Annotated in this window: 47 protein-coding genes and 4 pseudogenes (1 of these 51 cut by a window edge); 19 read left to right on the top strand and 32 right to left on the bottom strand. The window is 60.6% G+C overall.

The genetic code is table 11. The features are described from left to right. Both BEN49_RS22475 and BEN49_RS22480 read left to right on the top strand, forming a co-directional pair. The coding region (locus BEN49_RS22475; protein ID WP_141765709.1) for a recombinase family protein at positions 1-346 on the top strand (346 nt) is incomplete at its 5' end. A 332-nt stretch (positions 347-678) separates the two neighbouring features. After that, on the top strand, positions 679-1146 hold the full coding sequence (locus BEN49_RS22480; protein WP_070746821.1) for a DinB family protein: 468 nt from the start codon (positions 679-681) through the stop codon (positions 1144-1146). Positions 1147-1241: 95 nt separating this feature from the next. Here the strand turns inward: BEN49_RS22480 and BEN49_RS22485 are convergent, their stop codons facing one another. After that, a complete protein-coding gene (locus BEN49_RS22485) occupies positions 1242-1904 on the bottom strand; it encodes a recombinase family protein (protein WP_070746822.1) in 663 nt (220 codons plus the stop codon). 124 nt (positions 1905-2028) lie between these two features. On the opposite strand from BEN49_RS22485, the gene BEN49_RS22490 reads away from it, so the two are divergent. Beyond that, on the top strand, positions 2029-2712 hold the full coding sequence (locus BEN49_RS22490) for a recombinase family protein (protein ID WP_070746824.1): 684 nt from the start codon (positions 2029-2031) through the stop codon (positions 2710-2712). A 140-nt stretch (positions 2713-2852) separates the two neighbouring features. On the opposite strand, the gene BEN49_RS22495 is transcribed toward BEN49_RS22490, so the two are convergent. Next, a complete protein-coding gene (locus BEN49_RS22495; RefSeq protein ID WP_070746826.1) occupies positions 2853-3059 on the bottom strand; it encodes an antitoxin VbhA family protein in 207 nt (68 codons plus the stop codon). A 1833-nt stretch (positions 3060-4892) separates the two neighbouring features. Here BEN49_RS22495 and BEN49_RS28480 point away from each other — a divergent pair. Continuing rightward, complete coding sequence (locus tag BEN49_RS28480; protein ID WP_158023049.1) at positions 4893-5039, top strand: hypothetical protein; 147 nt, start codon at positions 4893-4895, stop codon at positions 5037-5039. Between the two features lie 116 nt (positions 5040-5155). On the opposite strand, the gene BEN49_RS22505 is transcribed toward BEN49_RS28480, so the two are convergent. From BEN49_RS22505 to BEN49_RS27295, 4 genes are all read right to left on the bottom strand, one after another. Further along, on the bottom strand, positions 5156-5674 hold the full coding sequence (locus tag BEN49_RS22505; RefSeq protein WP_070746830.1) for a hypothetical protein: 519 nt from the start codon (positions 5672-5674) through the stop codon (positions 5156-5158). Then, the gene (locus BEN49_RS22510; protein ID WP_125917132.1) at positions 5658-6011 is read right to left on the bottom strand and encodes a hypothetical protein; all 354 of its coding nucleotides are present in this window, start codon (positions 6009-6011) and stop codon (positions 5658-5660) included. The genes BEN49_RS22505 and BEN49_RS22510 overlap by 17 nt, the downstream gene beginning before the upstream one ends. 670 nt (positions 6012-6681) lie before the next feature. Beyond that, positions 6682-7554: a transposase gene (locus tag BEN49_RS27290; RefSeq protein WP_125917134.1), complete on the bottom strand. Its 873-nt coding sequence runs from the start codon at positions 7552-7554 to the stop codon at positions 6682-6684. Beyond that, complete coding sequence (locus BEN49_RS27295; RefSeq protein ID WP_070746836.1) at positions 7473-8201, bottom strand: transposase; 729 nt, start codon at positions 8199-8201, stop codon at positions 7473-7475. The genes BEN49_RS27290 and BEN49_RS27295 overlap by 82 nt, the downstream gene beginning before the upstream one ends. A 345-nt stretch (positions 8202-8546) precedes the next feature. Here BEN49_RS27295 and BEN49_RS22525 point away from each other — a divergent pair, with 345 nt between their 5' ends. Beyond that, complete coding sequence (locus BEN49_RS22525; protein WP_070746838.1) at positions 8547-10097, top strand: IS1182 family transposase; 1551 nt, start codon at positions 8547-8549, stop codon at positions 10095-10097. 207 nt (positions 10098-10304) lie between these two features. Here BEN49_RS22525 and BEN49_RS22530 read toward each other — a convergent pair whose 3' ends face one another. Continuing rightward, a complete protein-coding gene (locus tag BEN49_RS22530; RefSeq protein ID WP_125917136.1) occupies positions 10305-10730 on the bottom strand; it encodes a hypothetical protein in 426 nt (141 codons plus the stop codon). Positions 10731-10864: 134 nt separating this feature from the next. On the opposite strand from BEN49_RS22530, the gene BEN49_RS30690 reads away from it, so the two are divergent. Further along, positions 10865-11614, top strand: coding sequence for a transposase (locus tag BEN49_RS30690; RefSeq protein ID WP_083326373.1), 750 nt, complete (start codon positions 10865-10867; stop codon positions 11612-11614). 247 nt (positions 11615-11861) lie between these two features. On the opposite strand, the pseudogene BEN49_RS30695 reads toward BEN49_RS30690, so the two are convergent. From BEN49_RS30695 to BEN49_RS22555, 4 genes and pseudogenes are all read right to left on the bottom strand, one after another. Beyond that, a pseudogene (locus BEN49_RS30695) lies at positions 11862-12560 on the bottom strand (amidohydrolase family protein); the annotation flags it as partial. 115 nt (positions 12561-12675) lie between these two features. Continuing rightward, positions 12676-14310 (bottom strand): DHA2 family efflux MFS transporter permease subunit, encoded by a 1635-nt coding sequence (locus tag BEN49_RS22545; protein WP_083326375.1) that lies wholly within the window; start codon positions 14308-14310, stop codon positions 12676-12678. Positions 14311-14330: 20 nt separating this feature from the next. Then, entirely contained in the window at positions 14331-15428 is a 1098-nt protein-coding gene (locus BEN49_RS22550; protein WP_083326376.1) for an HlyD family secretion protein, read from the bottom strand. 39 nt (positions 15429-15467) lie between these two features. Then, positions 15468-16832, bottom strand: coding sequence for a TolC family protein (locus BEN49_RS22555; RefSeq protein WP_083326377.1), 1365 nt, complete (start codon positions 16830-16832; stop codon positions 15468-15470). Positions 16833-17081: 249 nt separating this feature from the next. On the opposite strand from BEN49_RS22555, the gene BEN49_RS22560 reads away from it, so the two are divergent. Continuing rightward, positions 17082-17720, top strand: coding sequence for a MarR family winged helix-turn-helix transcriptional regulator (locus tag BEN49_RS22560; RefSeq protein WP_070746848.1), 639 nt, complete (start codon positions 17082-17084; stop codon positions 17718-17720). 1092 nt (positions 17721-18812) lie between these two features. Here BEN49_RS22560 and BEN49_RS26095 read toward each other — a convergent pair. The 14 genes and pseudogenes from BEN49_RS26095 to BEN49_RS27300 form a co-directional block, all read right to left on the bottom strand. Then, positions 18813-19064: a hypothetical protein gene (locus BEN49_RS26095; RefSeq protein WP_083326378.1), complete on the bottom strand. Its 252-nt coding sequence runs from the start codon at positions 19062-19064 to the stop codon at positions 18813-18815. Between the two features lie 149 nt (positions 19065-19213). Continuing rightward, positions 19214-19501, bottom strand: coding sequence for an amidohydrolase family protein (locus BEN49_RS26100; RefSeq protein WP_083326379.1), 288 nt, complete (start codon positions 19499-19501; stop codon positions 19214-19216). A gap of 387 nt (positions 19502-19888) precedes the next feature. Further along, positions 19889-20086, bottom strand: a complete 198-nt coding sequence (locus BEN49_RS29025; RefSeq protein WP_204376186.1) for a hypothetical protein — start codon at positions 20084-20086, stop codon at positions 19889-19891. Then, positions 20079-20888, bottom strand: a complete 810-nt coding sequence (locus BEN49_RS22570; protein WP_204376187.1) for a substrate-binding domain-containing protein — start codon at positions 20886-20888, stop codon at positions 20079-20081. The genes BEN49_RS29025 and BEN49_RS22570 overlap by 8 nt, the downstream gene beginning before the upstream one ends. Positions 20889-21128: 240 nt before the next feature. Next, positions 21129-21329 (bottom strand): annotated as a pseudogene (locus BEN49_RS31095) (helix-turn-helix transcriptional regulator); the annotation flags it as partial. Positions 21330-21385: 56 nt separating this feature from the next. Further along, positions 21386-21883, bottom strand: a complete 498-nt coding sequence (locus BEN49_RS22580; RefSeq protein ID WP_125917138.1) for a hypothetical protein — start codon at positions 21881-21883, stop codon at positions 21386-21388. Between the two features lie 805 nt (positions 21884-22688). Next, positions 22689-24299, bottom strand: a complete 1611-nt coding sequence (locus BEN49_RS22585) for an RICIN domain-containing protein (RefSeq protein ID WP_070746854.1) — start codon at positions 24297-24299, stop codon at positions 22689-22691. A gap of 135 nt (positions 24300-24434) precedes the next feature. Continuing rightward, the gene (locus BEN49_RS22590) at positions 24435-26036 is read right to left on the bottom strand and encodes a glycoside hydrolase family 76 protein (protein ID WP_070746856.1); all 1602 of its coding nucleotides are present in this window, start codon (positions 26034-26036) and stop codon (positions 24435-24437) included. Between the two features lie 222 nt (positions 26037-26258). Further along, positions 26259-28475 carry a GH92 family glycosyl hydrolase gene (locus BEN49_RS22595; protein WP_083326390.1) on the bottom strand — a complete coding sequence of 739 codons (2217 nt, stop codon included), beginning with the start codon at positions 28473-28475 and terminating at the stop codon, positions 26259-26261. A gap of 120 nt (positions 28476-28595) precedes the next feature. Then, positions 28596-31838, bottom strand: coding sequence for a glycoside hydrolase family 2 TIM barrel-domain containing protein (locus BEN49_RS22600; protein WP_070746858.1), 3243 nt, complete (start codon positions 31836-31838; stop codon positions 28596-28598). A gap of 131 nt (positions 31839-31969) precedes the next feature. Beyond that, positions 31970-32545, bottom strand: a complete 576-nt coding sequence (locus BEN49_RS30305; RefSeq protein WP_083326380.1) for a RagB/SusD family nutrient uptake outer membrane protein — start codon at positions 32543-32545, stop codon at positions 31970-31972. Beyond that, a complete protein-coding gene (locus tag BEN49_RS26110; RefSeq protein WP_158023050.1) occupies positions 32506-33657 on the bottom strand; it encodes a RagB/SusD family nutrient uptake outer membrane protein in 1152 nt (383 codons plus the stop codon). Before BEN49_RS26110 ends, BEN49_RS30305 begins: the two co-directional genes overlap by 40 nt. Before the next feature lie 40 nt (positions 33658-33697). Beyond that, the gene (locus BEN49_RS22610; RefSeq protein WP_070746863.1) at positions 33698-36853 is read right to left on the bottom strand and encodes a SusC/RagA family TonB-linked outer membrane protein; all 3156 of its coding nucleotides are present in this window, start codon (positions 36851-36853) and stop codon (positions 33698-33700) included. A gap of 175 nt (positions 36854-37028) precedes the next feature. After that, positions 37029-37229 carry a hypothetical protein gene (locus BEN49_RS27300; RefSeq protein ID WP_125917140.1) on the bottom strand — a complete coding sequence of 67 codons (201 nt, stop codon included), beginning with the start codon at positions 37227-37229 and terminating at the stop codon, positions 37029-37031. A 306-nt stretch (positions 37230-37535) separates the two neighbouring features. Here BEN49_RS27300 and BEN49_RS22615 point away from each other — a divergent pair, with 306 nt between their 5' ends. After that, positions 37536-38645 (top strand): LacI family DNA-binding transcriptional regulator, encoded by a 1110-nt coding sequence (locus tag BEN49_RS22615; RefSeq protein ID WP_070746864.1) that lies wholly within the window; start codon positions 37536-37538, stop codon positions 38643-38645. Here the strand turns inward: BEN49_RS22615 and BEN49_RS22620 are convergent. After that, positions 38642-42841 carry a hybrid sensor histidine kinase/response regulator transcription factor gene (locus BEN49_RS22620; RefSeq protein ID WP_094123209.1) on the bottom strand — a complete coding sequence of 1400 codons (4200 nt, stop codon included), beginning with the start codon at positions 42839-42841 and terminating at the stop codon, positions 38642-38644. The genes BEN49_RS22615 and BEN49_RS22620 overlap by 4 nt on opposite strands. A 536-nt stretch (positions 42842-43377) precedes the next feature. Continuing rightward, complete coding sequence (locus tag BEN49_RS22625) at positions 43378-46545, bottom strand: glycoside hydrolase family 76 protein (RefSeq protein WP_070746866.1); 3168 nt, start codon at positions 46543-46545, stop codon at positions 43378-43380. Positions 46546-47109: 564 nt separating this feature from the next. Here BEN49_RS22625 and BEN49_RS22630 point away from each other — a divergent pair. The 3 genes from BEN49_RS22630 to BEN49_RS22640 all read left to right on the top strand — a co-directional run bounded on the left by BEN49_RS22630 (position 47110) and on the right by BEN49_RS22640 (position 48816). Continuing rightward, positions 47110-47421 carry a transposase gene (locus BEN49_RS22630; protein WP_070746868.1) on the top strand — a complete coding sequence of 104 codons (312 nt, stop codon included), beginning with the start codon at positions 47110-47112 and terminating at the stop codon, positions 47419-47421. A 256-nt stretch (positions 47422-47677) separates the two neighbouring features. Beyond that, a complete protein-coding gene (locus BEN49_RS22635; RefSeq protein ID WP_070746870.1) occupies positions 47678-48121 on the top strand; it encodes a helix-turn-helix domain-containing protein in 444 nt (147 codons plus the stop codon). After that, positions 48118-48816: an IS630 family transposase gene (locus tag BEN49_RS22640; RefSeq protein WP_083326384.1), complete on the top strand. Its 699-nt coding sequence runs from the start codon at positions 48118-48120 to the stop codon at positions 48814-48816. The genes BEN49_RS22635 and BEN49_RS22640 overlap by 4 nt, the downstream gene beginning before the upstream one ends. Positions 48817-48838: 22 nt before the next feature. Here the strand turns inward: BEN49_RS22640 and BEN49_RS22645 are convergent, their stop codons facing one another. Further along, positions 48839-49228, bottom strand: a complete 390-nt coding sequence (locus BEN49_RS22645; RefSeq protein WP_070746873.1) for a winged helix-turn-helix transcriptional regulator — start codon at positions 49226-49228, stop codon at positions 48839-48841. A gap of 157 nt (positions 49229-49385) precedes the next feature. Between BEN49_RS22645 and BEN49_RS22650 the strand changes: the two genes are divergently transcribed. From BEN49_RS22650 to BEN49_RS22665, 4 genes are all read left to right on the top strand, one after another. Beyond that, a complete protein-coding gene (locus tag BEN49_RS22650; protein ID WP_070746874.1) occupies positions 49386-50060 on the top strand; it encodes an SDR family NAD(P)-dependent oxidoreductase in 675 nt (224 codons plus the stop codon). Positions 50061-50083: 23 nt separating this feature from the next. Further along, positions 50084-50839, top strand: coding sequence for an SDR family oxidoreductase (locus BEN49_RS22655; protein WP_070746875.1), 756 nt, complete (start codon positions 50084-50086; stop codon positions 50837-50839). A gap of 67 nt (positions 50840-50906) precedes the next feature. Continuing rightward, entirely contained in the window at positions 50907-51167 is a 261-nt protein-coding gene (locus BEN49_RS22660) for a DUF3861 family protein (RefSeq protein ID WP_083326385.1), read from the top strand. A 47-nt stretch (positions 51168-51214) separates the two neighbouring features. Then, on the top strand, positions 51215-51658 hold the full coding sequence (locus BEN49_RS22665) for an ester cyclase (RefSeq protein WP_070746879.1): 444 nt from the start codon (positions 51215-51217) through the stop codon (positions 51656-51658). Between the two features lie 298 nt (positions 51659-51956). On the opposite strand, the pseudogene BEN49_RS29920 reads toward BEN49_RS22665, so the two are convergent. Together BEN49_RS29920 and BEN49_RS22670 are read right to left on the bottom strand one after the other, a co-directional pair. Continuing rightward, positions 51957-52409 (bottom strand): annotated as a pseudogene (locus BEN49_RS29920) (transposase family protein); the annotation flags it as partial. A 233-nt stretch (positions 52410-52642) separates the two neighbouring features. Then, entirely contained in the window at positions 52643-53026 is a 384-nt protein-coding gene (locus BEN49_RS22670) for a winged helix-turn-helix transcriptional regulator (RefSeq protein ID WP_070746881.1), read from the bottom strand. Between the two features lie 174 nt (positions 53027-53200). Here BEN49_RS22670 and BEN49_RS22675 point away from each other — a divergent pair, with 174 nt between their 5' ends. The 4 genes from BEN49_RS22675 to BEN49_RS22690 all read left to right on the top strand — a co-directional run bounded on the left by BEN49_RS22675 (position 53201) and on the right by BEN49_RS22690 (position 56053). Next, entirely contained in the window at positions 53201-53947 is a 747-nt protein-coding gene (locus BEN49_RS22675; protein ID WP_070746883.1) for an SDR family NAD(P)-dependent oxidoreductase, read from the top strand. Between the two features lie 53 nt (positions 53948-54000). Next, entirely contained in the window at positions 54001-54618 is a 618-nt protein-coding gene (locus BEN49_RS27305; protein WP_125917144.1) for a hypothetical protein, read from the top strand. Then, on the top strand, positions 54507-55154 hold the full coding sequence (locus BEN49_RS22685) for an alpha/beta hydrolase family protein (RefSeq protein ID WP_125917146.1): 648 nt from the start codon (positions 54507-54509) through the stop codon (positions 55152-55154). The genes BEN49_RS27305 and BEN49_RS22685 overlap by 112 nt, the downstream gene beginning before the upstream one ends. An 83-nt stretch (positions 55155-55237) precedes the next feature. Further along, complete coding sequence (locus BEN49_RS22690; RefSeq protein WP_070746890.1) at positions 55238-56053, top strand: sugar phosphate isomerase/epimerase family protein; 816 nt, start codon at positions 55238-55240, stop codon at positions 56051-56053. Between the two features lies 1 nt (position 56054). Here the strand turns inward: BEN49_RS22690 and BEN49_RS22695 are convergent, their stop codons facing one another. Then, complete coding sequence (locus BEN49_RS22695) at positions 56055-56387, bottom strand: hypothetical protein (RefSeq protein ID WP_070746892.1); 333 nt, start codon at positions 56385-56387, stop codon at positions 56055-56057. A gap of 152 nt (positions 56388-56539) precedes the next feature. After that, positions 56540-56869: pseudogene (locus tag BEN49_RS26395) on the bottom strand (IS3 family transposase); its annotated part runs 261 nt beyond the window's last position; the annotation flags it as partial.

Below are 56869 nucleotides of genomic sequence, written 5' to 3' on the forward strand. Positions count from 1 at the left end.
CGAGGGGGCCCTGGCCACGCTGAAGTATTTAAAGGAGCTGGCTAGCCACGGCGTGGCCTACAAGTCCTTCACCGAGCCCTACCTCGACTCGCTGGGGCCCTTCGGCGACGTCATCGTCTCGATGCTGGCCACCATCGCCGCCCAGGACCTGATCAAGATCCGGGAGAACACCAAAGCTGCCCTCGATAAGAAGCGCGCCGCCGGTATTAAGCTGGGGGCCCCCAGCAAAAGCCAAGAACTCATCGACCAGGTGCGCCGGCTCAAGGCCAGCGGCGCCTCGAACCAGGTTATTGGCCGTGCCCTGAAGATGTCGCCCAGCACTGTGGCGAAATACTTAATCATTTAGAGACTGCCACCCTTTCTGCCAGCATTTTCAAAGAAAATGCGTTTGCAGTCAATCAGGCCAATTTATAGCATTATCTGCCAGAAGACGTTCATCCTTTTAAAAGGATCTTTACTTGTCACCTTTTCCCATCCTTGGTTGGTAGAAGGGGGACTTGGGCCGCCGTCGCTGCTAAGCTAGTGGTGGGGTTTCGGTGATTTCACATGCTTCAAACGACCCTTTAAATAGTGTCTTAGGCGAGGCAGCTTTGCTGTAGCTTCGCGGCCGCCGAGAGCTTTCATGAATCTGGTATACAGGCCCTGAGGCACCCTACTACAGTAAAGCAATCAAAACCCATGGACTCAACGGACCGCCAGAGCTTGTTTGCGCAAGCGTTTGATACATTCAAGGCCTTCGACAATTTGACCGTGAGTAGTAGTGGCGCGGAGCAGCAAGCGTTTCCCACCACTATTTGGCAAATCTTGCAACACCTACTGGTATGGCAAACGCATCAGTTAGCGCAATTACAAGGAATAGCCGCCGCGGAGGGGTTTGACGAAACGCGCAGTTGGGATATGGCACGCGTACCCTCCAGCGAAGCTGCTTTGCAAGCCGCCGTCACGCAGTTCCAGCAGCAATTGGTTGAGTTGCAAACCTGGGCCAGCGGGGCGAAAGGAGATGCGCAGCAAGTCCTGACGCAGGGAGTAATCTTACAAGATGTCGCGTTGCACTTGTCCTTTCACCTGGGCGAGGTCGTGCTGATGCGTCGGCTGCAGGGCAGCTACCCCTTGCCAACTCACATGCGGGAATTCTTGCAAGCCTAACGAAGGCGGTTCGGTTGGGACGAATAATTTAGGTGGGAGTCGTAAAGTGGCGCTTTTTACATATTGTAAACGAAGCCTTGCTACACGTAAACAGCCTATTGCGCTGGTTTGGGCAATAGACGTTGCACACCCATGGGATGAAATGCCTTCCCATGCCGGGTGCGGTAGTCGGACTGATTGAGTTGCTCGGCAATCGCGCGCAGCGTGGCCCCATTCGCCCGTAGCAACGCCGCCAACTGCGCGGCCTGCCGATTGTTGAGGTTGGTCTGCGCATTTTCGCGCATAGCCACCCACGACTTTTCCCGGGCGGCCTGGGTCAAATTAGCCGGGCTGCCCAGCTGCTCCCCCCGCGCTTTCTTCGCGGCGAGCGCCTCGCGGGTCCGGGTGGAAATGGCCGACGCCTCTTTCTGAGCGACGGCCGCCATGATGTGAAGGGTAAACTCATCGGCGGCTGGCAGGTCGACGGCCTGGAAGCGTACCCGACTTTCCATGAGGGTGGCTAAAAAGGCGACGTTCCGCGCCAATCGGTCCAGCTTGGCCACGAGCAGCACCGCGTCGTCCTCCCGAGCACGGGCAATGGCCGCCGCTAATTGCGGCCGTTCGTTTTTCTTCCCGCTCTCAATTTCGAGGAAGGTGGCCACGAGCTGCGCGTCGCCGCGCAGGAAATTTTGCACGGCCGCCTGCTGGGCTTCGAGGCCGAGGCCGGACTGGCCCTGGCGAACGGTACTGACGCGGAAGTAGGCCACGAATTTGGTCATCGGGGCAAAAGTACCCCTAAATCCCAGCTTGTCACAAAAGTTAAACGAGCGTTGCTAAGATGTAAAATCTCGTACTTTTACCCCGATTCTCGCCGAAACCCCTTTTGTACTCGCCTTTTGTACCATGACTCCGCTGCGGACCTATACTCCTTATTATAGAGTGTCCACTCAAAAGCAGGGAATCTCGGGGCTCGGCCTCGAAGCCCAGCAAGCCGCGGTGCGCGCCTTCGTGGCGGACCCCGCCCAACTGGTGGGGGAATTTGTTGAGATTGAAAGTGGGAAGAAGAATCAACGCCCCCAACTACTCGCCGCCATGGCCGAGGCTCGTCGGGTAGGTAGCACGCTGCTCATCGCCAAACTCGACCGGCTCAGCCGCAACGCCAGTTTCATCCTAGCGCTCCGGGACTCGGGGGTAGACTTTGTCTGCTGCGACATGCCCGACGCTAACACCCTAACCGTGGGCCTATTTGCCGTGCTCGCCCAACACGAGCGCGAGACAATCTCCAAACGGACCAAAGACGCGCTTGCCGCCAAAAAAGCGCGGGGAGCGGTGCTGGGCAACCCCCAGAACATGACGCCCGCCATCAACCGCCAGGGGCAGGCGGCCATGCAGCGCAATGCCCGCGAGCACCAGGCCAATCGCCAGGCCGCGCAGTTGGCCGAGCTCTTGCGAGCCAAGGGGCAGACCTTGTGGCAAATCGCGGCCAAGCTCAATGAGGCTGGTTACCGAACTCGAAGGGGGAAGGAGTTTCACGCGACCACCGTGCAGCGCCTATTGCCTACTGCGACTGACGCGCGGCCCACCTAGTTTTTTTTGGGGGCAGCTGCTACAATTTTTTGAAGTCGATTAGGCCCTCAAACTGTCCAGCGTAACTGGACCACTTCAGGGTTTGGCTTTCATGCGCAGCTGGTTGCCGGCGTGGTACTTTGCTGGAATGGCCGGAGCGGTTACGTTGGGTTGTAGCGTTGGCGCAACTGCGCGCTGCACTCGGCCACGCTCAACTCGCCCGCGACGTAGCGACGGTAAAGCCGCTGCCCAAACGGGCTCAGCGGGGGCAGGCCCTGGGCCGCGCCGAGGGCCTGCGCCTCATCGAGCAACGCTTGGCGTTGCGCCGGGGTCTGCTCGGCGGGGCCGAAACGGGCGTTTGCTTTCACGGGGAGCTTAAGTAATTTAAGGTCGGCAAAGATGCGACACTCGCCGCCCTCAACCGTGGAATTTAGCATTTTCTCCTCTCTTTGAACACCTGACGTACGGTGGCCTCCACTGGGCAGCCGTAGCAGGAGAATGGCACACGCGGGCGGTTCTCCTTCGTCTATTTAGGACGGGTTCGCTTATTGACTGAGGTATGACGTGGCTTGAAGCGGTCCTGGGTGCCCTGTTGCTAACGGTCAACTGCCTGGCCGTGGCCGCGCACCGGCGCTACCTGGCGCTACCTGCTGCTGCGGCGCAAACACAAGACCTTGCAGCGCCTCTACGGCCATGCCGAGCAGCAGCTGAGCACCTTATGGGCCAGTAAAAGGGGAGCACAAGAGTAGAACAGGGGATTATCGGCTAGGAAACAGGCGGGGGCCGTTCAAAAAACGGCAAACAAAGCCCGCTCAGGAAATCCAAGATGTTCAGGGCAAGTTGCTATCTTTGCCTACTTTATGTTGGTGGTCGTCCACCGGCCGGCATAAATAGAGGGAGAACGGCCCACGCGGGCGGTTCTCCCTCGTCTATTTCAGCCCTGCTCCCATGACGGAACCCGTATCGCCGCCCGCAGCCACGGACGTCACGCGCCCGGGCTTCCTAGCCGGGGGCGAGGAAATGGGGGGCCCTGACGCGGGCCTACGACTGGTCCACGACGGTCCTAAGCCCCCCGAACACCTGGCTGCAAAGCCTGCGCACCGCCGTGAGCATCCTGCTCAACTCTAAGTTTCTCATGTTCCTGTGGTGGGGCGCGGACCTGGTGCAGTTTTATAACGACGCCTACCGCCCGAGCCTGGGCCACGCGGGCAAACACCCCGCCGCGCTGGGGCAGCGGGGAGCCGACTGCTGGCCCAAACCCCACTGCCCCCAAAATCTTGTTTTGCTAGCTGCTGAACCTAGCGGCTCGCAGGTTAGCGTTTGGAAGCGCAAAGGATTTTAATCTCTTTCCCTTTGGTCAGCTTTAACCACGGGGCGAGGTAAACCGTAGCATTACAGACTTCAATCGTTCGGTCGGCCGGAGCAAGCGTAGTGTAGCCAATTTTGAGGCGCACGAACGTGGAATCGGCAAATATTTCATCCCCCCGCCCACTGCGCGATAAGTTTAGGGCGGTGGGCAAGAGGCCTTCGGGCAGATTGAAGCAGTTAACCGTGTCGCGGGACGACGCCAAGGCTAAGACATAGTCCTTGGTGCTGCAAGGGCCCGCATGGCGCGCACCCGCTTGCCCAATACGGCCTCGCTCATGCTCAGCGCCTGCGCAACGTGCGTCGCCGCCTGCCCATCCTGCGTTACCCGGCGGACTGCTTCGGTCCGAAACGCCGCATCCTACTTAGTTCGCTGCCGTTTACCGGCTGGTTTCGCTGCTTCCATGACAAGGGAAAGTTACTTTCGCCGTGTCCACTTTTACCCGACCACCTCAATGAGTATTTGTCATTACAGAACCTTGGTACGCGAAGGTCACATTCGCTAAAAAGCTCAAATGCTGTTTAGCATTTTCTCCAGCCTCCTTATTTCTTCGAGTATACTCAGGCTTGACGCCTTTCATGCTTACTCTGAATATAATATAAAACGTCACCATATCTGAGCGTTGCTAGGTCGCTTTTGACTGATTGTCTTATTTCAAGGTGTTCGGGATTGGTCCTATAAACAATACCTTCGGTAAGCTGCGCGTAGTTCTGAGGCATTTTAAAACTGTTTGTAGTGGGAAGTGAAGGTTAAAGGTAGCCATGCAACGCACATCATAAGCAACTGAATCTTCGGCTTTTTAGCCACAAAACGGAGGTTTATTATTGCCTGTTACATGACAAAACAGCCCCGCCCCTACACGTTCCACACCTCCGCCACGACCCACTACATTCGCCAGCACTACGGCCGGCAAACCCTGCCCGAAATTGCGGCCGACCTCGGTTTGCCTTACGCGCAGCTCAAAAGCCTCGCCTGCCGCTAAAGCATCAAGAAGAACCGGCCGCTGTTTTGATCTACAAAAAATCCCCGCCGGGTTCGGCGGGGATTTTTTGTGGTAAGCTATTTCTGTTACTGTAGCACGAAGCCGACGCTTTACGGTCAGTATTCGGCTTTTATAGTCGTATAGTAAGCTATTTCCGCCCCCAAGCCCGACTCAATCTTTAAGGCGAGGGGATGGTCCTTTAAATAAAACAAGCCACCCACAGACTCGCCTGCCGAACCGTTTTCCCCAACGGTACCGCTGGGCAAGCTAAATGTCACCTTGGCGATCCTGTTCCGGTGCGCCGCGTGCCAATCGCCAAACACGCGTTGCCGCATCTTGTGCTTATAATCGGTTGCCTCGCACACGAAGGCCATGACGTTGTACGGGTCAATCTCAAAAAAGCGGTTCATGAGCTTTTCCAGCGTCAGCCGTATCCTTCGGTCGTAGCCTGGGTGGGTGGGCTTTGTGCAGTCGCTGACTTCGCGCTGAAAAGAGAAGTCAAAAACAAAGCCCTCTAGTTCTGGCAGCCCTGGGAGGGGACGACCGGAAAAGAGGGCTTTGTACTTAGCTCGATTGTCTGCGGTAAAGTATGCTATGTTCTCTTCGTCAAAGACAATTCTATAAGGAAGCAGCATTAAAAGAGAAGGTGTTAGATCCTGCCTTCTTCAGCTTGGTCATGTCCCCGGTTCGCAGGGCTTCAATGGCATCATTCTTCATTTGCAAGACGGTGGAAATGATTCCATCACCGTTTTGGATGCGCTGAGCGGCACGTTGGATGTCGGCTTCGGTTGGCATGGTGGGGGCGATTTTCGACGCGTTGGCAACACACCAACACAGGGCTACGGTATTGACAACGGCAATCAATAGGTGACCATTGTTGCCGTTGCCGTTACAAATATAACGGGCCGTTACAGATTTTGGTTTGTAAATATTCTCTTTATTACTGAAATACGCGAGAAAACAGTCACGCAAAAATCGCTAAAATGCAAATCATAGGCACATATGGCCTTGCTTCGACTAACAGCTTCCTTTTGTGGCAGCGGCGGCAGCGCTTGATGCAAACCAACTCACCCTGCCAACAAAAAGCCCCGCCGAATCCGGCGGGGCTTTTTGTTGTGAGCGACTAAAGCAGGTACAAGCTAGTGCTAAAAATTGCTACTATGCCTAACAGACCGAAAAATGTTTTCGCGCTCATAACGTAAAAATGAAATAGGTGAGAGGTGTATAATGCAGGCAGAAAAAGCCTGCCCCACTAGCACTATAGGGAAAGTGTACGCTTAACTCGCTGGCCGCGAAGCTTTAGACAAGGCAATATTTTAGGGAGGTAATAGGCCGTCACGTTTGCGGCCTGTGCACGAAATGTATCCTGCCCAAGCCAGCGTTTGTATTCGGTATTGACCACATGCTGATTTGGGTCGGTCAACCCGTGGGTTTTTAGCCACGCCTTGATTTCGCGATCTATCGCGGCGCAATGAATGGAACGGTTTTTAGCAGCGGCATGCGGAAGGGTGGAAAGTGGAGCCTAAGTAAGGCAGAGATTGGCTTTCGGCGCGAAGGATTTCCGCGGGGCGGTTCGCCAACGGACTTATTTCACAGTCGTTGACAGACCGTGGCTGTTGCAGAACTCAGCTTCTGTTGCGAGCTAGTTGAGCGAGCGACCTGAATTAAGATAGCCAGTTAGCAACCAGCTACTAAGAAGACGGCTAGTGGGCCCTTGTCGCTCGGGTCGGAGTGCCAGGGCCAAGCTCACCACCTGTTTCGGTTGGTGCCGGAGCAGCTTCTTGAGGTTATAAGCAAGGGCGCTGAGCAGCATGATCTTGTGGGCTGCTGCCCGGCCCTTGGTGGCGACGCGCCGCAGGCCGTAGTGGTACAGGAAGTGGCGGAAGACGGGTTCGACCGTGCGCTGTCGGACGCGGCGCATGTGCTGCCCGGCCCGCGTGCGCTGCCGATGCCACGCCCGGCGGTAGGCAGCATCGAAAGCCGAACGAACCAGCTGTTTGTATTGCGCCCCCGGCACACAAGTTGGCCGCAAGGGACACTGCTGACAGTCCTGGTAGCTGGCCCGGTAGAGCTTGGACCAGTTGCCGTCTTCGGTGACCCGGTAAGCGCGAAACCACAGCCGCTTGCTCGCTGGGCAGCCGTAGGTATCCTGGGCGGGGTCATAAGCAAACCCCGCCACCTCGGGCTTGTAGGCCCCAAAAGCGGGAATCCACGGCGTGATGCGGCGTTGCTCCAAATACGCGTAGTTAAAGCCCGTCGAGTAGCCAGCGTCGGCCACCAGGTCACGCAGCGTCAATTCGTTGCGCGTGAACCGGGCGCGTAACCCCCGGACCAGGGCGGGCAGGTGCGCGCTGTCTCGGCCGTCGGCGAAATCGGCTTGGATGTGGCTGATCACGCCCGCGGCCGTGTCCACGGCCAAACTGCAGAGGTAGTTCAGGGCCCGGGCTCTGCCGGGCTTGACGGAGATGCGGGCCTCGGGGTCGGTGGGGCTGTAGTGCGTCTTGTTGCGCAGCAACTTCGCTTGCGCATGCTGGCCCCCAGGCCACCGGGCAGGGCCCGGCGCTTGGCTTGGCGCGCCGCTTCGCGGCGCAGCTGGTGAGCAGGCACCGGCTGCCCGTGGTTCACCGGCTCTGGCGGCGTACTTGGCTGACCGGCCAGGTGCATGGTCGGCGCAACAGGCGGCTGTTTGGGGCGTAGGCTGTCCAGGGAAGCACTGGCTTTGACCGGCGCCGAATCAACGGTTTGGGTGTCGCCCGCCACTAACCCAGCGGCGACGCACTGGGCGAAAATGTGGTCAAACAGGTACTCAAACACGGCCGCTGGGTAGAGTTGGCGGGTGCGGCTCAGGGTCGAGTGCCAGGGAAAGTCCTCGTCCACTTCGTAGCCCAGGAAGCACAGGATGTCCAAGCGCAAGGCACAGTGCGCGACCAGGCGGCGGTCACTGGCGATGTTTTCCAGGCGGCCCACCAGCACGAGCTTGAAGAAGACGACCGGGTCGAGCGAGGGCTGCCCGGTGTGGCTATATAGGGCGTGCGTCTGCTGGTAGAGAAAATCCCAGTCCAGCAACTCGCTCAGCCGCCGACACAGATTGTGGCGCAGCACCCGCTCCGACAAGCGAAAGCGCGTGACGACTTTGTCCGTGAAGTGTTTATGTTCTTGCATCCTCCTTTTACGAACAGCCTACTCTCCAGATACTTCTGCAACAGCTACGACCGTTTAAAAATTGTTAGCACGCTCACTACCATTTCCGGCCCCTGCGCCAATCCCGACTTTTAGGCTAGCATTCTAAGCAAAACCTCGTCGAAACTGCCTGCACGAAATATATTAAACGTAGCGCATAATCTTAGCGGGGATTTCTGTTCCTGGTCTTGTGCTACCCCCTCTTCCACGACTGCCTCCACGTCGGTCATGGGCCGAAGGTAAAGACCAAGCGCCTCAGGAATAGGTTTTCCATTGGTTCAGCGAAAGGGTCGTGGCTGTTGCAGAACCCGGCATCGTAGAGGGAAGATGCAAGGCAAGAAGGCATTTCTCGACAAAGAGGTGACCCGCTTTCGGCTCTCCGAACGGGTGCCGCCCCATAACCTGTACCGGCGGCTGGCCGAGCTGGTCGACTGGACGTTTCTCTACGACGAGACCCGGGCCCTGTACAGCCACACGGGCCAGCCTTCGCTCGACCCGGTGGTCTTCTTCAAGCTCGTGCTGGTGGGCCGGCTAGAAAACCTGGTCAGCGACCGCCGCCTGGTCGAACACTGCGCCCTGCGGCTCGACATTCTCTGGTTTCTGGGCTACGAAGTGGACGAAGAGTTGCCCGGGCACTCGACCGTGAGCCGCACCCGCCAGTTGTTCCCGGCGGCGGTGTTTGAGCGCTTGTTCGACCACGTTTTTGCTCAGTGCGTGGCCAGGGGCCTGGTCGCGGGCGACACGCAAGCCGTCGACTCGGCCCCGGTCAAGGCCAACGCCTCGTTGGAAGCCGTGCGGGAAAAGCAGGCCGCGGGCACCAGTGGCCCGTACCTGGCCGGGCACCCGGACCAGTCAGCCGTGGCCGCGGGCGCGGTGCTTACCGCCCCGGCCCATCAATTGCGCCAGCTGGCCACGGGGCAGCGCCGTCGGCAGGGCGCACAGACTGGCGCGCTGGGTGCGCGGCACGAACAGGCGCGTCTGCTCCGCAACAAGACCCACTACAGCCCCACCGACCCCGACGCGCGCATTTCCGTCAAGCCCGGCAAAGCCCGGGCGCTGAACTACCGCTGCAGCCTGGCCGTGGACACGGCCCACGGCGTCATCGGCCACGTGCAGGCCGACTTGGCCGATAGCCGCGACAGCCGGCATTTGCCGCGCTTGCGCACGGGTTTACAACACCGGTTACGCGCCAACGAGTTGCCCTTACGCGCGCTACTGGCCGATGCCGGCTACGCGAACGGGTCGAATTACGCCTTGCTCGAGGCGGCGCAGATAACGGCCTGGATCCCCGTTTTTGGCCAGTACAAGGCCGAAATCGAGGGCTTCCGCTACGATGCCCCGCAGGACGTCTACCACTGCCGGGCCGGCGAGGTGCTCCCGTTTCGCAAGTACGACACCCGGGCCGACGGCAACTGGCTTAAAATTTACTGGGCCACCTGCTCGGACTGCCAGCAGTGCCCGTTAAAACCCACGTGTGTGCCTGGAGCCAAGCGCAAGCAGCTTACCCGCACCATCTACGACGCCCCGTACCGTCGGGCGTGGCAGCGGCAACAAAGCCGTCGGGGCCAGCGCATGCGCCGGGTCCGGCAAAGCACGGTCGAACCCGTCTTCGGCAACCTGATTCACCACTACGGCCTGCGCCGCATGAATGTGCGGGGCCACGCCGGCGCCCAGAAAACGATGCTGCTTACAGCGGTCGCCTACAACCTCAAAAAGCTACTGAAGTACCGGCCCCAACAGCACCTGAGCCTAGCCGTTGCCCTGCCAGCGCCGCAACTGGCTATTACAACGCGCTGTTGGCGGCACCGCAACGGGTGCGAGAGGCAAACCCAAGCACTCGTCGGTGGCCAGCCCATGAAAGCGGCCATCGACTGGTAGTTCTGCAACAGCCACGGTCGTGGCTGTTGCAGAACTCAGTCTAGGGCTCGTACGCGGTTGTGCCCAACCAAACCGGCCGTAAGGTTGCTTTTCTCACCTATTGGTGAGCGCGATGACCTGTTGTCAAGTGCACTGGCGAGTTGTGCAACAGCCGCGAGCGATTGATTATCCTTTCAACAGCAATCCGTATGACATGAGCAGGAACGATTACAGGGTATCTGTGGCCAGTTCACACCGCTCAAATAGGCCACCGCCGAGCACAAAGCAACTTTTCTTCACTACCCCGTCCACTAAAATCTCGGCTTTGATAACCGCTTCGCTTTTGACTCCGCTCATCGCCACCTCCACGCGTATCCGGTCCGCGGCCCCAAACGTTCCGAGGTCGATGGTTTCGTTTACCGTTTCGGCGGGGTAAACGCGCGCAATAACCGGCTTCTCCACGGGTGCACTTTTGTAGTTAGAGGTGGAGTTGATGATGGCCGTACCACCAATCATATTACTACCCGTAACACGCACGCGCACCGCGTACTCTTTCGGTTTAGGCTCTTCTTGCTTGTCCTGGCTACAAGCGCTTACCAGAGCGAGTAGCATAAACAGCCGCACCAAACGCGAGGGTAGCGAGTAAGTATTCATAGGGGCAAGATAGAGCTAAGTACAGCACTGCAGCAAGCTGCCTCCGTCGGCCCCAAGAGGGCCGGTTCAGGAAAGGTGCCTTTGTTCACGGAAAGGGTCGTGGCTGTTGCATAACCCGGTTTCGTAGAAGGGAGATGCAAGGCAAAAAGCCGTTTCTCGATAAAGAGGTGACCCGGTTCCGGCTTTCCGAACGGGTGCCGCCCCATAATTTGTACCGCCGGCTGGCCGAGCTGGTGGACTGGACGTTTCTCTACGAGGAGACCCGGACGCTTTACAGCCACACGGGCCAGCCTTCGTTGGACCCGGTCGTTTTTTTCAAGCTGGTGCTGGTGGGCCGGCTGGAAAACCTGGTCAGCGACCGCCGCCTGGTCGAGCACTGCGCCCTACGTCTAGACATCCTGTTGTTTCTGGGCTACGAAGTGGACGAGGAGTTGCCGTGGCACTCGACCGTTAGCCGCACCCGCCAGCTCTTCCCGGCCGCCGTCTTCAAGCGCCTGTTCGACCACTTCTTTGCCCAGTGCGTGGCCCGGGGCCTGGTCGCTGGTGACACCCAGGCCGTCGACTCGGCCCCGGTAAAGGCCAACGCGTCGCTGGAAGCCGTGCGGGAAAAGCAGGCCGCAGGTACCAGCGGCCCACACCTGGCCGGGCACCCGGAACAATCAGCCGTGGCCGCGGGTGCGGTCATTACCGCCCCGGCCCACCAGTTGCGCCAGCTGGCCACGGGGCAGCGCCGGCGGCAGGGCGCGCAGACCGGGGCCCTGGGTGCCCGCCACGAACAGGCGCGGCTGCTGCAAGTCGGTGAAGCGCATCGCGCCGTGGTTGTAGAGCTTGAGCCAGCAGGCAGAATTTCCATTTGCCGCTCACTAGCTCCAGCGCGTCTTTGAGCGCGAGCAGCCGCTCTTGGTACTGTCTGCGCAGTCGTAGGCGTAGGGATAATCGGTGGAAAACATTACCCGGTCGGCGCCCAGCACCTCCACGGCGCAGCAGGTAGGCCGTGGTGTTGATGCCGCTGCCCGTGACGTGGAAGTGCTGGCGGAAATACTCGGCCAAGGACTTTTTCAAACCCCGTTGGGCCATGAATGCCGTCAGCACGTCGGCCCGCTCCAGGTAGAAGGTCACCATCTCGCCCCAGTGCCCGAGCACGATTTGCAGGGTGGGCAGCTCATCGAACACGCCACTCAGGATGAGCCGCAGCGGCCCGATGCCCGCGTCCAGGTGCCAGCCCCAGCCGCCGCCGGCAAAAACCGCGCTCAGCACGGGGTCGAAGCCGTCGTAGTACGCCGCCCGCACGGCGGCGGGCGGCATCTGCGGGTGCAAGTAAAGGGGCGCGCCGAGTTGGGCCGCCATTGCCAGCAGGGGCCGGAAGTCGGGGTGGTCGAGGTACTTGTTGTCGGCGGTGCGGCCGTTTATCAGTGCGCCGCAGCAGCCCAGCTCCTGCACGGCCCGCTGCAACTCAGCCACGGCGGCGGCCGGGTCGGGGGTAGGCACGGCGGCAAACGCGGCGTAGCGGTCGGGGTGGGCCCGCACAGCGGCGGCCAAGCGGTCGTTGGCTTGCCGCGCCAAGGCCACGGCCGGTGCCGGGGCCAGCAGCTCGACCCCCGGCGCGGGGGTGGAGAGCACCGTCATATCGAGCCCGATAAGGTCCATTTGCCGCAGCCGGTCGTCGCCCAAGTCCAACAGGCGCTCCTGCACCGGCCCGCCCGTAAAGAGCTGAAAAAAGCTACCGACCTGCTCTGCGGGCAGGTCGTTGGTCGCCTGCGCCAGCTCGGGCGTTATGAAATGTTCTTCTAAGCCGATGAGTTTCATATTGATTGAGTAGGTAAGCCGCATTTACTTGGTAGACCGCGGCGCAGCTTGGGTACCCGAGCAAGCGCCAGGTGCCGCCGGCCGCAACGGGCCGGCCACGTAGGGTTTCTGTTGGATAACGCCCCAGGGGGTAGCTAGGCTAGTGGGCCGCGCTCAGGTCCACGGCGGGGCCGCCCTTGCGGAAGCGGGCAAGCAGCACGAATGGCACGGCGGCCATGCACACGAAGGCCAGCAGCATAAAGCCCTCGGCGTAGCTGATAATGGCCGCCTGCTTGCTGACGATGCCTTCTAACGTCCCCACGGCCATGCGCTGCGCCTCGCCCAGCGAATGACCGTTGCGCAGGAAGGAGGCCGTCAGGCCGTCGAAGCGGGCGATGGCGGCGGGGTTGGCCAGGGAGATATTGGGTAGCAAATCCAACCGGTGCACGCTGGTGCGACGCGTCACAAACGTGTTGATGGCGGCCAAGCCCACGGCGCCCCCCAGCAGCTGCATCATATTGCCGAGGCCGGCAACCTGGCCGATGTCCTTGCCTTTGAGGCCGGCCAGAATCAAAAATGAGATGGGCACGAAGATGAAGCCGAAACCCACGCCGCGAAAGAGCTGCGGCCAGAACAGGTCCCACTCCCCCGATTGGGGCGTGGCGAGCTGGTAAGTAAGGATTTCGTAGGCCATCACGAAACCAAAGCCTACGATGATAAGGATTTTGGGGTTGAGGCCCTTGCGCATGGCCGCGCTCATGCCGCCCATCGTCATCCCCGTGAGCAGGGAACTGGGCAGGATGAGCAGGCCCGTGCGGGTAGCCGTCCAGCCCAAGAAGCTTTGCACGAACAAGGGGTAGAGAAATACCGACGCAAACAGGCACACCCCGAACGCGAAGCGCAGCACGGCGCCGATGGCCACGTTGCGGTTGCCCAGGACGCGCAGGTTCACTACTGGCTCGGCTTGGCGCAGCATTCGCACCACGAACAAAACAATGCCCAGCGCCGCGAAAATGCTGGTCGTCACGATGAACGCGCTGTCGAACCAGTCCTTGCGCTGGCCTTCTTCCAGCACCACTTGCAGCCCGCCGATGCCCACGGCCAGCAGCCCGATGCCCACGTAATCGACCCGGCCCACCGGCCGCTTGATGTCCTTGATAAAGCGCCACGACAAGAACGTGGCCAGCAGGCCGATGGGCACGTTGACGTAAAAAATCCAGCCCCAGTGAAAATTGTCGATGAGGTAGCCGCCCAGCACTGGGCCCAGCGCGGGGCCCATTACGATGCCCGCCCCAAAAATGCCGTTGGCCTTGTTGATTTCGTCGGGCGGGAAGGTTTCGACCAGCACGGTTTGGGCCGTGGCCAGCAAGGCCCCGCCGCCCAGGCCCTGCACGAAGCGCCAGAGCACGAGCGCCCCGATGCTGTGCGCCGAGCCGCACATAAACGAGGCAAACGTGAACAACGCCACCGAAAACGTGAAGTAGTGCTTGCGCCCAAACTTGTTGGACAAAAAGCCAGTGAGCGCAATCACGACGATGTTCGACACGGCGTAGGCCGTAATCACCCAGGCCGCCTCGTCGGTGGTCGCGCCCAGGTTACCGGCAATGTCGCGGGTGGCCACGTTCACGATGCTGGTGTCAATCAACTCCATGATGGCGCAGGTGATGACCGTGAGCGTAATGAGCCACTTGCGAAACCCCACCTCGTGGGTAGGCTCGTCGGCGGCCGGGGTAGGGGCCGGGGTAACGGGCCGGGCCGGGTCGGCCGCGGCGGCGGGAAGGGCGAGGGAAGCCATAGCGGATGAAAAAATGAGTGTTACTTCGACTCTTTCACGTTGGCCGTGACGCTCATGCCGGCCCGCAGGGGCGTGTCGGCGGCGGGCGGCTCGGTGAAGACGATTTTGACGGGCACGCGCTGGGTCACCTTCACGAAGTTGCCGGTGGCGTTGTCGGGCGGCAGCAACGAGTAGCGGGCCCCGGTGGCTGGCGACAGGGACTGCACCTTTCCTTGAAACACCTTGTCGGAATAGGTGTCGGCCTTAATCTCCACCGGCTGGCCCACTTTCATCTTCTCCAACTGGGTTTCCTTGAAATTGGCCACCACCCAGAGGTTGCCGTCCTGGGCCACTTTCATCAGGGTCTGGCCGGGGGCCACGAGCTGGCCCACTTGCAGGTTGCGGTCCGACACCACGCCGGAGGCCGGAGCCGTAATCACGGTGTAGGATTCGAGCAGCCGGGCCGTGGCTAGGGCCGCTTCGGTCTGCTTCACGGCCAACTGGGCCAGGGTCACCGACTGCCCCACGATGTCGGCTTGCGAGCGGGCAGTGGCGACTTGGTTGGTGGCCGCGCCGGCCTGGCCGGTCAGCACCTTTACCTGGGCCTCGGCAGCGGCCAGGCTGGCGGCGGCCCCGTCGCGGTCGGCCCGGGCATTGTCAACGCTTTGCTGGGTGGCGCTTTGCTGGGCCAGCAGCGCGGCCTGGCGCTGGAAATTCTGGGTGGTTTGGCGCAGGCGGGCGCGGGCACTCTCGACGGTGGCGCGGGCCGTGGCAATGCCGGCGGTGGCGGCCCCCGACGTGCTGGCCACCGTGGCGATGCCGAGGCGGGCGGCGGCGCTATTTTTGCGGGCCACCACCACGTTGGCGCGGGCCTGGGCCAGGGCAATTTCGGCCTGCTCCACGCGCAGCTTCAGGTCCCGGTCGTCGAGCAGCACCAGGGTATCGCCGCGCCGCACGCGCTGGTTATCGCTCACGCGGATGACTACCACCGCGGCGCTTACTTTCGGAATAACCGGGCTGATGTCGGCCTGCACCTGGGCGTTGTCGGTTTCTTGGCCGGCGCCGCAGCCGGTCAGTAGCACGGCTAGCAGCACGGCCGGCCCAGACCAGACACGGGCGGTAAAAAGATTGACTTTCATGGCAATACGAGGGTTTTAGCGAAGAATGGTACCCGGCCTTCAGTTAGCGGCGTTGGCGGCGGGTAGGCGGCCCGTACTCTTGAGTAGTTTCCAACGGGCCAGTTCGGCGTTGGCCTTGGCCGAGCGCAGGTTGAGCTGAGCTTGCAGCAATTGGGTATTGGCGTCGAGAAAATCAGTGGGCGTGCTCACGTTGGCCTTCAGGCGGTTTTGCTCGACACGGAAGTTTTCGGTGGCCTGCGCCAGGGCCGTTTCCTGAAGCTGAATTTTTTCTACCTGCTGCTCGTAGGTGCGGTAGTTGGCGTTTACTTCGCTCAAAATCCGGTCGCGGGTGTCGTCGATGGTGGCGCTCTGCTCTTCTACGCGAAAGCGGCTTTCGGCCACTCGCGCTCGGTTCGTGTACAGGCCGCCAATGTCAAAGGCCAGCGCGGCGAAGACGCTGGAAGTCCCCTTGAAAGCCGCTTGGTTAGGAAAAACCCGCTGATTGGGCCGGTTGTAGTCCACGTTGCCGCCAAAGCTGAGCGAGGGCAGGCTTCCGGCCCGCGCGACGCGCTGGTTGAGCACCGCCTCCTCGCGGCGCAGGCCCAGGGCCTGTAGTTCTGACCGTTTTTGCAGCGCTTCCTGCAAGTAGCCGTCCAGGGGCCCCAGGGTGGCGGTGCCGGGCAACTCGGCCGGGTCGATGGCAAATTCGGTGGTTGGCGGCAGGCCGGTGGCCAGGGCCAAGTTGAAGCTATTAGTAGCTTGCCCCGCGCGCAGGTCGGCCAGGCTGCTTTTGAGCTGCGAGATGGTGAGGTCGATTTTCAGCCCGTCTACTTTCAGGGCTACGCCCTGATTTTCGAGGTTGGTAAGGTCCCGGCGCCGGTCCTGCAGCACCTTAATATTCTCGCGAATGATGCGCTCCGAGGCGTTGAGCGTATAAAGCGTGTACCAAATGGTGGTCACGTTGTCGGCGGCAGCCAGGCGATACTGGTCGGCTTCGGCGGTCGTAGCCTGGGCTTCGCGCTCAGCCACGGCGATGCCGTTGCGCACCCGGCCCCCGGCCCACAGCACCTGCCGGACCTGGAAGTTATTGAAGCTCTGGTTGAGAATCTGGGGGTTGAGCGTGACTTCGCCGGCTCCCGGAAACGGCACCACGAACGGGGTGACGTTGTCGGAAATGCGGTAGAAATTACTCGTTACTGCTACGCTGGGCAGCAGGCCGTTCTTGGCCTGGGCCACCCGCGCCTGCGTCACGTTTTGCGAGGCTAAGTTGCGTTTCAGCGCTTTGCTCTGCCGCACGGCCAGCGTAACAGCTTCAACCAGGGGCAGCGACCGGGGTGCGGACTGGGCTATCCCGGCTGCGGGCCACAGCAGCCCGGCTAGCAACCAAGCGGCCCGGCTCTTGTAACGAGCAACTGTCGAAATCATAGAATAGGAGAGGAAAAACACGGAGCTGGTAAGCAAGTGATGGCAGAGCGACGAGCAGCCGCCAGAGTTTATCTCAGGGGAGAGCACATTTTTAAGCTGACCTTTGCGAAGTCTGCTGGTGAATGGCCGGCCGAGCGACTACGTAGTGATTCGGATTAGGAAAGCAGATTTACTACTAATATTTATCAAATATACTACGAATTTGTAATACATCTAGTTGCTTTGCCCGTAGAAATAATTTATTGCCGTATGAAAAACATTTTGCCTGTGCTCCAGCAGTTGATTTCTGAACTAGAGCGCTACGCCCAGGCCACTTCCGAAATCGACTTGGCCGAGTTTGCGGCCTGGCTGCACCAGCGGCACCGCCCGGTCGGGGACTTAGCTGGCGAGGCAGTTGTGCCGCTGCACCGCGAGCCGCAGTATCTTAATACCCTACCCCCCCTCATGCAGTTGGTGCCGCTGGTGACGCGCCTCAACTACTTCACCCACGCGGCGGCCGAGCAATTGCTGGCTGGTTTGCCCATTGCAGGCATCCGTGAGTTTAGCGTACTATCCTCTATTCTTGGTGGCCAGACGCCCACCAAGTCGGAAATTGCGGCCAATGCGCAGTTGGAGCTTAGCACTGTTACGGAGGTCACGCGCCGCTTAGTGCAAACCGGCTTAGTAACGGAGGTGCCCGACCCCAAGGACCGTCGCGCCCGCCGCTTGAAAATTACCCCGGCCGGGCAAGCCGTGCACACGCAGGGAAAGGCCCTCGTTGCGCAGCTCAGCCAATACCTCTACGACCCGCTGACGGCCGCTGAGCAGACCGAACTGCACCGGCTGCTGAGTGTGCTCAACACCGTGCACTCAGCCCAGCCACTGCCTTCGCCGCCCCCGAGTCGCTAGAGTCTGCTGTGCTTTTGCAGGCGTTTTGAGTGCTATTAAAAAATGGCCGACGCGCAAAGAAGCGCATCACGACACTTTCTTGGCCTTAGTAAAGTTGCGGCCTGTTTAGTGAAACACAAAAGATGAGAAAACAACTTCAGCTTGCTGGAAAGCACATAATAGGCTCTAAACAAGAACGTGGCTGTGGCAGAATTCGCCAATTCGCTCAGCCTGGCGCAAGAAGCCGAAATTTTCCTCGCCGCGCAGAACGTGGTGCCGGGTAAAGCCTGGGGCCGGTGGCGTGGGCATGGGACCGGCCTGCCCACGGGAGGGTAGCACCGCTGGCCCCCCCGCAAGCAGGCCGGTCAGGCAGGCGACTAAAAAATAACAGCTGAGCATACCAGCCAGGTAGGAACGAAGAAATATAGCCCCCTGCCAAGCGGCCGCGCTGGGTGGGGGTACTGCCAGTCTCCCGAAGTGAAGGTGAACGTATTGGAGCTGGGGCACCACTATCTTTGGCTAGGGCTACGGCCGGTCCGACGATGGGCGAGGGAAGGTCAGCCAGCTGGCCAGCCGGGTCACTAGTAGGGCGCACGCCAGGGAGCAGGGGATAGCTACCAAATTGGAGATAGCCAGAGTATTCCTCACCAGGCCCGCCAGAAGCCAGTTCCGTAGCCTATGTTAGCCAGCGTCATGGCCGTTGAAAGAACGAGCCTCGTGAAATACGGTCATGAATAATGCGAGCAGGAATGGTTGGTATTTAGGGTGAATTCCCGTAGTCAGCTACAATTTGCCGACTTGATTACTTGCGGGGCTGGGTAGCCAGCCGCTACTAAGAGTGGCAAAGTGCTGAGGTAGTGAAGGACTTAGGCCAACGCATCCTTCCTGCTTAGGGGTTAAGTACTTATCCAGCAAGAGGAAGGAGTAAAAACTGGCTCTTCCGCGCTGGCTGAAGAACCCCGCCCGCGTCGTTGCACGACCCTAGCGGCGCGGGCGGAATTCTCTAGCCAGCTTAGTAAAATACGCTTGTTAGAACTACCTTATGCTTGACGCACTAGTCAAGACAGCTTAAGCAGCCTTTCAGCATTGCGGTGGGCAATGTTGGCCCTTGCGTCATCGGAAATAGCAGCTTACTCCAAAAAGTGAGGGGGCGGTACCATCTGGGCGGTAAACGAACGGGTAATCAGTGGCGTACAGCGCCCGCTCGATCCCCATTATTTCCAGGGCTTCTTGCAGGTACCGGGCATTGAACATGCCGCTGGGCGTGACGTAGAAATTTCGCCGGTAATACTTCACTACGGGCATCTTCAGGTTTTTCGCGCTGGCCGTCATCAGGTTGACCCGCTCCAGGAAGAAGGTAACCATCTCCCCCAGTGCCCCAGCACGATTTGCAGGTTGGGTAGCTCATCGAATACTCCGGCCAGAATCAAGCGTAGTGCGGCCACCCCCGCGTCCAGGTGCCAGCCCCAGCCGTTGGTGGCAAAACTCAGGCTTAGCGCCGGGTCAAACCCGTCCTAGTACTGGGCGCGCACCGGCTGAGGCGGAATTTGCGGGTGCAGGTAGACAGGCACTTCCAGGGCCGCCGCTGCCGCCAGCAGGGGCCGGTAGTCGGGGTGGTCAAGGTACCCATCCCCGGTGCGGGCGTGAATCATCGCCCCGCGCAGGCCCAGCTCCTGCACCGCTCGGTGCAATTCGCTCACGGCTGCAACCGGGTCGGGAGTCGGCAGGGTAGCAAAGCCAGTAAAGCGGTCGGGATGGGCCTGAATAGCCGCCGCCAGCCGGTCGTTGGCCTGGCAAGCCAGGAGTACTGCCTGCCGTCGGGGGCAGCGCCTGGGTGGCCGGGGTTGTCACTGATAAGACCATCATATCCAGCTCAATCAGGTCCATTTGCCGCAGGCGGTCGTCGCTTAGGTCTTGCAGCCGATGCAGCAAGGTTGGGTCTTGGTATAGGTTCATGCTGGCTTCCCGCTTGCCCGGTTGGTTGAACGCGGCGGCAATTTCAGGTGTTCAGAAATGTTCTTCTAAGTCAATGATTTTCATATAATTGCGCTAGATTTTCAGGCTTGAGCCGGCACGGTAAGTAACGAACTATACCAGCGCCGGCCGCGCCCGCTTCGTTACAGACCTAATTTTCGGCACCAGGGCATACTAATCTGATAAGCAAGCAAATACGCCCTGGCGCCGAACTTTTAGGTGTTCAGCAGGTAAGGCACGAAAATGTCCTCGCACGTTAGCTGGCGCTTCGAAAGGCCCTGCTCGTAATGGTAGCGCAGAAACGCATCCACCGCCTTGCGGTTGGCGGCCAGGCCGGCCGGCCACCAGTCATTGCCGAGCACGGCGCGGTCTTCAGTCAACAGGTTGGTGAGCCACGGAATCATGCTATTCATGTTGTTGAAAAATTATGCTTTGCGTGTACTGCTGCTTCACCAGGTTTTCCGCGTCGCAGAAGCCCTGGTAAACTGCCCGGATGAGGTCGGGCTGTTGCAGGGCCAGCTCCTTGCGCACCACCACGGTGTGCATAATCGGGTAGATGCCTGTGCGCTGGTAGTAGGCCCGCTCGGTGGCCACGTAGTCGGGAAAAAGTAGCGCCACCTTGGGCGACTTTTCCAAGATGCACTTCGGAATGTCGGCCGAGATGAGGGCATCAATTTCTCCGTCTTCGAGCAGCTGTCCCAGGTCCGTGCCGTTGGGCATATTCGTAACCTGCACGTTGGCCGGGTGGGGCTGCGGCACGAAGGTAGTCGGCTTCAGGGGCCAGTCGAGGCCCCCGATAACCCAGCTGCACTGTTCGGGCTTCACGCGGTAGTCGTCCGAGAGGATGCCTTTAGGCCACACGCCCGCGTCGTGACCGTACAGAGCAAACTCCCCCACGCGTTTGCTCACCAAGTCTTCCGGCTTCTTAATGCCGCTATTGACGTTGACGTAGATGGCAGAGTGCCGGAAGCACCGGTTCGGGAATACGGGAATGGCCAGAAAAGGCGGGTCGTCGAAGTCCATCGTGCGCAGAAAATGGGACAGGCCTAGCTCCGACACGTCATATTTGCCCCGCACCATGCCCTCGAATACTTCGGTCACGATGCGGTTAGAGTAGAAATCCACTTCAACCCCTTCCATCTTGACCGTTCCATCGGCCAGCACGCGGGTGCGGCCATACTCGCCGAAGGCGATATGCAGCTTTGGGTTACTCATAAGTAATGCCTATAATGCGGGCAGCAGGGTAAAATGGCTGACTAGGTGGAACAGGGGTCAGCGCGGCTCCTCGCGCCAGTCGGCCGTGGCAACAGGTGCTAGCCCCTGCCGCCACTGGTCAGTTCTGGCGCAGAGCAATTGCCTCGTCCTATTTGACAAGGGCAAAGTTCCACCGGCCCGGTCTTGGAACTGCGCCTGATTCTTGCGCCTTTACTTCCGCATTCTTGCTCGTTTTGCCCGCTACCGCTGGCTGGTATACTTCCGCGGGCTGCACCCCACGGCCCGCCGAAAGGCCTCCGCGAAGCGCGCCGGCGTAGCAAAGCCGAGCGCATCGCTGACGGTCGCCACCGGCAAAGTGCCGGTACGCAGAAGCTGCTGCGCGCGCCGCATTTTCCACCCTAACACGTACTGGTAGGGGGGGATGCCCAAGGTCAACTTAAAGCGGCGAGCGAACTAGAACACGCTGAGGTTGGCCAGGCTAGCCAGTGCCTCCAGCGTCACGGGCTGGCGTGGGCGGCCAGATACTCGTCGATGCGACGCAGTACCGCCACGGGTAGCTGAGCGCCGGAAGTTACGCGTGGGGCGGGGGTGGCGTAGTGCTCTAGCAAGTAGTACATAAGCACTTGGGTCAGCGACTCAACGTAAAGCTGGCCTAACGCGGGCGGGATGATGACAGCCGCTAGCAGCTGCTGTCCAACCTGCGTGAGGAACGGGTCAGCGAACTGGAAACGGTTGTGCAAGCTAAAAGCCGTGCGGTCCAGGCGCTGGCCAGCCAGTTTTTCCAGGTACTCGTTATCCAAATACAAGTGCGTAGTATCCAACAAGCCTTCCCACATCACGGCCCCGTACTCACCCCCCGGATACAGGCCCGCGTCACCAGCTTGAAAAGCGGTTACTTCCACGTGGCGGCCCTGTCGGCGGCGGGCCAGCACGGGTGCTTGGGGCTGGTGCAGCAATAACAAGTGGTGCAAGTGGAAATGCGCGGGCAACTCCATCGCGGGCGATTGGTAATGCTCTACCCGCAAGCCAGGCCACGCCTGCGCAGCACTCGTTGCCAAGGGGGCTTGGGGAAATAACTCCGAATCGTAAGTTACCAGGTAAGAGGCAGGCGCGGAGTTCATAAGCAAGCAAAAGGCCAAATACGTGCGCAGCGGCTCGGATGATTCACCAGCCGAGCCGCCCGCCTTCCTAGGCCGTATGCTCTTCCACTGCCGCCGCTACCGGCACCAAAAAGTGCTAGCCGGCTTGTAGGACGAGCCATGCGCCCAGCGCACTGTGCACTTTCGGGCCTTTGCCGAACTACAGCCCCAGGCGACGAAAATGCTGGCTGCTGATTTTTTGCGCCGGGTACTGGCGGCCATCCCCAACAAAGTGCATAAAGTGTTAACCGACAACGGGACCCAGTTCGGTAATATGCCCCACCAGGGGCATACCTGGTGACACATTTTTGACCGTGTCTGCGACGAGCACGGCAGCGAGCACCGCTTTAACAAACCCGCCCGGGCAGGTCGAGCGCTTCAACCGCATCCTCAAAGAGGCTACTGTCCAGCGCTATCACTACCAGACTACGGCTCAGCCCAACGACCATTTCAAGCCTTTCTACGGACTTACAACCACGGCAAGCGCTTCAAACGACTACGGAGCAAACCCACACACGAATTTATCTGCCAACAATGGTATTTAAACCCAACTATCTTTATTCGTGACCCCACCCACCTCACCCTGTGACTATACACCTACCCCCCTCCTAAATACTTGGTATACAAGTTATATGTCTCGGAGGGGGTAGGCTATGGAAGCTCATTGCTTAAGTATTTTCAGGGCTTTGCTTTCGCCCTTGCCGGTCCTGAGGTAGTAGCTGCCAGCTTTTAAGCTGCTGACGTTCACCTGCACCGCGCCGCCGCTAGCCGGCGATTTTAGGTGCAGCACGGTGCGACCCACTGCATCTACCACCGTGAGCGTGGTATTGGCCGGAATGTCGGTCAGCGTTACTGTTTCGGTGGCCGGGTTGGGAAAAAGCACTGCTTCCGGGGGGCCAAGCTTGGCGGCAGTGGCAGCCTTGCTAGCCAGGGAGGCGCTAGCCGCCGCGAGCAGCCACTGACCGTGGAGCTGGTTATTGTCGTCGTACTGGTCGATATTGTCGTCGTCGTTGAGGCCGCCCCCGCTTACTTCCACCAGCCGGCCGCTGTGGGCTGCTTTCAGCTTGTAGTACCCGTTGTCGGCGGCGAGCAGAATAAATTTCTGGTTGTTAGCCCCCCCGGCGGCAGCGGTCCATTGTAGCACGTTGGCGGTGTTGTTGACGCTGCCGCCGGCCACGTCCACCACTTTGCCGGTGGCCACGTTGCTGATTTTGTAAGCCCCGTCGCCCACGTCAGTCAGGGCAAACTGCTGGTTGGCGGCACCGGTGCCGCGCCATTGCAGGATGTTCGCGCCATCGGCCGTGCTGCCGCCCGCCACGTCCATGTACTTGCCGCTGTTGCGGTTTTGCAGCGAATAGGTGCCGTTTTTGCCCGTCACGCCGTTGGCGCGCACCCGAATGGAGGTTGTTAGGTTATCCCACCCTCCCAGGCAGGCATTGTCGGCAGTGAGGGTGAGGTAGTTGCCGCCAAAGTTGTCTTCCACGTAGGCAAACACCTTGTAGCCGGCCGGGACTTTTATGGAGGAGATATCATCGTTGGCAACTCCCAGGGCTTGCAGCGCGGCGTAGTTGTAGTCGCCCAGCGTGAGCTTGACGCCGTAGCCGCCGTAGGAGCAGCTCTGGTAGAAAGCCGGCAGCACGGGGTTAAGCGTGTTGAAGGCGGTTTCGGCCAGCAGTAGTGCGCCGGCCGCGTTGGGGTGCAGGTTGTCGTTGTAGAGCGTGCCACGCTTGCCTTGCGTGGGCGTGTTGTAGTCGATGATGTTTGCCCCTTTCGCCTTGGCTACCTGCGCGATGAGCGGAATCACCTCGTTCTGCAGATTGGAAACCTGGCTGGCGTCGCCGTAGCACGCCACCGGGTAGCACAGGTAGATGGTGGGGTTGCGGCCGTTTTGCCGAAAGGCGTCAATCATGGCCGAGTAGTCGTTCACAAAATCGGCCTTGTACTGCCAGTTGTCCGGGTGAGCGTCGTTGGTGCCGAGCGAGATGATGAGAATGTTCGGGTCGTAGCTTTTGGCTTCGGTGAAGCGCATCGTGTTCCAGTAGGGCGTGTTGGTGCGCTTGAGCATAGTGGTGCCGCTGACCCCGCAGTTGTAGACGGTGTACTTGCTGCCCAGCATCACCCCGAGCCGGGCGGGCCAGGCTTCCTGGTCGCTTTGTAGCGTGTAGCCGGCCGTAACACTGTTGCCGACGCACACCACCCGGGTGATTTGCGCACGCGCCAGAAACGAGCAGCAAACGTTTAGTAAGGGAAGTAACAAAATAAGCTTTTTCATACTAAGAGGTTTTGTTAAAGTGCTTGAAATCTGAAATGTACCCGTACACTGATTTAGCTTAAGAGGGGTAGGGACTGTTGAAACCGCTCCTATTGTGGCGGACGCTTTCACTACTCCCTACCCCCCTAAGGCCCCCTAGCGCAGCTGCCAGTGCTGTTGGTCGCCACCGCCCCAGCCCCAAAGCAGCAGCTTGTCGCCGTTGGTCGTGGTGCTGCCGTTGTCGAGTGAGCCACCGCCTACTACCTGGCTCCAGATGCGGTAGGTGCCGTCGGCCTGCGCCTCCACCCACCAGCGCTGGTTGGCGGCGCGGTTCGAGGGCCATTGCACGGGCTGCGTGCCGTTGACCACGTTGCTATTGGGCACGTCCAGCGCCTGCCAGCTCTGCTGGCTGATGATGTTCCAGGAGCCGTCTTCGTTCTGGGTGAAGTTCCACTTCTGGTTTTGATTGTTACCCGCGCCCCACTGCACGATGCCTGTGCCGTTGTCGGTCAAGCCCGCGTTGTCGACGGCCATGTTGCCCAGCTTGCTCACGATGGTGTGCACGCCGGCAATAGCACCGGGCTTCGTGGCCGGGGTGAATTGCAGCCAAGCCACGGCGCTGACGAATTTGATACTTTTCATGTTATTGTCATTGGGCGTTGGCCTAGCCCACGCGTTCCAGGTCAAGTTTTGGTCGGTCCGGCGGTTAGCCCAGAGGGCACCGGCGTTCTGCGCCATCCAGGGGTAGTAGGCGTCCCACTGGCGGTTGTCGCGGACGAAGTGACCCAGGCCCCGCGCAAAGGCGTCGGCCCAGGTATCGTGCCCACCGTCGTCGGTGCTGATGACGCCCCCAGTGGTCAGGGTGGGGCTGTTTTTCACGTAGTCAATCGACCGCTTGGCATCGTCGTAGTAACTGGTGTTACCCGTAATTTGGTAGAGCAGGTTGGCGTAGTCCACAAAGGCGCCCTGGTTGTACACCGCTTCGCCATAGTCAATATTACCGTTCTGGAAAACGCCGGTATAGACCTGGCCCGTGCTGGTATTGTAAATGGTGCGCCGCATCCAGTCGTAGATTTGGGTAGCCTGGTCCAGGTACCATTTGTCGTGGTTGCTTTGATAAATCAGGCAGGCCACGATGCCCAAGGTGTTATTAGACAGGGCTTCTTTGTTAATTTTCTCACCGGACGGCACCATTTCAATCTGCTGTTCCCAGATGCCCCCGCCGTTCCACCGGGTATCCCACCCACGGGCGAAGGCCTCGTCGAAGCCGTTCCTGGCCGCGACCAAAAACTTAGACGTGCCCGTCATCTGGTAGCCCCGGACCATCGCCATTGAATACCACCCGAGGTCGTCGTTCCAGCCATTATAGCCCCAAGGCGTAGGCAGTTTCTGAAGAAAAGTGTTGCACAAGTTATTGACCAGGTCCTTGTGGGCGGCCCTTCCCGTACGCTCGTACACATCCTCCGCCAACATAATGTCCAAGGCGGCCAGGTAAGTGTGCTCCGGCGTCCCGTCATTAACCGACGACTTGTAATACGTTTGGCCGCCCGTGTTCACCAGAAAAGAGTTGTTGAAGGCGTTGAAAGCCGCATCGGCGTTGCCGGGGTCAACCGCAGCGTCGGCTGGCACGCCGCTGCTCGCCACTGCCGGCCCGCTGCCGGGGCTTAACTCCGTCTTGGTACAGCCAAGCAGTAGAGTTCCGGCGGCTAGCGTCAGCGCTGCGCCTACCAATTTCAACTGTTGCATCCTGTTTTCCATGAGGTTGTGGTGGGGTGAATGGGTGGAAAAAAATAAAAAATCAGATCAAGCAAGCGAATAGTATGGCGATAAATAAGCTAGTAATGGCCGGGAGAGCGGTTGCGCCTATGCTAACTGGAAAGCCGCGCTAGGGGTAGGGGGAGCTTAAAAATGACGAGTAACGTCACGCTCATCTGGCCTCTACCGGGCAAAGCAAGACGCTCATGTTGATTCTCAACTGATTCAGTTTGTAATAATCTCTATCTCGCCGCCGCTGCGAAACAGCGCATACGGCACGAAGTAGCCCGCATTATTCACCCCGTTTACCTTGATGGCGCTGAGATTACGGCCCGCGGTTGGCTTTCTGACCTTCAGCACCTTGCCCCTGTCTACTTGCCAGCGCACTTCATCAAAGACCGGGGCCGTAACGAGGTAGCGGGCATCGGCGGCCGAGAGGGGGTAGAGGCCCGCGGCGCTGAACACGTACCAGGCCGACATCTCGCCGGCGTCGTCCATGCCAGAATAGCCGTAGCCGCTTGGTCCCATACCGTAAAACTTGGCCATAATCTCGTCGAGCCGGCGCTGCGACTTCTCCGGCTTACCCACGAAGTAGTAGGAAAACGGCGTCTCGTGGTCGGGCTGGTTGCCATGGCAGTACTGCCCGATGAAGCCCGACACGTTGCGGGCGATGTAGCTTTTATTCCAGGGCACGGTAAACAGCGAGTCGAGCTTGGCCTCAAAGGGTTGCGCGCCGCCGTACAAGGCCACTAGGCCCGGCATGTCGTGGGGGGCAAAGAAGGACACCTGCCAGGCGTTGGCCTCCCGGTACATGTACTCGTAGTAAGGATATTCGGGGTTGAAGTGCTGGACCCAGGTCCCATCCGCCAGCCGGCCGCGCATGAACTTGGTGCCGGGGTCGAACACGTTGCGGTAGTTCTTGGAGCGCGCCATCAGCACGCGGTAGTTGGCAGTGTCATTCAATGCTTTGGCCAGCTGGGCCACGGCGTAGTCGTCGTAGGCGTACTCCAGGGTTTTCGACACGCCCGCGCTGCCTTTCGTCTCCACTTCCGGGTTCGTTACCTCGGTGGTGGGCACGTAGCCTTTTTGGATGTACTCCGCAATGTGCGGACGGGTGCCGCCTTCCACGTTGGCGTTGCGCAACAGCAGCCGGTACACGTCGCGTACGTCAAAATCGGTGATGCCGCGCTGATAAGCCGCGGCAATAAACGAGGCGGCGTGGTCGCCGTGGAAGAAGGTGGGGATGAAGCCCGTTTTGTCGCCAATGTCCTCCAGCGACTTAATTACGTCGGTCGTGACTTGCGGAGCCAACATGCTCATCAGCACGTCCTTGTTGCGGTAAGTGTCCCACAACGACGGGATGGTGTAGTAGTTAAAGCTGGCCTTGACGACGTTGTTTTTCACGTCGCGGTACTCGCCGTTGGTGTCGCTGCGCAAGGCCGGCCACAGAAAGGAGCGGTACAGGCAGCTGTAAAACATCTCCTTCTGCTTGGCCGTGCCGCCCTTCACTTCCACCTTCGAGAGCAAGGATTCCCAGGTTTGGGCGGCCTGCTGTCGTACCTGCTCAAAGGAGCGGCTGCCGACCTCCTGTGCTAGGTTTTGCTTGGCATTCGCTACGCTCACAAACGAGAGCCCGACCCGCAATTCCACCGGCTTGCGGCCGCCGTCGCGGAGGCGTAGCACGGCCAGGCCGTCTTTGGTACCGGGGCCGCGCACGTCTAGGTCTTGCAGGTTTTCGCTGAGCATGGCGTAGAAATACACGGTTTGCTGGCCGGTTTCTTGGAAGCCCTGCACGGCCGCGTCGCCGGCTTTCTCCAGCTGCCAGTTCGTCACCCGCTCGTTAGATTTGGCGAGCTTGAACACGATTTGGCGGCCGGCGGGCCGGCGGTAGTGGTACTGGTGAAAGCCGCAGCGCAGGGTAGAAGTCAGTTTCACGTCTACCTGGTAGTCGGCTAGCGTCACGCCGTAGTAGCCGGGCGAGGCCGACTCGGTGGCGTGCGAAAAGCGCGAGTGATACCCGTCTCCCGCTGCTTCGCCCGCCCCCGGTACTTCGCCCGAAACCGGCAAGATGGGCAAGTGGCACAAATTCCAGTGCCCCTTGTTGGTGTGGGCAAAGCCATAAATCACGGAGTCGGCGTAGTCGTAGCCAGCGCCGGTGCTAAACTCGGTGATGGGGCTTAGCTGCACCAGCGCGTTGGGCAGCGAGCTGCCGGGAAACACAAGGCCCGCCCACGCCCCGCGCCAGCTTTTCGGGGCCGCGTAGCCGATGTCCTTCGGGTCGGTCAGCGGTCCGGTGCCCATCAGCGGGTTGGCGTAGCGCAGCAGGCCGGCCGATGCCGGGTTTCGGCCAGTGCGGCTAGCCCGGCCGGGTTTCGGCCCCGGCCGGAACCCGGCCAAAGCGCTCAACGCTAGTAGCAGCAGGCCGCTTTTTAGCTTTAGCATGAGGTGGTTAGGCAGTAGCATTGGCGGTTGTTAATAATCCTGCTTATGCAGCCCCATCCCCGGCCCCCGCAGGGGATAGGCCGGGGGTGGGACTGCGCGTACATGGCCTCCGAAGAGGCCCTAGTTTTTCAGCAGCGCCCCCACGCTGCCGCGGCTGGTGGCCGGCGCTTTTTTCGAGAGCTGCAGCTGGTAGCTAAACGTGGTGGGCTTCGCGTACACCATGTAGGGCTCCAGCGGGCGGGGGCCGCAACCGTTGGAGCCTACCCCCAGCGTCTTGTGGCTGAGGCAGAGCACAGTGCCTTTGCTGGCGGGCAAGTCAATCTTGTACTCCACCGGGTCCATCTCCTCGTCGGTGTAGGGCAGGGCCGAGACCTGCATCAGGGCCGTGTCGGCGCGAACGGTGAGTTCTACCCCCTTCGCGGAAGTCAGGTTGGCCCAGCGCACGTCCTCGTGGTTGCCGCACTCCATCGGCTTCTCGTAGGGCGTCATTTGCTGGCTGACGCTGCTGGCGTAGTGCCCCACGTCGTAGCCGCTCTTGCGGTCGCCGTAGTTTTCCATCGGTCCCCGGCCCAAGTAGTCGAACCGGTTGAGGTCCTTGGCCAGCTGCATCCGCACGCCGATGCGGGCCAGGATGAGCTTGGGGTCGCTGAAGGTCACGTTGTTGGCCACGTTGATGAGGCCGGCCCCGTTGATGGTGTACACCACCTGGTGGTGCACTACGAAGCCCTGCTGGCCGGTGCCCGTCAGGCTGGCCTTGATTTCAACTGCGGTGGGCGACACCTGCCGGCTGCTCACGTTGTCGGTGGTCCAGGTGAGGTTTTTGAGGCCGTTTTTTTCCCAGTTTTCGTAGGCCCAGATGTCGTCTTTCTGGTGCGGGGCGCGCCACAGGTGCAGCATCGGGCCGCCGTTGGCCTGGAGCAGGCTCTCGCCGCCTTTTTCGAGCTGCGTGAACGTCCCTTTCGCCTTGTTGAAGTCGCAGGCGAAGTCCGGGCCGCTGACCTTGATGTTGTCCTTGGAGTCGGTGAGCGTGACGGAGCCGGCCGGCGCCGGGGCGGGGGCCGCCGGAACGGCTACCGGCAACTCAAACTGCTGCTCGGCCACCTCATAGCCCTTTTTGGCCCAGCGCTGGTCGGCGGCCAGCGCAAACGACACCCGCGCGAAATACAAGGCGCCGGGCTTGGCCTTCACCTGGTACGGGATGGTGAGGCTCTTTTCCTGGCCGGGGCTGATGGCCCCCACGGTTAGCGGCCCGGTGGCGATGGTCGTGCCGTCCTCGCTCACTTCCCACTTGGCCGTCAGGCCCGTCAGGTTCGAGAATTGGTAGCGGTTCTTAATGATTACCACCCCGTTTTTCGCGTCCTTCGGGCGGATGGTAATCCACTGGTAGGCGTGCTTCAGCTCGGGGTAGTGCGGCTTGAGCGAACGGTCGGAAAACACGACTCCCTTGTGAATGAAGAAGTGGTCATTCGGGTACTCACCGAAGCCGCCGCCGAAGGCCGTTATCGGGTGCTGCGGATTGCGGTTGTTGTAGATGCCCTGGTCCTGCCACTCCCAGATGGCCCCGCCCAGCAGCGCCGGGTACTTATCAAACAGCTCGTTGTAGATGTCCACCGAGCCCATCGAGTTGAACATGGCGTGGGCGTACTCCTGCAGGTAGAAGGGTTTGGTGAGGGCGTTGTCGTTGGCATTTTTTTCCAGCTCCACTACCCCCGTATACATGCGGCTGTCGATGTCGGCCGGGTTTTTACTGCCAATGCCGAAGCCTTCGTAGTGCGTGGGCCGGCTAGGGTCGATGGCGCGCACCGCCGCCAGGGCCGCCCGAAAATTGGTGCCGCCCTCGCCGTTCTCGTTGCCCAGCGACCAGATGACTACCGAGGGGTGGTTCTTGAAATTCTCCGCGTTGGCCACGTTGCGGTCCACGATGGCCGCCTTGAACGTGGGCTCCTCGTTAAACTGGTTTTGCTGCTCGTGGCACTCCACGTTGGCTTCGGCCACCAGGTAGATGCCGAACTCGTCGCACAGCTCGTACCAGCGCGGGTCGTCGGAGTAGTGGCAGGTGCGCACGTGGTTGCAGTTGGCCTGCTTGATCAGCTCTAGGTCCCGAATCATCTGCGCCTCCGTCACGGCGTGGCCGTCGTCGGGCCAGTTCTCGTGGCGGTTCACGCCCTTGAGCTTGATGGGCACGCCATTAACTGTGAACAAGCGGCCTTTTATTTCCAGCTCGCGGAAGCCGGTGCGCGACGACACGGTTTCCACGGCCGCGCTGCCTTCCTGCAGGGCCAGCACGGTGGTGTAGAGCTTGGGCGTTTCGGCCGTCCACTTCTGCGGGTTGCGCACGTGAAAGCGCAGCGTAACCGTTGTTTCCTGGCCGGGCCTGAGGGCCGGCACCGTCTTTTCGCCCAGGGCCCCGGCCACCGCCGTGGTGCCATTATAGAGCGTCGCCTTCAGTGCCCGCGCCTTGACGGGGGTAGGGCCGTAGTTTTTCACTTTGGCCGTCACCAGCACGTCCGCGTCGCGGAACTGCGGGTCAAGGTCGGTTTTGATGAAGTAGTCGCGGATGTGCTCCATGGGGGCGCTCCACAGCGTCACGTTGCGGAAAATGCCACTCAGGCGCCACATGTCCTGGTTTTCGAGGTAGCTGCCGCTCGTGAACCGATACACTTCCACGGCCAGCGTGTTGGGGCCGGGCTTGAGGTACTTGGTCAGGTCAAATTCGGCCGCGTTGCGGCTGTTCACGCTGTAGCCCACCTTGCGGCCGTTCACCCAGACGAAGAAGCCCGCGTCTACCCCGTCGAACGTGATAAAGGTGCGGCGGCCCTTCCAGGCGGTCGGCACGGTGAAGTCGCGGCGGTAGCTGCCCACCGGGTTGCGCTCCTTGAAGGTGGTGTACTTCTCGGAGGGCGTGCTCATCACCCTGGGAAAGTCTTTCTTGAAAATGAGCGTGAAGTTGCTGTAGTTGGGCGTGCCGTAGCCTTCGACCTGAAAATTGGACGGCACCTTGATGTCCTTCCAGTCCGACACGTCAAACGCGGGCTTATAGAAGTCAACCGGCCGCTTCTGGGGCCAGTCCACCCAGTGGAATTTCCACTTCCCGTTCAGGCTCCGGCTAAAAGACGACGCGTGGCGGTTGGCCGCCAGGGCCTCCGGCAGCGAGCCATACGGCATGAGCGTGGCGTGGCTAGCCTCTTTATTAATACCAATGCATTCGGGGTTTTCAATCTCCTTCGGCACGGCGGCCGTGTCCGTCTTGGCCAGAAACTGAGCGTCGGGTGCCTGCTGGCCCCAGCCGAGCTGCGCGCCGAACATAAACGCCGCCGCCAGCGAGAGCTTGAAAGTATGCTTTTTGAACAGGGTGTATTTCATAGTGCGTGTTGAAGTCAACGTGTTTTAAGGTGGGTTCTTTCCTGCGCCGGGGGTAGGAGGCGCCTTACGAGACCCCTGGGAGGCGCGCACGCTCGGGCCAGCTCCCTACCTCACTTGCGCTGCTAAACCCCTTAATACCCTGGATTTTGCACCAGCTTGGTATTCTTCGCTATGTCCTGCTGCGGGATGGGCATCCAGTTCTGGAAGTCGAAAAAGCGGTTTTCAAATACCTTCACTTTAGCATAGGTGAGCTTGCCGGTGGTTTTGTCGGGGGTAATCTGCATACCCATCGAGGGCGTGTTGAGCACGCCGGTTGGGCCGGCAGTGATTTTCCAGCGCCGGATGTCAAACCAGCGCTTGTCCTCAAAGGCCAACTCCACGCGCCGTTCCCGGTGGATGTAGTCGCGCAGTTGTCCTTGGCTCATGCCCGCCGCCAGGTCGGGCAGGCCCGCGCGCTTGCGCAGCTGGTTGAGGGCGGCGTACACGCTGGCGTCGGGGCCGACAGCTTCGTTCTGGGCTTCGGCGTAGCTGAGCAGCACCTCGCCGAAGCGGAAGATGACGTAGTTCGCGCCGCTAGCGGTTAGCGCACGGCTGGTTTGGGCCGGAATGCGCTCGTCCAGCGTTTTGCGGCCGTAGTAGCCCGTGTTGCTGATGTCGCTGGTCGAGTTCAGGTCAATCTGGTTGTTGCCCCCAATGCGGGTAGTAATAGTATCTCCCTGCCACGCGCGCCATCGTAGAGGATAGACTGGTAGAAGCGCTTTTCGCGGTTCAGGTAGGGGTTTTGGGGGTCGTAGCCGGAGGCCGGGTTGGTGATGGGCAGGCCGTTGCTCATGAGGTAGTCGTCGACCAGGCTCTGGGTAGGCGCGTAGTTACCCCAGCCCTGCGTCACCCCGTTCACGTTCACCGGCCCGTAGGTGCCCTCTTTCGACTGGCCCGCTGTAACGGCGATGTACTCTTTATTAAAGATAACTTCTTGGTTGTCGTTGTTTTCCTGCATAAACAGGGCCGCGAAGTCCGGGAACAGTGAGTACGTGTTTAGGTCCATCACCTGCTTATTGGCGGCGGCGGCAGCCCGCCACTTAGCCGCGTCGCCGCCAGGGTTGGCAAGCGGGCTGGCGGCGAAGAGTTGCGCCCAGCCCTTTAGCGTAAGGGCCGCACCCTTGGTGGCGCGGCCGTCGCCCTTGCGGGCGGCCGTGGCGGGCAGACTGGCGGCGGCCGCGTCGCAGTCGGCCACGATGAAAGCCACGGTTTGGTCGATGGTGCTGCGTACCACAAACAGGCCTTCGGGGTCGGTAGTGGAGTCGAGCGGCTTGTCGATGAGCGGCACGCCGCCGTAGCTGGTAAACAGGTACGTGTAGTAGAGCGCACGCAGGAACCTCACTTCGCCCACCCGCTGCGTTTTCCAGCTGGCCGAGAAGTTGGCCGAGTATTTCTCGACGTTCTGCAAAAACAGGTTGCACTTCCTGATGCGGGTGTAGCTGGTTTCCCAGGCCCACATGCCGTTGGGACCGTTGGGTACGTTGGCCGGCGAGATGGCCCCGGCGCGCACTACGGTCTGGGCCGTTTGCCAGCCCGCCGCACAAAAGCCGTTGTCGGAGTATTGCTCCAGGTTCTGATTGGAGTCGTTGCTGGAGCTGGCAAGGTTGTTGTAAATGTCGTTGACGACCAGGTCGGCGTTGGTTTCGCTGCTGTAGGCGCTGACTTCGGTTACCGCGCTCTTGGAATCCACGTTCAAGAAATCGTCGTTCTTGCAGCTGTTCAGCAGCAGGGCGGCGCCAAGCAGCACGGCGGCGAAGCGGAGGGGGGAAGGAGTTTGCATGGAATAGGGGAGCTTAGAAGTTAGCATGGAATAGGGGAGCCTAGAAGTTAGCATTAAGGCCGACCGAGAATACCTGCTGCTGGTAGTAGTTCTGGTTATTGCTGCTGTTATCAGGGTCAGTTATTTCCCGGATGTAGGGCGTCCAGGTCAGCAGGTTCTGCCCCGACACGAAGAGACGCACCGACTTGAGGGCGTTGTGCAGCAGCGCGCTGTCGAAGGTGTAGCCCAGCTCGGCGCTCTTAAGGCGCACGAAGGCGGCGTCGCGTATCCACCACGACGACGTTTGGGTGTTGTTAGCCGTGGGGGTGCCGGTCAGGCGGGGATAGAGCGTATTGGTGCGGTCAGGGGTCCAGTACTCGCTGAAGGATAAGGCACTGGCTGAGCCCGCCCCGTCGAAAGGCAGCACCTGGTAGCCGTTCAGGTAGATGCTGCTGCGGGCCGCGCCCTGCACCAAGAAGTCCAGGTCGAAGTTCTTGAAGGTCAGACGCGGGGCGATGCCGTAAATTACCTGTGGTGTCTGGGACTTGCCAATGACCGTTTGGTCGTTGATGTCGATTTTGTCGTCGCCGTTCAGGTCGGCGTACTGGAGGTCGCCGGCCCGCACCGGCCCGAAGGTGGGCACCGGAATGCCAGCCTGGAGGGTGGTGCCATCGGCCGCGAAGTCGCTGGCGCTGAAGTAGCCCAAGGCCTGGTAGCCAAACTGCGTGCCGATAGGCCGGCCGGCAATGCGGCGGTTAGGGTTGTCGTAGGTGGCGCTGGTTTCAAAGACGTTCACCTGGTTGTTGCGGGCGTAGGTGAAGGTGCCCGTCACGTCCAAGTTCCAATTCTTGCCGAAGTGGCGCGAGGTGCGCGCCGTCAGGTCGAAGCCGCGGTTGGTAATAACGCCCGCGTTCACTAACCCTACCCCGACGCCGTACTCGCCGGGCAGCGCGTTGGCGCGGGTGGTCAGCACGTTGGCGCGCTTCTCGTAAAAGAAGTCCACTTCCAGGTTCAGCAGCCCTTTCCACAAAGAAGTTTCGAGGCCGATGTCGGTTTTGTTGGCCCGCTCCCAGGTGATGTTGGGGTTGCCCTGCTGCGCCTCGTAGAGGCCCTGTACCGCGGTGCCCCCTAGCACGCCGGCCGGGCTGTAGGGCGTGTACGGGCTGAGGTATTGAAACGCGGCAATGTTGCCACCGATGTAAGGGTACGCGCCCGACTGCCCCCACGAGCCCCGCAGCTTCAGGTTGTCGAGCCAGGTGTAGCGGTCCTTGAGGAAGCTCTCCTCGCTTATCCGCCAGCCGGCCGAAAACGCCGGGAAGAAGCCGAAACGCCGGCCGGGCGCGAACACGTAGCTGCCGTCGTAGCGGCCCGAGGCCTCGAAGAGGTACTTGCCAGCGTAGGCGTAGGTGGCGCGGTAGATGTAGCCGAGCTGCTTGGTTTTGAACGAAGTGCCGCCGTTGGTGGCGTCGGCCGCAGCCGGGCCGCCAAAGTCCAGCTCGTCAATCGACGTGTTGTAGTTAACGCGGGTGGCCTGAAACTGCTGCGTGGTGAGGTTGCGCGATTCCACCACCGCCAGGCCCGTTACCTCGCTCTTGCCGAAAGTGCGGGCGTAGTTCAGGTAGCCCTGGTATGTGAAGGCCCAGTCCTGCCGGTAGTACTCCGTGAACTTGGGCTTGGAGTTGCCCTGCGTGCCCTGCTTGTAAGTGTAAGGGGTGGAAGTGGTATCGACGTTGTAGAACGTGATGGGGGTAGTGTAGCTGCGCTGAAACGAGCTGCTGGGGTCGAAGTTGGCGGTGCCCTTGATGCTGAGGCCCTTGATAAAGGGCAGCTGCTGCTCAATTAGGAACTGCGCCTGCAAGGAGGGGTTCTGATTTACCTGGGTGCCGCTGCCGTAAATCTCGCCAATCAGCGACTCGGCGATGTAGCCCGAGGGCAGCCCGTTGCTGTAGCGCACGGGGGTGGTGGGCGCCTGCCGCTGCGCCTGCCGCAGAATGGAGCCAGCCCCAAACGTGGGAAAGTGCTGCATTTCCACCCACCCGTTCAGCGACAAGCCCACGCGGGTGGTGCTGGTAGCTTCGGCCGTCACGCTCAACGAGGCATTGTACTTGTCGAGGTAGGTCGGGTCCCACATGCCCTGCTGGTGGGTGTAGCCCAGCGAAGTAAAGAACTGCACCTTGTCGCCGCCACCCGCCAGCGACAGGTTGTGGTAAGTCAGGATGCGGTTTTTCTTGATAATGTCGCGCAGCGGTTCCCCATCGGGGTGCCCGTCGGGGTCGGAGTGGTCCTGAAACTTCTGCAAGTCGTCGGGCGAGTACGGCAGGGTGCGGGTGGGGTCGTTGGGGAAGTCGTTGGCGACCGTGGCGTTGCGCATGAGCGCGTACTGGTACGAGTTGACAAACTTGGGCAACCTGGTCGGGTTCTGAATGCCCACGTAGCCGTTGTAGGACAGCTGCGGCGGCCCTTTGCGGCCCTTCTTGGTCGTTACCAATATCACGCCGTTGGCGCCGGCCACGCCGTAGGGTGCCACGGCGGCGGCATCCTTGAGCACCGTGATGGTTTCAATGGTGTTCGGGTCGAGCCGGCTGAAGTCGCGCGGCACGTTGTCCACGATGTAGAGCGGCTGCGTGCCGCCCGTCGTACCGATGCCCCGAATCTGAATATTCGCCCCGTCGATGCCCGGCTCGCCGCTGCCCTGCGTAGAAATAACGCCGGCCACGCGCCCGGCCAGCGAGTTGGTCAGGTTCACGACGGGCTTCTGCGCGACGTCAGCCGCCGGCAGCGTGGAGACGGCCGCCGTGGTCGAGGTTTTTTTCTGGGTGCCGAAGCCAACCACGACCACTTCATTAAGCGAGTTGGCTTGCTCATTGAGCTGAATGTCAACCTTGCTGCCGTTTTTCGTTTCGACTTCCTGGCTGACGAATCCCACGAACGAGAACACCAGCGTTGCGCCGCCTTCCGGCAGGCCGAGCGAGTACTGGCCCGACCCGTCTGTCGTGGTGCCGATAGTCGGCTGGCTTTTAACCCGGATGCTGACGCCCGGCAGGGGCTGGCCCTTCTGGTCAGTAACCTGGCCGGTGATGGGCGCCGTCTGGTAAAAGGCGGTCGCCAGGGCGGGCCGGAGGAGCCTAGCTGGGGCCGCGGTGGCCGCCCCGGCAAGCGATATGAAAGAAAAGGAAAAGCACAGGTTGCAGGCCTTTATAAGTACCGTCTTTTTCATGAAATAAGAGAGGATTTGGGTGGGAAAAGGAGTAGAAGGCGAGCAATCGCTTTGCTAGACGGGGCCCGGCTAAGTGCTTATGAGTTCGCCGAGCGGGATGCTTGAGGCTCCGGCGTTTTTAATGTCGCACGGTCGGCTTGCTTAGTTGGCAGCAATTCCATGAGCGAACCTTAGGCTAAGCAGCAAAACAATCGTTTGCAATAACATTTTTAATAATTGGCGTAAGCCAGGGGTAGTCGCTTTGCCCCGGCAAGGTGCCGCTGTCGGAAAAGCCGTGGCTATTGCCGGCAGCGTCTCTTTCTTTCTGGAAACGGTACAAATCTAGCGGGGCGATTCTCACCCAAGCCGGGGTTTTTCGGTGAAAAAACTGGGTCATTTCGGTTAATTCGGGCTTGCGACCCGGCGCGGTTTGGTCAGGGGGCGAGCGTGCCGCGACGGCTGGGCCAGTCCTGCGTCCCGCCGCTTTGGCCCTTCGCCGACGCGTGGCCCCCTGGAAAGGCATCACTGAATTTGTACCTTATAATTAACTAAAAAGCCCCCCTTCTGCCGGAGGAGCTGGTAGTACTATTGCAGCCACATGCGCCGGGAGCTATCGGGCGGCAGCCCCGCTTTTTTGCCTAGCTGCCCGGCTAGTTACTTGCCCATTCGCAGCGCGTAATGCTTTTCCCTACTTCCTTTTTCGATGGCCGCCCGCAGACTTTCCATTAAAGACTTAGCCACGCAACTCAATGTGTCGGCTTCAACGGTTTCGCGGGCGCTGGCTGGCTTGCCGAACGTTAGCCAAGCCACGCAGCAGCGTGTGCGCGAGCTGGCCGGCACCCTGAACTTTCAGCCCAACAGCCTCGCGGCGGGGTTGCGACGGGGTAGCACGGGGGTTATCGGCGTCATCGTGCCGCGCCTCACCGGCCATTTCTTTCCCGAGGTGTTGCACAGCATTGCCGCCGCGGCTAGCCAGGCCGGGCTACGCGTCATCATCTGCGAGTCGAACGAGGACGAGCAGCAGGAGCAGGCGCAACTGCTCTGGCTCCTGACAGTACAAGTCGATGGCTTGCTCATTTCCGTGGCCAACGCGGCGGGCAGCACCCGGCATTTTGACGTGACGCGCCAGCAGGGCGTACCGCTGGTTTTCTTTAATCAAGCTATCGACTGCTGGCGCGCCAGCTCGGTGGTGTTCAACAATTGCCAAGGGGCTTACAAGGGCGTGGGCCACCTTATCGCCCAAGGCCGAACCCGCGTTGCCCTCTTCACCGGCGCTCAGCACCACGCCGTATCCCGCGAGCAGCGGCGCGGCTACGCAGAGGCATTACAAGAGCACGGCCTGTTCCTTGACGAGCGGCTGGTGTGCGCCGGGGGGCCGACGCTGGCGGCCGGCCGCCAGCACATGCTGGCCCTTTTGGCTGGGCCGGTGGTTCCCAATGCCATTTTCGCTACTCAAGAACTGGTGGCCATTGGCGCGATGCAGGTGCTGAAAGAGCACGGCTTGCGCATTCCACAAGACGTCGCGTTGGCGGCTTTCACCACCGAAAGCCTGGCCGCGCTGGCCGAACCGGCCTTGACGTCGCTCGACCAGCAAGGTAGCGCAATGGGTCAGGCCGCCGTGCAGCTGCTGCTAAAGCTGCTGGCCGATACCAAGCAGGTCATCGCCTCGCAGTGCTTGGTGCTCAATCCAACGCTGCTGGTCCGAGCGTCGTCGGTGGGCGCCGTGGCCGGCTGCGGAACGCCAGCTCGGCCCAGGGCGAAGCCATCGGCACCTGCCGGGCGCCATAAGGAAGTAGCTCGGATGTTGGCTTAGCTGGCCGGCGCCGGTGGTTCCCGGCTAGGCCGATGCTGCCGAATGTATTCGGAGGGCACCACGCCGTAGATTTTCTGAAATGTCTTGCGAAAGTACTTTTCGTCCGCAACGCCCACCTGAAAAGCTACTTCCGACACCCGCATCTGAGTTTGGGTGAGCAGTTGCGCGGCCCGCTTCATGCGCACGTCCCGAATAAACTCCACCGCCGTCTGGCCCGTGGCGCTCTTGATGCGCCGGTAGCATATCGACTGGCTCATGCTGACCTCTCGCGCCAGCACCTGCACGCTAAACTCGGGGTTGTCGAGGTTGCGCTCTACCACGGACATCGCGTTCTCTAGAAATTGGCGGTCGACATCCGCCACCACGATTTCCGTGGGCTCCAGCAAGATTTGCCGCTGGTAGTATTCGCGCAGCTTGCCGCGGGTGCGCAGCAAGGCGGCGGCTTTGGCTTGCAGCAACTGCGGGTTGAAGGGCTTGCTCACATAGTCGTCGGCCCCCACCCCCAGGCCCTCCAGCTCGTGCACCGCAGCGGTGCGGGCCGTGAGCAGTACCACCGGAATATGCGCCGTTTTGGGATGCTGCTTAAGCTGGCGGCACAGCTCCAGGCCGTCGCTCCGAGGCATCATCACGTCGCTAATAACTAGGTCGGGCAAGTGGCGCAGGGTTTGCTCCCAGCCCACTAGCCCATCGGCGGCGGTCAGCACCTCGTACTCATCCGCAAAGAGCTGGCTCAGGTACTGCCGCACGTCTTCGGTATCTTCCACCAGCAGTAGGCGCGGCCGACTGGTGGGGGCGGCGCGCACCGCCGCTGCTGGCTCCGCTGTCGGCAGCACGCTGGACGCTTCCTCGGCCAGCTCCACCATGGAGTCTTCCGGCGGCAGGTCTTCGGGGGCCAGGTGCTGGCAGCCAAAAGGCAAGCGTAACTCGAAGGTGGTGCCTACCCCCTCCCGGCTGGCTACGGTGAGCTGGCCGCCATGGCGCTCGGCAAACTGCTTGGCCAGCGATAGCCCGATGCCCGTGCCCGCCACGCGCCGCGCTGCCGTGTGCGAAGCCTGATAGTAGGGGTCAAAAATGCGCGTTAATTCGCTGGCCCGAATACCGACGCCCGTATCCGTAACTGTGAATTTCAAGTAGTTACCTGTGAGCTGTTCGGGGCTGTACACGGCTTCGCCCCCCGGATTGCCGACGATGGTAGCGGCCAGCTCTACCCGGCCGTGGGCGGGCGTGTAAGTGAAGGCATTGGCGAGCAGGTTGGTGAGAATAATTTCCAGCTTGCTGTGGTCAAAATAGAGCAGCACTGGCTCCGCCGGCACATCCAGCACGTAGGCGATGTTTTTTTCCTCGCTCCGCAGGTGGAAGACTGGGTAGAGGCTAGTCAGGAAGCTCACTACGTCGTCGTGGCGGGCGAGCAGCGGCACGTGGCCCGTCTCCACCTTACGAAAATCCAGCAGTTGATTTACCAACTCCAGCAGCTTGCGCACCTGCCGGTGCATGAGATGCATCTTGCCGGGCAGGTTCGCCACCGGCCCGGTGCTGCCCATTATCTCTTCAATTGGGCCCAGAATGAGCGTGAGCGGCGTGCGCAGCTCGTGCGAAACGTTGGTGAAAAAGCCCAGTTTCAAATCAGTCAACTCCTTCTCCTTCTCGGCCTGATACTGCTCCAGGGCCAAGCGGCTTTTCAGGCGTTGCTGCGCCATTTCCACTTGCCGATACAGGGCTATGACTCCTAGGGCCGCCAGTGCATAAAGCAGGTAAGCCCAGCCGGTGCGGTACCAGGGCGCGAGCACCGTAAACTGCATGGTGGCCAGTTGTCGCGACCATATGCCTTCGCCGTTGCTGGCCTTCACTTGCAGGGTATAGTCGCCGGAGGGCAGGTTGGCGAAGCTGGCCGTGCGCTGGCCGGGGGGCGGCAGCACCCAGCCGTGGTGGTAGCCTTCGAGGAAATAGGCGTAGCGGCTTTTGAGCGGGCTACCAAAATTCAGGGCTACGAAGTCTACCGAGAAATCATTTTCCGACGCCTTGATAGTCAGCCGCTGTGGTGCGGAGAGGGCGCGCTTTAGCAGAACCCGGCCGTGTAGCAGAGTGCCTACCTTCACCAACTCGTTGTGGATGCGTAGGCCGGTTAGCTGCACCACGGGGGGGTAGGGATTGGGCTGAATGGACCGCGGCTGGAAGTAGCTGATGCCGTTCTTGCCGCCAAAGTAGAGCGTGCCATCCTGGGCTCGATAAGCCGCCCCCACCTTGAAGGCGTTGCTTTGCAGGCCGTCCGACACGTCATAGCGCAGGTACTGGCGGGTGCTGGGCTGGAAGCGGTAGAGCCCGGTGCCGCCCACCCAGAGGTTGCCGTCGTCGTCGGCCAGCAGGCTTTCTACGTCACTCTCCAGCAGCCACGGCTGGTACGAGCGCACCTTTTCTCTGCCCTGCGTATCGGTCACGAGTTGGTGCAGTCCCCCGCCAATGGTGCCAATCCAGAGCGCCCCCTGCCGGTCGAGCAGCAGCGGCCACGTGTAGTTTACTTGCAGGCGCTGGCCCGGCGGCGAGTGGTAGGCAAACTGCCGGACCAGCACCACCGAGTCGGGCGTGACGCGCAGTTTAAGCAAGCCCGCGTCGCAGGTGCTGGCCCAGAGCACGTCCTGCGTGCGGTCGTACAACAGGTAGGTAAACTGCTTACTGGGCAGTGGGTGACGAGGGGCCGAGTGGGCGGGCATCAGCCGGCCAGCCTGGCTGAGGTGGTGCAGGCCACCGCCGCGGGCCCCAATCCAGAGCGTGCCGTACCGGTCCTCGGCGAGGCTTTCAATGCTGAGCCGGCTCAGGTCCAGGCCCTGGCCGACAGTGGTATACGTTGTCAACTGGTCGTGGCCGTGGGGCCGGGTAAGCGCCATCAGGCCGTTGCCGCGTGTTCCAAACCAGAGCGTTCCATTAGAGCTTTGGAAGATGGCCGATACATCCACCCCAGAAGCGTCGGGTTGCGGCTGGTTGAAATAATAGCGAAACTTTTTAGTTGTCAAGTCGTAACACGCGGCCCCATTGCGGGTGCCGTACCAGAGCAGGTTGCGTGCTTCCTCCTTGTAAATGGCGTTGACGTAGTTGTTGGGCAGTGTGGATTGGCCCACCAGCTGCTGGCGAATGCGCCCAAAGGGCTTCTGCCGCAGGTTTATCCAGTTGAGTCCCCCAGCCGCTGTGCACAGCCATAGCAGTTGGTTACGGTCCTCATAAATCTGATAGACCTGCTCGGCATTGAGGCTGTGCGGCTCCCCATCGCGGGGTAGAAAGCGGTGCGGAAGAGCGGCCTGCAAGGGCGGACGGTTGGCAGCCGCCGGGCCGGGCTCCCACACGTACAGCCCGTAGATGGTGCCAGCCCACAGGCGGTTAAACGAGTCTAGCCGCAGCGACTGCAGAAACGGCAGCCGCTGCGGCAAGGTCTTGGCCGTCAGCTCCTCGGGGCGTCGGCCAGCCGCGCCGTGCACCCACAGCACGGTGTGGTCGGTGCCCACCCACAGGTCGCCGCGGTTGTCAAGACACAGGGCCCGCACGCCAGCCGTCGCCACGGGGGTAGCGCGGGCTACCAACTGGGCAGCTGTGGCATCCACGACTTGCAGGCCCACGTCGTAGGCGCCCACCCAGATGCTACCTTGCTGGTCTACGGCCAAGACGCGCACGTTAAATGCTGCCTGGGGGGCGCCCGCCGGCGGGATGAGCGCCAGGCTTTGCAACTGCTGTCGGCCCGGCCCGAAGGTCAGGACGAATAGTCCTTGGCTGGTCCCCACCCAGAGCCGGCTTTGCGCGTCGGACACCAGCGACGACACATCAGCCTGCGCTAGCCGCCGCATCAGGCGCCGGGCCAGCGGTGGCACCGGCTGCGCAGCGAAGCTCCGGAAACAGTCGTGGTCGGCGTCGTAGAAACTAATACCGCCGCGCTCGGTACCTACCCAAAGCTGACCCATCCGATCAGTGTACAGCACCCGGATGCGGTTGGCCGATAGCCCATTGAGCGGGTTCATAGGCAGGGCGTACTGCTTCAGGCCGTAGCCGTCGTAGCGGTCCAGGCCGTGGTTGGTACCCACCCAAATGAAGCCGGTTTGGTCCTGCGTCACGGCCATGGCGTCGCTGTGGGCGAGCCCCTCGTCGACGGTAAGGTGCTCGAAGCGGAACTCATCCGGCGGAGAAGACTGGGCCTGCGCCGCCCGCGCTACCAATAAGAACAGTCCTAGCAGTGCCCAGCAGGTGATACCCCCCCATTGCCGCCCACGCGCAACGCTCGGGCGCAGCCGTTTAACGAGCTGAGCAAGGCAGTGAATCAGGGTGGGAAAAGAAAGTAGCAAGAACGAGGGTGCGAAGAGCCATATTCACCAGCAAGGGGACGAATATAAGAAGTTAGCATCCAGCTATTGTCTATTCAGGATTCACAACCAGCCAACTTGCAAACTGGTCTACTGATGCTTGATAGCTTAATCGCATATAAGAGCGGTACGACTTGAAGTTGCGATTCGACGCAATTGCTGGTGGCTAGTCGAGAGCGGTACGGCGCTCAAAGTTGTGCTAGACGGTATGGTAGCTAGTGTTTGAGAAGGACTTACGTAAAAGCGGCTGGTCATTGCTTAGAGGCGAAGCAATGACCAGCGGCTTTTACGTAAGTCCTCCCTTAGAAATGCTTCAGCCAGCCTATAAGTGCTACCAACAGCGAGGAAACGCAATGGTGATAACGTTCACTTGTGGCTCCGTTTCCTCCCCCCTATTCTTTTACCAACTTATAATTCCTCCTGTGGGAAGAATTGCCTACGTTGATAATATAAAGACCGGGCGGCAGGCTGCTTATGGTAATCTTCGCGTTGCCGTTCGCAACGGCTGGTCTTGGCCGCAGCACTACCTTCCCATACACGTCACTAACAACAATTGCTTCGTTGGCGACCACATTCATCAGGGTAACTTCTTGTGTGGCCGGGTTTGGGTAAAAGCCTGACTCCTGACTGCTACGAACGGCGTCTGTTGCCAGCGTAGTCACTCTGGTCACGTTTACGACGATGTTCTTAAAACTCAAACAACCGGAGCTATTCGTATAAGTGGCCTTGTAAACTCCCGCCTGGCTAAGCTGAATAGGTTGCAACACAATCTCCCTGTTGTTGGAAAAGAATCCGTTGGGGCCGGTCCAGACCCACATGTTTTTATTAGGCTGCGGCCCAAGCTGGAGCTTAGCGCCTTCATTCACCGTGATTAAGGAATCGCTCTGAAAGGCGCCATCGTTGATGTTGAAATACGGCGTAATGGGCGTGCCGCAGTAGTCATTGTTGGTGACATCAATGGCAAGCATGTAGGTGCTGACACAGGCGTTCTTACCAATAAAGTTGATTTCGTAGTTTCCTTTTTGCCAGAAAAGAACTTTCCTGAAATAGACCGTCGCTGATTCGGAAGTGAAGCCATTGGGGCCCGTCCACCGCCAAACGCCATCCGCCGTTGGAAACCTAATCAATACGCTGTCGCCGGAATGCACGGCAATGGAAGAAGTGTTTGGGGAATTAACGCCATTTATCGTAACGGTGGGCGTAATAGCGACTTGTGTGCAATTGCCTGTGAACCCGAAGGTGAAGTTGAGCGAACTCACGCAGCCAGTGGCATTGGTGAAAGAAGCCACGTAAACCCCCGCCTGTTGCGCCGTAAAATTTTCAAGGGTAAACTCCCGCGTGGTGGCCGTAAAATTATTCGGGCCAGTCCAGCGCCAGGTATCGCCGCCGGTTGCCTGCGGGCCAACCATAATCTTGTCGCCGAGATTTAGCGAGGCATACTCCCTTTGTTGCCACGCCACGCCATTCACGTTGAGATACGGCGTGATGGGCGAGCCACAAGGGTCCGGCCCGGCCAGCGCCAGCTTAACCGTCCGGGTGCTTACGCAGCCGGCAGGGTTGGTATAGGTTACCGTGTAATTGCCCGCTTTTTTATACTCAATACTCAAAAACGAAAACTCTCTGGCGGTGGAAGTGAAGCCATCCGGTCCGGTCCACGTCCAGCTGCCTTCTTTCGGCTGCGCCCCAATGGTGACGGAGCTGCCCGCCCGCACCCTGAGCGAATCAGTCAGCAGGGGCGTAGCGCCATCAACCTGAACACTGGTAACTATGGGGGTAGGCGCGCAATCCTTCAGCGTGATTACGAAGTCCCGCACGCTGACGCAACCCGCCGCATTAACATACCGCGCCGTGTACGTACCGCCTTGATTAAAAGCAATCTTGTTAAGCATAACAACTCTCGACGTGGAAGAAAAATTGCTAGGCCCCATCCAACTCCAGGTTCCATCACTAGGCGTTGGCTTGAGCTGCACTTTATCGCCGCTGGCTACGGTTACGGTAGCTGTTTGCTGTTCTGGCTTGCCGTTCACCATTACGATAGGCACTATCTGGTTACAGTTCTGCGCCGTAAACTTGTCGATAGTCCAACCGCCGACAACCGCCTTTAGCTTTAAGGACTGGATGCCCGCCTGTAGCTTTACGGTGGTGTTTACGGAGCTATAAGTGCCACCGGTCGCGGGAAGCGCGAGGGTGGTCAGGGCTACGTTGTTCTGTTGAATTTCCACGGACCCGGCGGCGGCTCCCGCCACGCTCAAGGACAAGGTATACAGCCCGGAGCTGGGCACGTTCACGATATACTCCAGCATGTCCCCGCTGTCAAGCGAGCCGACCGCTTTGCCGCCTGCGGCCAGGCCCACGGTAGCAGTGCCTTGCATGAAATTGTAGTTTTCTGCCTCGATGGTGCTGGCTAGGGCCTGAACCATTGGGGTAAATTGCAGCATGGCGACGGCACTCACATATTTGGTGGGCCCGCTGTTAGCAATAACCGGGGTAGGAACTGCCCAGCCATTCCACGTAAGATTGAGGTCGGTTCGGCGGTTTTTCCAGGCCGCGTCCGCGTTTCGTTTCATGAACGGGTAATAGGTATTCCACAGCTGCGGGTTCCACCTGCAGAGGTGACCAAGGCCCCGCGCGTACTCGTCCGCCCACGTATTCAAATATTCTTGGTCGTTACTGATGATACCGTTGGTGGTCAGGTTATTGATAACGTAGTTGGCGGCTAGCTGCGCATCCCGCAACATCACCTCGTTGCCGGTGATTTTATACAGATACGCCGCAAAATCAACAAAAGTCCCCTGGTTGTAAACGGCCGAGCCTTTGTTTACTACCTCGGCCCGGTCAATTCCCGCATAAACCTGTCCGTTCAAGGGATTAAACAGGTGGCTTTTCGACCAACTATACAGCTGGATGGCTTTGTCCCGGTAATACACCTTTCCCGTGCTCTCATACAGCATACAGGCCAGCTTACCATTGGTATTGTTGGATAAGGCTTCCTTGTTGACCGGCCACTTAATCGGCGGCTCATCGCGGTCAACCGGGGTGTAGTCGGGTTGCTGCTCCCAAATGCCGCCGCCGTTGAAGATGGTGTTCCAACCCCGGTCGTAGGCAAAGTTGAAGCAATACTCGGCTTGGGTTAAAAGATTGGCCGTCCCCGTTATTTCGTACCCCCTGGCAAGGCCAAGTCCCATCCAGGCGACATCGTCATTCCAGCCATCGTAGTCGTAGGGCGTAGGATAAATTTTGAGAAAGCTGGTGCAGAGATTGTTGACCAACGCCTTGTCCGAGTCGCTTTTGCGGCGCTCGTAGGTGTCCTGCATCACGAAGATGTCGAGGGCTAGCGGCCAGTTCTTATCGGGTGTGTTGTCGTTTAAGGCTTGTTTGTAATAAACCCTATCGAATTGCGTCACCAGAAAGGCATCATTAAACGCCTTGATTGCAGAATCAGCCCGCTGATTTAAAACCTGCCCCTGCGATAAGGCAGTGCTGGCAAAAAACAGAATAAGGGCAAAAGTCTTAAAATGCCTCACCTGAGAGTTGCCACTAGATTTTAGATGTTTTTTCATGGGTGGGATTGTAGAAGTTTACCATTTGACTGAAATTCAATTCGGGCATCTCTTTTTACAACTAGTGTCTATCACTAACGATATTTTTTATACGCTATTAGGCTCGTAGTTCCCATTACGGGGAGGCTACCTCTTTTTCGGATTCAGTGAGTACTGGAGGAAAAGCGTTGGATTGCATAGCGCGGAACACCATGTAACCCGAATTAAGGCGGCAACATATGCCGGGCGGCGCTGCAGGCGCAGTGGCTAAGCAGCAGGAGTTCAGTGGTTGATGCGGTGCCTAAAGCAAGCGCTACTTCAACAACTGATTGAAAATTCTCTTAACAGAATTAAGTCTATTCTGAAAGTGACACAAATCTACCGGTCTGTATTTTGTCCAGACCAGGGTTTTTCGGTTAAAAAACCGGGTCATTTTCATAGATATTCCTCTCCCAGGTAGGATACACCCACCTCGCCGCACTGGATAGCCCCTGGTAGCTAGCTCCGCAGTCAGGTGAATCTGAGTGGTCTAAATGAGGTGGTCTAAAAATGGCGGACAGAAGCAGGACGTATATTTCTTCTGTTATGACAGCACAAAAGAGCGGGGTGTCGCTCGACAAACGGCGTAAATACGGCGAAGCCTTCAAGGCCGAAGCGCTACGCTTGGCCAGCGAGAGCCGCAGCACGCAAGCTGCCGCCCGGCAGTTGGGCATCATTCCCAAGGTGCTCTACCGCTGGCAGCAGGCCCAGGTAGTAGCCGAAGTCGGCCGTGTGGAAGTGGCCCGCGACCCGCAGGGGGCTCTGCGTGCGGCCAATAAGCGGCTGGCACAGGAGCTCGACATGTTAAAAAAAGCCTTGGTCCTCTTCGGCCAGCGTACGCCAGCAACTGGCTGTTAAGCGCCTGTCTTTACTTGGGCTACTTACGCAACTAGCTCGAGACTCAAGCCGAGTTCTGCAACAGTCACGAACCCTTGTAAACTGTTTGCTGCGTCACCATTCATTCCTAGCACTTTCGGCAGAGGTAAAAGCAGCGCTGGTAAGCTTTCGGTGGCAATGAAAGCACCACCACTAGTGCTTAGTCAGGGAAGTTGGCTAACAGAATAAAGGCGCTTGCGGTTAGGCTGCTATGGCCCGACCAATCGTCCCTTTCGCCTTGCCGGCCGCCGACCAGGCCGCCCTCGAAGACTTTACGCGCACGGGCTGCCGCCCGGTGCGGGCCGTGCGCCGCGCCCAGGCCCTGCTGGCGCTAGCAACGGGTATCGGCCAGCAGGCAGCCGGTAAGATCGTGGGCCTGAGCCGGCAAGCTGTAAGTCAGTTACGCTGCCGTTACGAAGAAGCCGGCTGGCAGGCTGCGCTGGCGGAGGCCCCGCGTAGCGGCACGCCACCCCGCTTCGACGGGGCGCAGCGGGCGGCCGTAACGGCGCTGGCCTGTACGCCCGCCCCCACCGGGCACGGGCGCTGGACCTTACGCTTGCTGGCCGACCGCGCCGTGGAGTGGGGCCTGGTGGACACCATCTCGCACGAGACGGTGAGCCAGGTGCTCAAAAAAACGAGCTGCAGCCCCACCGCCAGCAGCACTGGTGCCTGGGGGCGATGAACGCGGCCTTCGTGGCGCGGATGGAAGACGTGCTGGCCGTCTACGAGCGGCCCCACGACCCGCGTTTTCCCATCGTCTGCTTCGATGAGCGGCCCTGTGTGCTGCACGGTCAGCCCGCGGAGCCGCTGCCAGCAGTGCCCGCCCAGCCCGCCGTGGGCGAGCAACCGGCCAAGGCCGGACGGCCCCGTTGGGAAAGCAGCACCTACGTGCGTCAGGGCACGGCCTGTTTGCTGGCCGCCTTCGAGCCGGGCACGGGCCAGCGCTTGGTCGAGGTCTCGGCCCGACGCACCGGCGCCGACTACTGCCGCTTTATGCAAACGCTGGCCGCCCACTACCCCCAGGCCGAGAAAATCGTCTTGGTGCAGGACAACCTCAACACCCACACCGATGCCGTCTTTTACCAGCACCTGCCCGCCGCCCAGGCCCGGGCGCTGGCTGCCCGCTTCGAGGTGCATTACACGCCCAAAAAAGCCTCTTGGCTCAACATGGTCGAACTCGAACTCTCGGCCATCGCCCGCCAGTGCCTGCACCAGCGCATTCCCACCCAAGACGAACTCACCGCCCAGGTGGCCGCCTGCGTGGCCGAGCGCAACGCGGCCCAAGCCACGGTGCGCTGGCAATTCACCCTGGCCAAAGCCCGCACTAAACTCGACCGGCATTACCAGAAAATCAGGGTGCCTAATTTGCCTGACTAAGCACTAGTCTTCCCACGGGTCGCTATGACGGCGCCGAATCAGCGGTAGCAGCTAGCTTGCTCAGGGTGCGTTGCTTCAGGCTGTCCCCCCAGGCGCGTAAACCCTCCAACACGCAGAGCAGCGCCGCGGCTTCCGGCAGCAGCGCATACTCCACGCGCGGCGGCATTTCGGCGTAGATGGTGCGGCTGATTAAGCCATCGGCTTCCAACTCGCGCAGTTGCTGGCTCAGCATTTTGGTGGTCACCGGGTGCAGTAGCTTGCGCAGCACGCCAAAGCGGTTGTGGCGCTGGCCGATGTGCCAGAGCAGGGCCACTTTGTAGCGGCCACTTAGCCGCTGCATGCCGTAGAGCATCGGGCAGGTATGGAGCAATTCGGTCAGGTTGAGCGAATTCGTGGAGGTAGGCTTTTTCATGCAATACAGTCGATAGTTTCCTTTTGGGTACTAAGCTACAATTTAGATGGTAGTTGTTTCCACTACTACCGGAGCGGGACCTTTGTGATCTCTACTGCGCGCTTTCGGCCGGCCGGCGCAAGCGCAGCACTAGAGGTTAATTTCTTGCTTCTAACACATGGAAAATTCTGTTAAAACAGCCGTCGTAACGGGTGTCAGCAGTGGGATTGGCTTGGCCCTGACCAAGAAACTGCTCGCCGAACACTACACGGTTATCGGCACGACCCGCTCGGGCCAGTTGTCCGGTTTCGACCACCCCCGGTTGCACGTCGTGCCGCTCGAAGCCACCGACGAGCAGAGCCGCACGCAAGCCGCCGCGCGCATCCGCGCTTTGACCACCGGCCTCGACCTGCTCGTCAACAATGCGGGCACGGCCCCCGATGTGTTCGCGGTGGAGCCGGCGTACGGGGCCTTCACGCAGACCCTCGACACCAACGTGACCGGGGTCGTCTTCTTCACCGAGCTGCTGCTGCCCCACGTGCGGCTAGGCGGTCAAATAATGTTCGTGTCCAGCAACATGGGCCTGCCCCGCAACGCGGCCCCCAACGGCCCGGGCTACCGCCTCTCCAAGGCCGCCATCAACATGTACGCCGCCATGCTGGCGACCCGCCTGGCCGATCGGCACATCCGGGTGACGCCGCTGCACCCGGGCTGGGTGCAAACCAAGCTCGGCGGCGACCAGGCCCCCGCTACGCCGGAGCAGGCCGCTATCGGCATTTACCAAGCCGTGGTGAGTGCCCCCGAAACCGGCCAGTTCTACAACGTGGCCCTGTCCGGGGTCGAGCCCTTTTAGTTTTTACTTACTTCTTACCAGGCATGAGTACGTATGCGGAATTACGGGGCAAAGTGGCCCTGATTACGGGCGCTACCAAGGGCATTGGCCGGGGGATTGCCGAGAAGCTGGCCGCGCTGGGCGTGCGGCTGGTGCTGAACTACTCAGCCGACGAGGCCGCGGCCGCCGCTACCCGCCAGGCGTTGGCTGACGTCGGGGCCGACTACCTGTTGGTGAAAGCCGATGTGGCCAGCCCCGCAGCCATTGCGCAGTTGTTTGCCCAGGCCCTGCAACACTTCGGCCAGTTGGACATCGTCGTGGCCAACGCGGGCATCGAGTTGATTGAGAAACCCGTGCTGGACACGACGGAAGCCGATTTTGACAACGTGTTCAATCTAAACGTCAAAGGCACCTTCTTCGTGCTGCAGCAAGCCGCTCGACACCTGTTGTCCGGTGGCCGGCTCCTCCTTATTTCTTCCACCATGAGCATCCACCCCGACGCGGGGGCCGCCGTTTACGCGGCCAGCAAAGCCGCCTCCAAGCTGTTTGTGGACGTGCTGGCGAAGGAGTTGGGGGGCCGGCAAATTTCGGTTAACTCCTTGATGCCCGGCATCATCGACCACGCCGGCGTCATCACCGACCAGCCGGAAAACGTCAAGCAACGGATGCGGGTCGGCAGTCCCTTCAACCGGCTAGGCACCCCGGCCGACGTAGCGAAGGTGGTGGCCTTTTTAGCCTCCGACGAGGGCACGTTCGTGCACGGCCATCACCTGGTGGTGAATGGCGGTTCCATTCACTAAGCGGGCGGGTTTCCTGCTTATCCTGTGCTACCTGCTGCTTGCCCGCTCGAACACTTAGCAGCTCACGCTGGCCCCACTGACGCCCGCCAGCGGGGCGCCCGCCACCCGGCCCCCGCGGCAACTGGAGATTCAAAATCACAAGGGACTGTTGGCCATCATTGACCGGCTGGCCACCAAGCCCTTCTGCGCCACCCCGCAACAGGCCGCTGCGTTTGGCCGCGGGCTGAAACTATTTTCAGCCGTGTTGCTTGACCGCAAAAACAAACCCGTCTTCCTTCGATTTAGGCCGGCCTTCCCTTTTTTCATGCGAGAGTTGAAACAGGCCTAGACCTGAGTAATCGACTCGTTGCGCCTTCCACTTTTCCCCCTTTCAATATGGATGCTACTTCCTCCTTGCCGCCGCTCTCCGCCGCGGAGCTGCAAGCCGTTCGGTCGCTTTACCAGGCATTTAGCGACAACAACCCGGCCCTGGTTGACCAGGCGGTTAGCCCCACCTGGCAGGACATTCCGCTGGGGCCCGGCCAGCAGCCCGGCCCCGACGGCATCAAGCCCATTATCGCGCAGTTTAGGCGCGCTTTTCCCGACCTCACCATTGTCATTCACGAGATAATGGGGTCGGCGGGCCGCGCCGCCGTGCGGGCCGAAATTCGCGGCACGCACCAAGGCGAGTGGTTCGGGATTGCGGCGACTAACCGACCAGTCCGCCTGCCGCTGCACGAGTTTCACCACCTCGAAAACGGTCGCATCACACACACCTGGCACCTGGAAGACTGGTTCGGAATGTTTCACCAAATAGGCGCCCTGCCCCCCAGCCTCTAAAACAGGTCGTAGGGCTACTCCCTGCCCGCTATCGGCAGTGCGTACCATTCTACCTTGCTCTCACCTGAGCGGGAGGCTTGCAGCAGCACGCTCAGGTGAGAGAAGGTAGTAGAGAGTAGGTTCTAAAAGGCGCGGTGGCTGTTGCAGAACTCAATTCAGGGCGTGTAAGTGGTTGCTACCGGCTAGGTTAGGTACCGGCTAGATTAGGCGAGTAAACCAGCTGTAGAATTGTATTTTTCACGTTTCGGTGCGGGCTGCGACCGGTTCTCAAGCGACTGTAGAGTTCTGCAACAGCCACGACAAAGAGGTAGACGCGACCTTCTTCGGCATGCACATCGGCAAAGTCCACGGGCAAGTAACCAATCGGGTAGTCCTTGAATTTCATTTTCTTCTGCGCGGGCTCAGGGGCCGGCCGGCGGCTGATGCCGTAGCGTTAAAACAGGCGGTGCAGGGCCGAGCGCGAGAGGTGCGGAATAGTTTCCTGCAAGGCGTAGAGGCAATCATCGAGGGGCAGCTGGGTCTGCCGGCGAAAAGCGACTGCACCCGCCTCCTGCTGGGCCGTGAGCACCGTAGAAACCGGCTTAGGGCCCATCGGCGCGTCAGTGGTCGGGCGCCGGGTACGCCACTTGGTCACCGTTTTTACATTGACCCCGCGGCGTTTAGCTAAGCCTTATGCGCTTTTCTGACTTTGCTGAATGCTGCGTCGTACTGCCAGCGTTGTGCGGGCGCTGCCGTGAGATACTTGTCCCATAAGTACTGGCGAAGTTCGGTAGTAAAAAACCCCCAGCACATCCTGGGACTATACACCTAGCCCTAATGCGCGGGTAGCAGCGAATAGTTTGGGCAGGCCATCGACGGTCTGCACCAACAGGTCGCAACAGCCAGCTAGGGCAACACTACCTTTTTCGCGCGCGATATTCAACCCGCATTCAACCCGCCTTACCGAGGTGCAGCTGCGTCGGAAGTTTTACCCTATTTGTTTAACTACACTCGAAGAACTCCTACTTCGGGCGGCACCCCGGTTGCCGCGAGGACCTGTTCCAACTCGGCCCGGTGCTCGTCGCCCCACTGCTCCATCGCCGCAATCACGGGTAGCAGGGACTGGCCCAGGCCGGTGAGGTGGTACTCCACTTTGGGCGGAAGTTGCGGAAAGACGGTTTTACGAACCAGGCCGTGCTGTTCCAGCTCGTTGAGTTGGATGTTGAGCACGCGCCGGGTGGCCATCGGAATGGCCCGCTGCAAGCTGCTGGGGCGCTGTACCCCCTGGGCAATGAAATGTAGCAGCGTGGACTTCCACTTGCCGTGCAGCACTTCCTTGGTCAGCACCACCCCGCACTCCAACGTGCGGCTTATTTTTTTTTGATACATCGGCACAGGGTGGCGGCCGGCCCCGGTACCGGCCGCGTCATAGGGAGGAAAACTACCCTACGTGCTAAAGTTACCCCCAGGCGAATAACTTCTCCGTAATTGTCTGCCTCGCCCGCCCGCCAGACCTTTGTGAGCAGCAAGATTTTCCGACAATGATTAATCGACTACGAGTATATGAGAGGATTAGCAAACAAAGTAGCCTTGGTAACGGGCGGCAGCCGGGGCATTGGAGCCGGCATCGTCCGGGCGCTGGCCGCTGAAGGCGTGCGGGTGGCCTTCACTTATGTGCGCGGAACCGAGCCGGCGCAGGCGCTGGTGGCCGCCATCGAGCAAGCGGGTGGGCAGGCGCTGGCCCTGCAAGCCGACGCGGCCCAGCCCGCGCAAGTGCGGGCGGCCATTGAAACGGTAGTGGCGCGGTTCGGGCAGCTCGACATTCTGGTCAATAATGCCGGCGTCAACGTGGTGAGCCCGATTGATGAGGCCGCCCCCGACGAGGAAGCGCTGGCAAACCTGTGGCGGGTGAATACATGGGGGGTGGCCCAGACTGTGCGGGCAGCCGTGCCGCACCTACCCGCGGGCGGGCGCATCCTCACCATCGGGTCGGGGTCGAACATCCGGGTGCCTTTCGCTGGGCTAGGCGACTACGCAGCCTCCAAGGGGGCGCTGGCGGCCTACACCCGCGCCTGGGCCCGCGACCTGGCTCCGCGGGGCATCACGGTCAACATCATCCAGCCCGGCCTGATTGAAACCGACCTCACGCCCACCGACCCGGCGACGGTGGCCAGCTTGCTCCAGCCCATTGCGCTGGGCCGCTTCGGCACGGCGCAGGAAGTAGGGGAGGTGGTGGCTTTTCTGGCCAGCGAGGCGGCGGGCTACATCACCGGGGCTACCCTGAACGTGGATGGCGGCTGGTCGGTCTGAGCCTATCAATTCTTTGATTAGTAATGATTAGCAAACCAAAATTCTAACAACAGATGCTCCCTCCACGGCCTTTTAATGGCGCCACCCAGCCTACCCCCGCGCTGGGCGACCTGCTGGTAGCCGGGCCATATGGGGCCCCGGCGGCCATCGAGGCCGAAGCCCGGTTGCTGGTGCATTATATGCCCAGCGTGGCCGGGGAGATGACCCTGGCCTCCACGCTGCTGTTCGTGCCGCACCAGTCGCCGCCGGCGGGCGGCTGGCCGGTGGTGGGCTGGGTGCACGGCACTACCACGGCTGGCCAGAAACGCTGCGCCCCCAGCTTGTCGGCCACGCTCGACGGGGGGCTGACCCCGGATGGGTTCGTCACCCGCTACGTCTGGGTAATTCAAATGCTGGTGGCGGCCGGCTACGCTGTGGTAGCGCCCGACCTGGAGGGCCTGGGCGCGGTGGCGACGGTGTCCCAGCCCTATTTGATGCCGCCAGCCTGGCCCGCTCCCTGCTGGCCGGGGTGCGGGCTGCGCGCCACGCCGAGCCACGCCTGTCGCCCCGGTGGGCGGCCGTGGGCCACTCCGACGGCGGGCACGGCGTACTCTACGCCGAAGCTTACGCGGCCGAAGCGCCCGAGCTGGCCTTCGTGGGGGCGGTGGCGTTTGCCCCGTTCACGTCGGTAGCCGCTATTGTCGCCTTCAACGGCGAGCAGGCCACCCGCGACCCGGCCCAGGCCATGGACTACGTGGTGCAGCAGAACTTCAACGTGGGTCTGTTGGCGGCGGGCCTTCGGGTCCGAGACTCGGCCTTCGACCTGAGCACCATCATGGGGACCGACCTGCAACGGCTGATGCCCTCGTTCACGACCAAAGGCTCGGTAAAAATCGTGGCCGACCTCACCCAGGCCATCCAGGCGAAGACGCTGGCCGCGTTTTCGGGCTTCAAACCGGAGTGGGCCACCGTGCCCGCCATGCAGGCGTTTCTGGCCGCGAACGACCCGGCGGTGCTGCCAGGCTTCACGCTGCGGCAGCCCACACTGGTGCTACAAGGCACCGCCGATGCCTCCGTGCCGGAACCGCTGACGGCGGCTTTCACCGCGCCGCTGCTGGCCGCCGAAGCCCCGGTTATCTATCACCCCTACGCCGGGGCCGACCACTTCACCATCCTGCCCCAGGCCCTGCCCGAAGCCCTGGCTTTCATGGCCGAGCACTTAGGGTAGGGCAGCGGCTTTGTCCTGCTATTCATCCCGCTTACTTCTTGTCAATGACTCCTGCTTCCCCCTTGATACTTTGAGCCGCCACGGTGCGCAACCGCTCCCTGGCCGAGTGGCTGGTGGCCGCCCAGGCGGGCGGCTTCGCGGCCCAGTCCGTGTTTCCCAGCCACATCACCGCCTGGCTGGCTGAGGGCCACACCCTGCCCTGCCTCCGCGAGCAGGCGCGGGCCGGGGGTGCTCCCTTCACCATCCTCGACCCGCTGACCCGCTGGCTCCCGCGCTGGCGGCTGCCCGCGTACATGAACGCCGAGGAGCGGGCCTTCCAGGAAACTGACCCAGACACGTTTTTTGAGTACGCGGCCGAGTTGCAAGTGGAAAGCCTGTCGGTAATCGACGGCTTCGGCCAGCGCAATGACCTGGGGGAGGTAGTCAACGCTTTCCAGCCCATCTGCGACCGGGGCCGGGAGCTGGATTTGCGCGTACAGTTGGAATTTATGCCCTTCGGCAGCATCCCGGACCTGGCCACGGGCTGGGAAATCGTACGCCGGGCGGCCCGTGAGAACGGCGGGCTGGTGCTCGATACCTACCACTACTTCCGCGGCTACCCCCAACCCGAGCTGCTGGCCCAGCTGCCAGGGGAGAAGATTTTTGCCGTGCAGGTAGGTGACGCCGCAACGGCGGTGCAGGGCGGCTCACTATACAACGACCAGATGCACTTTCGTCAGGCTCCCAGCGAGGGCGACTTTCCACTGGTGGAATTACTGCGTACGCTCGGTGCTATTGGTGGGCTACGCAACGTAGGGCCGGAACTGTTTTCAGACGAGGCCGACGGCCTGGACCCCGCCGCGCTGGGGGCCCGCGTGGGGACGGCCACGCGCCGGCTGCTGGCCGCTGCGGTGGCTTAAGTCACGTAGGCGCACCTGGCTGGTGCCGGCTAACCTTCCGACTACTTGGGGGCGCAGCCAGAAATGCCAGCAGCAACCGCGCTAGTTGCGCCCGCTGCTCCTCCTGCACGACGTGGCCGCACTCGGGCACCAGGTGGGTTTCCAGCGAATCAGCGACGGGGCGCAACTGGTTGAATAGCACTTTGCCAACGACGTGGCCGCACACGGCCATCGTGGGGTAGGCCAGGCGCTGTCCCTTCGCCAGGGCCTCGGCCACTTGCTGCCGATTTTGAGGGAAGGCCCGGTAGTGCATAAAGCCGCCCCGCAGGGCCTCGGCACCCGTGTAGGCGGCCACGCATTCGGCGCGGGCCTCAGCGGCCAGGCCGCGCTGTTGGTAGGTGCTGTGCTGGTAGAACCAGTTCAGGTACCGCTCCTCGTGGCCCGCTGAGGTGGTCGGGTAATTCTGGACAGAATAGGTGGGGTGGTCGGGTACCAGTGGACACTGAGCTAAGGCAGGTTAAAGCGATAATAGAGTTCGATTTCGAGCGGGGTGCGGTAGCCCAGGGCCGAATGCAGGCGTTGAGTGTTGTAGAAGTGATCGAGGTATTCGGCTAATTCCAGGCGGGCTTCTTCCAGGTCGGTAAAGCAGGCCCCACGGGGTAGTAGCTCCGTTTTGAACGTGCTCCAGCCACTCTCCGCCAAGGCGTTGTCATACGGGTTGCCAGGCCGGCTCAAGCTGGCAATGGCCTGGGTGCGGTCAAGCAGGGTGGTAAAAGCGTCGCTGGTGTACTGGCTGCCCCGGTCGGCGTGCACAAGCAGGCCCGGTGGCGGTTGGCA

The organism is Hymenobacter coccineus (genome assembly GCF_001816125.1).
Classification (GTDB): Bacteria; Bacteroidota; Bacteroidia; order Cytophagales; family Hymenobacteraceae; genus Hymenobacter; species Hymenobacter coccineus.

Bases quoted from the DNA above. Each gene is read 5' to 3' on its own strand.
- BEN49_RS22480 (WP_070746821.1), top strand. From the start codon at position 679: ATGGACTCAACGGACCGCCAGAGCTTGTTTGCGCAAGCGTTTGATACA.
- BEN49_RS22485 (WP_070746822.1), bottom strand. From the start codon at position 1,904: ATGACCAAATTCGTGGCCTACTTCCGCGTCAGTACCGTTCGCCAGGGC.
- BEN49_RS22490 (WP_070746824.1), top strand. From the start codon at position 2,029: ATGACTCCGCTGCGGACCTATACTCCTTATTATAGAGTGTCCACTCAA.
- BEN49_RS28480 (WP_158023049.1), top strand. From the start codon at position 4,893: ATGACAAAACAGCCCCGCCCCTACACGTTCCACACCTCCGCCACGACC.
- BEN49_RS22505 (WP_070746830.1), bottom strand. From the start codon at position 5,674: ATGCTGCTTCCTTATAGAATTGTCTTTGACGAAGAGAACATAGCATAC.
- BEN49_RS27295 (WP_070746836.1), bottom strand. From the start codon at position 8,201: ATGCAAGAACATAAACACTTCACGGACAAAGTCGTCACGCGCTTTCGC.
- BEN49_RS22525 (WP_070746838.1), top strand. From the start codon at position 8,547: ATGCAAGGCAAGAAGGCATTTCTCGACAAAGAGGTGACCCGCTTTCGG.
- BEN49_RS22530 (WP_125917136.1), bottom strand. From the start codon at position 10,730: ATGAATACTTACTCGCTACCCTCGCGTTTGGTGCGGCTGTTTATGCTA.
- BEN49_RS30690 (WP_083326373.1), top strand. From the start codon at position 10,865: ATGCAAGGCAAAAAGCCGTTTCTCGATAAAGAGGTGACCCGGTTCCGG.
- BEN49_RS22545 (WP_083326375.1), bottom strand. From the start codon at position 14,310: ATGGCTTCCCTCGCCCTTCCCGCCGCCGCGGCCGACCCGGCCCGGCCC.
- BEN49_RS22550 (WP_083326376.1), bottom strand. From the start codon at position 15,428: ATGAAAGTCAATCTTTTTACCGCCCGTGTCTGGTCTGGGCCGGCCGTG.
- BEN49_RS22555 (WP_083326377.1), bottom strand. From the start codon at position 16,832: ATGATTTCGACAGTTGCTCGTTACAAGAGCCGGGCCGCTTGGTTGCTA.
- BEN49_RS22560 (WP_070746848.1), top strand. From the start codon at position 17,082: ATGAAAAACATTTTGCCTGTGCTCCAGCAGTTGATTTCTGAACTAGAG.
- BEN49_RS26095 (WP_083326378.1), bottom strand. From the start codon at position 19,064: ATGGTTACCTTCTTCCTGGAGCGGGTCAACCTGATGACGGCCAGCGCG.
- BEN49_RS29025 (WP_204376186.1), bottom strand. From the start codon at position 20,086: ATGAATAGCATGATTCCGTGGCTCACCAACCTGTTGACTGAAGACCGC.
- BEN49_RS22570 (WP_204376187.1), bottom strand. From the start codon at position 20,888: ATGAGTAACCCAAAGCTGCATATCGCCTTCGGCGAGTATGGCCGCACC.
- BEN49_RS22580 (WP_125917138.1), bottom strand. From the start codon at position 21,883: ATGGAGTTGCCCGCGCATTTCCACTTGCACCACTTGTTATTGCTGCAC.
- BEN49_RS22585 (WP_070746854.1), bottom strand. From the start codon at position 24,299: ATGAAAAAGCTTATTTTGTTACTTCCCTTACTAAACGTTTGCTGCTCG.
- BEN49_RS22590 (WP_070746856.1), bottom strand. From the start codon at position 26,036: ATGGAAAACAGGATGCAACAGTTGAAATTGGTAGGCGCAGCGCTGACG.
- BEN49_RS22595 (WP_083326390.1), bottom strand. From the start codon at position 28,475: ATGCTAAAGCTAAAAAGCGGCCTGCTGCTACTAGCGTTGAGCGCTTTG.
- BEN49_RS22600 (WP_070746858.1), bottom strand. From the start codon at position 31,838: ATGAAATACACCCTGTTCAAAAAGCATACTTTCAAGCTCTCGCTGGCG.
- BEN49_RS26110 (WP_158023050.1), bottom strand. From the start codon at position 33,657: ATGCAAACTCCTTCCCCCCTCCGCTTCGCCGCCGTGCTGCTTGGCGCC.
- BEN49_RS22610 (WP_070746863.1), bottom strand. From the start codon at position 36,853: ATGAAAAAGACGGTACTTATAAAGGCCTGCAACCTGTGCTTTTCCTTT.
- BEN49_RS27300 (WP_125917140.1), bottom strand. From the start codon at position 37,229: ATGACCCAGTTTTTTCACCGAAAAACCCCGGCTTGGGTGAGAATCGCC.
- BEN49_RS22615 (WP_070746864.1), top strand. From the start codon at position 37,536: ATGGCCGCCCGCAGACTTTCCATTAAAGACTTAGCCACGCAACTCAAT.
- BEN49_RS22625 (WP_070746866.1), bottom strand. From the start codon at position 46,545: ATGAAAAAACATCTAAAATCTAGTGGCAACTCTCAGGTGAGGCATTTT.
- BEN49_RS22630 (WP_070746868.1), top strand. From the start codon at position 47,110: ATGACAGCACAAAAGAGCGGGGTGTCGCTCGACAAACGGCGTAAATAC.
- BEN49_RS22640 (WP_083326384.1), top strand. From the start codon at position 48,118: ATGAACGCGGCCTTCGTGGCGCGGATGGAAGACGTGCTGGCCGTCTAC.
- BEN49_RS22645 (WP_070746873.1), bottom strand. From the start codon at position 49,228: ATGAAAAAGCCTACCTCCACGAATTCGCTCAACCTGACCGAATTGCTC.
- BEN49_RS22650 (WP_070746874.1), top strand. From the start codon at position 49,386: ATGGAAAATTCTGTTAAAACAGCCGTCGTAACGGGTGTCAGCAGTGGG.
- BEN49_RS22655 (WP_070746875.1), top strand. From the start codon at position 50,084: ATGAGTACGTATGCGGAATTACGGGGCAAAGTGGCCCTGATTACGGGC.
- BEN49_RS22665 (WP_070746879.1), top strand. From the start codon at position 51,215: ATGGATGCTACTTCCTCCTTGCCGCCGCTCTCCGCCGCGGAGCTGCAA.
- BEN49_RS22670 (WP_070746881.1), bottom strand. From the start codon at position 53,026: ATGTATCAAAAAAAAATAAGCCGCACGTTGGAGTGCGGGGTGGTGCTG.
- BEN49_RS22675 (WP_070746883.1), top strand. From the start codon at position 53,201: ATGAGAGGATTAGCAAACAAAGTAGCCTTGGTAACGGGCGGCAGCCGG.
- BEN49_RS27305 (WP_125917144.1), top strand. From the start codon at position 54,001: ATGCTCCCTCCACGGCCTTTTAATGGCGCCACCCAGCCTACCCCCGCG.